Consider the following 57,671-nt stretch of genomic DNA (forward strand, 5'->3'; position numbering starts at 1 on the left):
TGGACTGCGACACATTTGGTGGAGCTAGACGGGATCGAACCGTCGACCTCTTGCATGCCATGCAAGCGCTCTCCCAGCTGAGCTATAGCCCCTTGGTCGCTTCACACTCATTTACCTGAGGTTTTCACCGCCATGTCCCTGAGTGCGAGGCGCATTCTATGCAGCAAGCCCAAATGTGTCAACGCATTTTTTAGGAATTTATTCTGCTTGCTACAAATTCAACCGCTTTGGATATTCTTTGCTCGCAGCGCGTTTTCCCAATGAGAAACAGTGTGATATCCAAAGATGGTGATTGGCCTGCACCAGTAACCGCGACGCGCAGCGGCATCCCTACTTTGCCCATCCCCACTTCCAGCTCAGTAGCTGTTGCTTCAATGGCTTCATGGATAGCTTCAGGCGTCCATTCAGTTAACGCCGCAACCTTCTGTTGAACCAACTTCAAAGGTTCCAAAGCAACACCACGTAGATGCTTCTTAGCAGCAGCTTCGTCGAAGCTTTCGAAGTCTTCATAGAAGTAGCGACTAGCGGCCGCCAACTCTTTTAACGTTTTCGCACGTTCAGCTAATGCGGTAACAACATCTTTCAACGCTGGGCCATTACTGGTGTCGATGTGTTGATCTTTCATGTGCCATTCAAGATGAGACGCCACATATTCAGGATCTGCTGACTTAATATAGTGTTGGTTCAGCCACTGCAATTTTTCGGTGTTAAAAGCCGATGCCGCTTTGTTGATATCGTCCAGTTTGAAGAATTGCACCATTTCTTCGATTGAGAAGATCTCTTGGTCACCATGAGACCAGCCCAAACGGACCAAATAGTTCAGCAGAGCCTCTGGCAGATAACCGTCGTCACGGTATTGCATTACGCTTACCGCACCGTGACGTTTTGACAGTTTGGCACCATCATCACCCAAGATCATTGCCACGTGCGCGTATTCAGGAATTGGCGCGCCCAACGCTTTCAGAATATTGATCTGTTTTGGGGTGTTATTGATATGGTCTTCGCCACGGATAACGCAAGTGATGCCCATATCCCAGTCATCAACTACCACACAGAAGTTATAGGTAGGTGAACCGTCACTGCGGGCAATAATCAGATCATCTAACTCTTCGTTAGAGATTTCGATACGGCCACGCACGTGATCATCAAATACGACGCTGCCATTGAGCGGGTTTTTAAAACGAATCACATATGGCTCGTCAGTATCACGCGGCGCATGATCACGGCAGCAGCCATCATATTTTTGGCGTTCGCCTTTTGCTGCTTGTTCTTCACGCAGCTTTTCCAAACGATCTTTTGAGCAATAACATTTATATGCAGTGCCCTCTTCCAGCATTTTGCCGATCAACTCTTTATAGCGATCGAAACGTTTGGTTTGATAGTACGGACCCTCATCCCAGTTCAGTCCTAACCATTCCATACCTTCCAGAATGGCATCCACTGCTTCCTGAGTAGAACGCTCAAGATCCGTGTCTTCAATACGCAATACAAACTCGCCGTTGTTAGCACGAGCGTGCAACCAAGAATAGAGAGCTGTGCGAGCACCGCCCACGTGAAGATAGCCGGTAGGGCTAGGAGCAAAACGCGTCTTGATGGTCATAATTGACTTTAAACCTTGAATTAATAAGAAGCCTACGTAGAGGCAAGTGATAAGGCGGATATTCTATCAGCCCTCGTACAAAAAGGGCAAAATTCCATAACAACAAGATCAACATCACACTTCATTTCAACTCGCAAAGTCCAATGTGTGGTTTTCCACACATTCAGCAAATTGCCGTGATTCATTTCTCACACAATTCACAAATGCATGTGATGGCCATCAAATAACCTACACTTTAATAACCAATGAGTTACATAACGTTAAACAAATTGGCCTGTAACTTGCCTTTAGTCGTTCAACCATTGGGAAATTAAGTGGTTTTCCCGGGTGAGACACGTAGTGATGGGGCACGTGTCTATACAACTTAAAAAAGTGTCAGAAGGATTACCAAGATGACTATAAGAAATACCATGCACATCAGTTTATTTTCTCAACCACTGAAAACTTTCGCTATGGCAGCTTTCGCTGCTGGGGCAATGGCGACAAGTTTTCTCGCTGCAGCAGAACCTGTTGAAATTAAATTTTCACACGTTGTTGCAGAAAACACGCCGAAAGGCCAAACGGCGTTGAAATTCAAGGCACTGGTCGAAGAACGTTTACCTGGCGAATATAAAGTCAGTGTGTTCCCTAACTCTCAGTTGTTTGGTGATAACAACGAATTAGCAGCCCTGCTACTCAACGACGTTCAGTTTGTAGCACCGTCTCTGTCTAAGTTCGAGCGTTACACCAAACGTTTGCAACTGTTCGATCTGCCATTCCTGTTCAAAGATATGGATGCAGTTGAAAAGTTCCAAATGAGTGATGCTGGTCAAGCGCTGCTGGGTTCAATGAAGCGTAAAGGCATTGTGGGGATGGGTTACCTGCATAACGGTATGAAGCAATTCTCAGCCAACGAACCGCTGAAACTGCCTACCGATGCCTCAGGTAAGAAATTCCGTGTAATGGCGTCTGACGTACTGGCAGCACAGTTTGATGCTGTTAATGCTATGGCCGTTAAAAAGCCGTTCTCTGAAGTGTTTACCCTGCTGCAAACCCGCGCGATTGATGGTCAAGAAAATACTTGGTCAAACATCTACTCGAAAAAATTCTACGAAGTTCAGTCCTACATTACTGAAAGTAATCACGGTGTATTGGATTACATGGTGGTGACCTCTGCCGCCTTCTGGAAAGGTCTGCCAGCAGACAAACGTAAAATCATCAAACAATGTATGGACGAAGCGTTGGCATACGGTAACAAGATTGCCTCTGACAAAAACGCGCAAGACCGTCAGCTGATCATCGACTCAGGTGAAAGCAAAGTGGTCGAACTGTCTGACAGCGAACGCCAAGCCTGGATTGATGCAATGAAGCCAGTATGGGGCAAGTTCGAAGATCAAATCGGTAAAGACATGATTGACGCTGCAGTCGCAGCTAATAAGTAAAACTACAAAATGTCCGGGGGCATTAGTCCCCGTTTCCGACCGACTGGGGATCGATTGCTATGTTTTCTCGTATTTTCGCTTATGTGGAAGAAGGGGTACTCAACCTCACTATCTCCCTCATGACCATATTGGTGTTCGTCGAGGTGGTTGCTCGCTTCTTCTTCAACACTGGCTTTCTATGGATTCAGGAGCTGACGCTTACGCTAGCAGGCTGGTTTGTACTGTTTGGCATGTCCTACGGTGTCAAAGTAGGCGCGCACATAGGTGTAGATGCCTTTGTTACTAAACTGCCTAAGCAAGGCCGTAAATATGCGGCAGTGTTAGCTTGTGTTATCTGTCTCGCCTATTGCGGACTATTCCTGAAAGGTAGCTGGGACTATCTGTCAGAAATGTACGCGGTCGGCATTCCAATGGAGGATATCCATTTTCCCAAGGCATTATTTGCTAATGTTGATCCCGACAAACTTTGGGACATATGGAAAATCGATATTGAAGATCCTGCCGTACCGCTATGGATGTCACAAAGCATCCTATTGATTGGCTTTTCTATGCTTACCTGGCGCTTTATCGAACTGATGATCGCCATTCTGACCAACCGCTCTGTAGGCTTTGCATTCCATGATGAGGCCAAAGAGAGCATGCACCTCGCCGATGAAGCGAATGATGCTGACAACAATGACCAGAACAAACAGGATCAGTAGGTAACGCCATGACCATTGCCACACTCTTTATTGTTTTATTTTTCTGCATGATCCTTGGCATGCCCATCGCAATCGCGTTGGGGTTTTCCAGTATGTTGACGATCTTACTTTTTTCTAACGACTCTCTGGCGTCGATCGCATTGAAACTGTATGCGTCGGCATCTGAACACTACACACTATTAGCGATTCCGTTCTTTATTTTGTCATCAGCATTCCTATCCACTGGTGGTGTTGCAAGACGGATCATTAACTTTGCCATGGACAGCGTAGGCCATATTAAAGGTGGTCTGGCTATGGCATCAGTAATGGCATGTATGCTATTTGCTGCTGTATCAGGTTCTTCGCCTGCGACCGTGGCAGCGATTGGCTCTATTGTTATTGTCGGGATGGTAAAAGCCGGTTATCCGGAGAAATTTGCTGCGGGGGTTATTACCACCTCCGGTACCCTAGGAATTTTGATCCCGCCATCAATTGTGATGCTGGTTTATGCTGCCGCGACTGAAGTCTCTGCTGCCAAAATGTTTATGGCGGGTTTGATCCCTGGGTTAATGATGGGCGGCTTGCTGATGCTGGCGATTTACATCACAGCTCGCATAAAAGGCCTACCTTCCAAACCATTTCCAGGGTTTAAACAACTCGGTATCTCTAGCGCCAAGGCGATTGGCGGATTGATGCTCATTGTGATTGTGCTTGGTTCAATCTACGGCGGTATTGCCTCTCCTACCGAAGCAGCGGCTGTTGCCTGTGTTTACGCCTACTTTATTGCCGTATTTGGCTACCGTGATATTGGTCCACTAAAGAACGTGGCTTGGCGTGAACCGGGAGAGCATCTTGGCAAAGCCATCGGCCGCAACTTATGGCATGTGGTACTGGGTTTCATTAAAACTCCCGCCGATAAAGAAGTGCGTAACGTAGTACGCGATGGCGCCAAAGTCAGCATTATGCTGCTGTTTATTATTGCCAACGCCATGCTGTTTGCGCACGTACTGACAACAGAACGTATTCCACACACGATTGCTGAGACCATCGTGAGTTGGGGATTGCAACCTTGGGCATTCCTCATCATCGTCAACTTGCTGTTGTTAGCAGCGGGCAACTTTATGGAGCCTTCGGCGATTCTGCTGATTATGGCGCCGATTTTGTTCCCAATTGCGGTCAAATTAGGAATCGACCCTATCCATCTTGGTATTATCATGGTGGTGAACATGGAAATTGGGATGCTAACGCCGCCGGTCGGACTTAACCTATTTGTGACGGCCGGGATAACGGGCAAGAGTATTGGCTGGGTCATTAAAGCGTGTGTACCTTGGCTGCTGTTGTTGCTGTTCTTCCTCGCATTAATTACCTACATTCCTGCTATTTCGCTGGCACTGCCAGAGCACCTCGATAGCCTGCGCGGATAATAACTCTTGAAAAATCCGCAAGTTTCGGCGAGTCTAATTCAGACTCGCCGAATTTCAGGGCATCCTCTAGATATGCAACCACAGGCTTCTTTTCGTAAACGTCTGGGCATCACTTTGCTGATGCTGCTGGGATTGTGTGCGACATTAGCCATAACTTACTGGTATCACCTTGAGCAAGGTTTTGCTCGCATTCAGCCGTTAGCAAATCGTCAATTAACTGAAGTCATCAACTTCATTGACGGTGCCTTAATCCGCTACGAAAGTATTCCCCATGTGTTATCCACAAACCCTATGCTTGCCAGTGCCTTGGCGCATAGTGATAACAGTGATGAAATTCGGCATATCAACCGCTATTTTGAGGAGATCCAACATGTCACTGAAGCGTCAGACATTTATCTGCTCAATAATCAAGGCGAGGCTATCGCCGCCAGTAACTGGCAAAAGCCCTACTCGTTTATCGGTCAGAATTATGCGTTTCGCCCCTACTACACTGAAGCCATTGCAGGCCGTTTGGGGAGCTACTATGCGGTAGGAACATCGTCAGATACTCGAGGCTTTTACTTTTCCTATCCAATCGTTGAAAAAGGCAAAGTACTTGGCATCATCGTGGTAAAGGTCGATATCGCCGATATTGAAGAGCAGTTAACCGGACTTGCCAAAGCGGGCCAGTATGAATTGGCGATCAGTGGTAACGACCAAGTCATCTTCCTCGCCAGTATGGCAAGTTGGCGGTTAAAATCGTTAATGCCGCTGACCTCAGCGGCGCAAGATGCTATCTACCAAAGTCGCCGTTACGCTAATCGCATCATTACAGCATTGAGCATCAAACCACCCTATAACTCATTAAACGATGCTGAACGCTCGCTTTACCATATCAGCCATGATGACGGTCACGAACAGTTTCTCGATACCAAAGGCAGCATGAGCAAAGCGGGCTGGGATGTGCATGTATTGACTCCGGTTAAGCCGCTATATACATCGCTGCCATTGACCATGTTGCTGTCTGCCAGCGTCTATATGTTATTGGCGCTAGGGTTATCTTTTAGCTTGGAAAGACGTAAAAATATGCGTCGCATGCAACAGGCGCACAACCTATTAGAGTTACGCGTTAAAGAGCGAACTCAAGAACTCGAAAGCGCCAATACAAAGCTGCAAGAAACACAAGAAGAGTTGATACAGGCGGCAAAGCTTACGGTTATCGGCAGCTTGTCAGCAAGTATTAATCATGAGATTAATCAGCCGCTGGCCGCGCTACGAAGTTACGCCCAAAATACCCAAACCCTGCTGCAACGGGATATGCAAGATAAAGCCAAAGAAAATCTGAGCACCATTATCTCCTTGTCTGACCGTTTAGCAGAGATTGTGGCCCAATTTAAAAGCTTTACCCGCAAGAGTGAAGGCCAAGACAAGGCCAATTCATTAAACGACACGCTTGGTGAAGCGCTGACTATCGTCAATCCTGAAATTGAAAAACAGCGGATCAGCTTACACTTGGAACTGCCGGATCAGCCAGTACGCTTTTTTGGTGATAAAGTCCGTTTACAACAAGTGTTGGTTAATATTATCAGTAATGCTGTTGTTGCCATGCAGCAAGTTGATACGCGATTGCTCACCATTAGCGTCACACTGTCTGATAAGCTGCAGATCCAAATCAGGGACTCAGGTCCTGGGGTGAATGAAAGTCAGATGGAAAAGATTTTTGAACCTTATTTCACCACCAGCCAACGACAAGGGCTCGGCTTGGGATTGTCCATCTCAAGGCGTATTATCGAATCGATGAACGGCACCATTACCGTCACCAACGCTGCTGAGGGTGGCGCCGAGTTTGTCATTTTACTGCCGTTATGTCCGGGAGAATAACCAAGGATGATCGATAATCCATACACAGTACTGATCCTTGATGATGAGCCGCATATCGGCACAGTACTCACCCAATTGTTTGAATTGGAAAATATCGCCGCGAAAGCCAGCACCCAGCCCCAAGAAATTATTAAGCTCATCCAACCTAACTGGCCAGGCGTGGTCATCACTGACGTCAATATGCCAAGTACTGATGGCATTCGCGTGATGCAACAAATTCTGCAACGTGATCCCGATATTCCCGTGATCCTTATTACTGGCTTTGGTGATATCGCCATGGCCGTCAGCGCCGTTAAACAAGGCGCTTACGATTTTCTGGAAAAGCCGTTTAACAACGAACACATCCTAGATGTGGTCAAGCGAGCGTTAGAAAAACGCGCCCTCACCCTAGAAAATCGTTCGTTAAAACGAGAGTTAGAATCACAAAGCTCACCCGGACCACGTATCTTAGGTAACAGTCCGGGAATGCAGCAGATGCGCCATATCATTCATCAGGTGCTCGATACCCCGGCAGATATTTTGATCGAAGGTGAAACGGGCACAGGTAAAGAACTGGTTGCGCGTTATCTGCATGATCACAGCCCCCGCGGCAATGCTAACTTTGTCGCTATCAACTGTGGTGCTATTCCAGAGACCATTATTGAAAGTGAATTGTTCGGCGCCGAAGCGGGGGCATTTACTGGTGCAGACAAAACCCGCGTCGGTAAATTCGAATTTGCCAACGGCGGTACCATCTTTCTCGATGAGATTGAAAGTACCCCAATGTCATTACAGGTGAAATTACTGCGCGTACTTGAAGACCGCAAAGTGGTACGCCTCGGCTCTAACAAAAGCATCGATTTAGATATTCGAGTTATTGCCGCGACTAAGGTGGATTTAAAGGCCTTGTGCGATCAGGGCGATTTCCGCCATGACCTGTTCTACCGCTTAAATTTGGTGACAATTGCGATCCCGCCGTTGCGTGAACGTCGTGAAGATATTCCACTACTGTTTTTGCATTTTTCCCGCGTAGCGTCAGCGCGTTATCACAAGGAACTGATAGCGCTAGATAGTGAACATCGGGCGCGCCTGAGTACCTATGAGTGGCCGGGAAATGTGCGTGAACTGCGTAACCTCGCAGAGCGTTACGTACTGCTAGGCGAAGAGGCTGCGTTCTCTGGCGCCATCGCCAACAACGACAAGCTGCACAGTGGTATGTCACTCACGCAGCGGGTGGAGTTTTTTGAACGAGTGTTAATTGAAGATGCCCTTAGTCATAACAAAGGTTCAATCAAAAACACCATGGAGCAGCTAGAACTGCCCCGCAAAACACTGTATGACAAAATGCGTAAATATGGTTTGGAACGCAAAGACTTCATCAACGACGAACTTTAACGTCTTCAATTAACATACTGGATGCGGCAACATCGTCTGACGTTGCCGATAGCCCAGACGCCAGACAAATACCGCTATCAGACTCAATAACATCATCGAACCACCAATCACTCCGGCCCAACCTGCACTGTGCCAAAACATCATTAAGTAAGGTCCGCCAACTGCAGCGCCCAAATAGTAACAACACAGATAAAGTGACGTCGCTTTAGCTCGGTGGCTGGTTGCGCGCATGGCGACAAAAGAATTACAGCAACTGTGGGTCACGAAGAAACCACAACTTGAAAAGAGAAAGCCAATACAGATAGCGAATTCAGTATCAAACAAGGTCAGCAGCGAACCGACGAACATCAGCAGCAGTGATAAACGAAACAAAGGTAATTGACCGTGTTTCATGATCCAACGCGCCGTAAAATAGGAGGCAATGGTCCCGCTGGAATAGCACAGAAAAATCAGCGTAGCCTGAAAGCGACTCCACGCAAATGGCTCCGCCATCAAATGTAATTGAATAAAGCTATATTGATTCACCATCATCATAAACGTGATACCGCCAATCAGATACGCAAGCCGCATCTGGCTGTCACGTAGATGGTGCATAAAACCGGCAATATCAGTAGAGAAGTTCAATTTTTCAGACCATGGCAACTTTGTCCGCTCACGTTTAACGGCATCTCGGGTTTTCGGTAATAAATAGTGCGCGATACCAACGCAGATCACGCTAAAGCCAAAACAAGCCAGCATAGCGCTTTGCCAATCAAACAGCTGTGACATCGCACCGCCGAGAAGGCGCCCCACAATCCCCCCGACACTATTGGCAGTAATGTAAACAGCTGCGGCAGTTAGCATCGTTTGTGGCTTCAGTTGTTCTTTGAAGTAAGCCATGGCAATTGCAGGTAATGACGCAAGCAAGACGCCCTGTAACAAGCGCACAAACAACAAGGTACGAAAGTCATCGATAAAAACTAAAGGTAAGTTAGATAAGGCGAGCACCCACAGGCTAATCACGATGGGTCGGTGGCGCCCAATACGATCTGACACTACTGCATAAATCAGTAGGCTAAGCGCCAGCGTAAAGCTTGTGACTGACAGCACGAGCGTTGAACGCGCACTCGATACCTGAAAATGTTCCGCTATCAGCGGCAACATTCCCTGCATCATATAAAGATTGATGTAAATCACCAGAGAGGCGATACATAGCGCCCAGATAAGCCGCAAATCGCGGACTTGACGCCTAGCTGTCATGTTCATTAGCACAACCTGAAAAAGCATTAGGTGTAAAGCATAGCAGCGAATAAAACATAACAATAATAGATAAAAAATATCAAAATGATTGATTTTTGTTATAGTTAATTTTTCGATGAAAAAGAAGAGGTTCGAGATGGAAATCCGCCAACTACGCCATTTCTGTGCCCTATTGAAGTATGGAAGTTTTACCCGGGCAGCGGAGAAACTTAACATGGCGCAACCGGCACTTAGCCAAAGTTTAAAGCGATTGGAACAATCACTTGGCGTCACGCTGGTACAGCGTCAGGCTCGTAAGCATTCAGGGGCGATAAAACTCACCGCCGAAGGCCAGGTGCTAAAACAACATGCTGAATTGATTTTGCAGCAAGTGACTCAAGCACAAACCCACATTCGTGAAATGGCGGATCTGAGCCGAGGAGAAGTACGTGTTGCGGTCCCCGGGATGTTAGGCTCCTTCTACCTTCCCAGTCGCTTGATGGCTTTCCGTCACCAATACACCAACTTAAAGCTGAGTCTGTTTGAAGGCGGCACACGCGACGCACTCAGAATGCTGGAACAGCAAGAAGTCGATATCGCCATCATCACCAAATCAGATCTCAAACCCGATTTTGATTCTTGCGTATTGATTAATGAAGAGATCGTTGTAGCCGCGTCCTATGAACATCCGCTTTCTGAATTCAAAGCGATCAGTATGCAGCAGTTCTTTGAGCATGAATTAGTGATGTTCAAACCGGGATATTATCACCGAGAATGGATGTTGAACCGCGCTAGCGAACTGGGTTTAACGCCTAAGATTGCCTTTGAAACCAACTTGATCAATCTGATTAAACAAGTGGTACAGCAAGGGTTTGCGGTAGCGAGTCTGCTCAAGATGGTGATCCAACCTAACGATGACATCAATACTATTTCGCTGGAACCACCGGTCTTTGTAGAACTGCATATTGCGTGGAAAAAACATCGACCACTCAGCCAAGCGGATCAAGCGTTTGTGAATTTTCTGCTTGCGAACAGGTGATGCTCTATTTCAGATTATTTGTTGGCAATGACTATCGCAGGGAAATGGCTCATCGCATCACTGGGCAATATATCGATTATCTTTGGTAGCAATCTACTTGGGCCCACACTTAGGTTGAAACCACTACCTCATTGAATATATGGCAATTACGATTTCAGATTTGTTAAATCAGAATCAGGACATCAATGATGTCCTTTCATGGTGCCAAACTCTCAATGTTCAATTTTTTAAAAATCACTATTTTGTGGCGTAAATCACCCAAACAATTACACAGAAAGGCTTAGACTCTAAATTACCTATGCACGCTAGTTTTATCTCGTAAACATAAAAAGGTTTTTATGAAGATACGGCTAATGTTATTGCTCTTTGCCCTGCTAAGTGGTTCTTTTACTGCCTTCGCGAATGTCGATATGCATGTGTACCGAGTACTCGTGATTCATTCTTATGATCCTTCTTATCAATGGACCAAGGAGATACAAAGCGGTATAGACATTTCTAATTCAGCACTTGGCAATCCGATGAAGTTATCAATCGAATACCTTGATGCTAAACGCATAGACAACTCCGACTATCTTGGTAATTATTCCCAGTACTTAAAGCAAAAATATAAAAATTATCAATTTGATGGCGTCATCATCACTGACGATAACGCACTGTTATTTGTTAATAATCTTGATATGCCTAACATCAAAAATTTACCCACAGTTGCTGTCGGCATAGGAGATGAAAACGCAACACTAACTCCAATAACAAACAAGGGGATTGTGGTTTACGAACAGATTTATATTGAGAAAAATCTAGACCTCATCCTGAAGCTACGACCCAATATTAAAAATCTCTACTACCTAGCTGATAGAAGTGTTACATCAAACATTATCGAAAAAGATGTTTCCAAAGCCCTCGAAAAATATCCACAAATCAATGTCATTGAAATTCGAGATAAAACATTATCAGAGGCAAGTCTGTTACTGCAGAATGTTTCGGTCAATGATGCGGTACTACTAACGCATTTCAATACGGAAACGAAGGATAATATCTACCACGACTATAACCAAATCGCCTACCAACTTGGTCACTTTAGCCGCGCACCAATATTCGTGTTCTGGAAGTTTTACATTAGTGATGGGGTGCTTGGTGGTTACGTCATAGACTCATATAAGCTCGGCGTTAAAGCATTTGAGCTGCTAGAGAATCAATTTTCGAATGTTGTGACCAATACCAGTTCCAACGACCAAGAGGCACTAGGTTACGTATTCAGCCATCAGGCACTAACCTCTCACCACATAGACATTAATCAGCTACCTGTGGATTCAAAAATCACCGGAAAGCCAACCTCATTTATCATTGAACACTGGCGGATCCTGTCGATTTTTGGCACTACCGTCGCCATTCTCGTCATTGTCATTTTTGTATTGTTTCTGCTGCTGCAACGTAAGCGTGAAATTAACCGTAAAAATAGCGAAATCCTCACATTACAAAAGCAAACAGTGAATGTGCAAAAGGATCTCATTTTTCTCTTAGGTGATGTTATCGAAACGCGGTCAGGGGAAACAGGAAACCATGTAAAACGCGTGGCAAAGATGTCGGCGCTATTAGCAAATTTGAGTCAACTCAAGCCTGAGTTATGTGAGCTTATTGAGATGGTAAGCCCAATGCACGATATCGGAAAAATCGGGATCCCAGAGGCCATATTGGAAAAGCCTGGAAAGCTAAATGCGGAAGAATGGGAAATTATGAAAACGCATGTGAACATTGGATATAAAATCTTGAGTTCCAGCGAAGGCGATATTTTAAGTTATGCATCAATCATTGCTTTAGAACACCACGAGCGCTGGGATGGAAAAGGATATCCATATGGAAAGTCAGGTGAAGACATCCACATATTTGCGCGTATCACAGCGATTACAGACGTATTTGATGCACTACTCAGCAAACGTTGCTACAAAAAAGCATGGCCAGTGAATGATGTTATCGCGCTATTTTTTGAAGAAAGTGCTAAACAATTTGACCCTGTGCTGACCAATTTACTGCTCACTCACATGGACAAGTTTTTGGCTATTCGCGCGCAATATCCAGATACAGAAACAAACATAACAGAAACCTTATCATCCCAAGAGGATTTGGAGCCTTGTGTTGTTACCCAGTGGCCGCGAAAAACTGAGCGTACCGCCATCTGAGTAACAACCTTTACATCTGGTATGGAGAGCCCTATAACTCTACTTGTTAGGCTTATTGATGCCATATTCCCGCAGTTTATTGGCGATGGCGGTATGCGATACCCCCAGCTTTTTCGCTAACTGACGGGTACTTGGATAAGAGGGATATAAGCGCCGCAAAAGGCTGGATTCAAACTTCTTCATCGCTTGGTCGAGTGAGCCATCGAAATCAGTATCAAAGTACCCTTGCCCTTCCTCATAAGATGGCAACTTTAACTGCTCGACGGTCAATTCAGTAGCACTGCCATCCCACATGGAAACCGCACGGAAAATCGCATTTTTCAACTGCCGCACATTACCCGGCCAAGCATAAGCCTGCAGAAAGCTGCGACATTTGGCCGATATACGTTTCACAGGACAAGACAACTGCTGGCTGTAGTGCTCCAGAAACATCTCGGCTAACGGCAAAATATCAGTACGACGTTCACGTATCGCAGGCAAATGGAAACCTAACACGTGAATACGATAGTAGAGATCCTCGCGGAATTTACCTTCTTGGCAACGTTTAGCGAGATTCTCTTGGGTGGAGCAGATAATGCGAATGTCGGGACGAATATCCTCTTCTCCACCGACACGGCGAAAACTGCCATCTTGCAATAGACGTAACAGTTTTACCTGAGCAGAGTTCGACATCTCGGCCACTTCATCTAAGAAAACAGTTCCGCCCTTGGCTTCTTCGAAAAAACCTTGTTTGGTTAATCTGCCATTGCTGACATAGCCGAACAGCTCTTCTTCGACTGCACTATCCGGTATTGCGGCACAGTTGATGGCGACGAAAGGCTTTTCTCTGCGCAAACTAGCATCATGGCAGGCACGGGCCATCATCTCTTTGCCCGTACCTGTTTCCCCCGTGATTAACAGCGGCGCATCGAGCTGTGCAATACGTTGTGCTTGTTTGACAATATCTTGCAGTTTGTCGCTCACCGCTAATACATTTTCAAAACCTTTATATCGGCGCTGTAACGCATTGAACTGTTTACCAACACGATCTGGCGTTTTTAAGGTAATTACAGCACCCGCAAGTAAGGATTGCTGTTCGTCTTCCGGGAGTTCGATAGGTAGCATTTCTGCGAGATATTCATCGCTACCGATGTGGACGCGTGCAGTTTGTCCTAACGCAGCCTCCTCACCCATCCAGCGGGCAAAATTGAATCCCTGGACCCAATGATTCAACGGCTCATCTAAGACTTCATGCTCCTGCATGCCAAGCATGAATAACGCAGCCTCGTTCACAAAACGAATTTTGCCTTTGGCATCAATAGAAAAGACGCCGTCAGGTAAGGTTTTCAACAGCGTTTTCAGGGCATAGCGCTCTTGTTCAGAAGGCATAACCGCCACGGTTCTCACATCGTGTACACCGTCCACTTTGCGTACTTGTGGCATCAACTCTTTCAGGGTTTCAAAAGGTACTTCGGCAAACTGTAAATAAAGACACCCTTTAGTCATGGCATCAATGGAGACAAGATTGATGCTATAACGTTCGAGGACTGTCAAAATATCCTTGGCCACACCCACTCTGTCGAGGCAAGTGACTTCCAACCGCATAAACGTTTCTCTTCTTATATTGTTTTAGTTCTTCCGAGGCAGGACAAAACTTATGCCAACGGCTACCCCTATAAGGTAGAAGCATAATGGCCGAGTGGCAAGTGTTCTTTACACCCAACACAGCCTATACGACCAATTATTCAACATTCTCAGGTTTGATAAGACAGAAAGCTTCTAGTAGAAAATTTCGCCACTAAGCTATAGAAACATGTTCATTTGAAAATAAGGTGTTAATAAACGAACAAAATATGAATAGTCGCTTACCAGTAATGAGTTTCAACTGTAAAAAAAATGATTGAATAGTGGAATCGTGGTAATAGTTAGTCATTAAGATACAATTATTCAATCTATCTACCTGAAAAGGACGTCTATGAAGTCGAATATTCGTAAGGCTGTAATTCCCGTTGCAGGACTCGGTACACGCATGTTGCCCGCAACCAAAGCCATCCCTAAAGAGATGTTGCCAGTAGTTGACCGCCCGCTGATCCAATACGTTGTGAACGAAGCAATCGAAGCTGGGATTAAGGAAATTGTGCTGGTCACCCACGCGAGTAAAAACTCCATCGAAAACCATTTTGATACAAGTTTTGAGCTGGAAACCCAGCTAGAACGTCGTGTTAAACGTCAATTACTCAATGAAGTGCAATCTATCTGCCCAGAAGATGTGACTATCATCAGCGTGCGTCAGTCACAAGCCAAAGGCTTAGGGCATGCGATTTTATGCGCACAATCTGTGGTGGGTGATAATCCATTCGCCGTCATTTTGCCAGACGTACTCATTGATTCAGCGAGCTGTGATCTCAAACGCGATAACCTAGCATCTATGGTGCGTCTATATGACGAAACCAGCCATGGTCAGATCATGGTAGAAGGCGTGCCTGAAGAAATGGTAAATCAATACGGTATTGCCGACGTTAACGGTCATGAATTACAGCCTGGGGCTGCGGCACCTTTGATTCAGTTGGTGGAAAAACCGAAAGTAGATGAAGCACCTTCTAACCTTGCAGTCGTGGGGCGCTATGTACTCCCAGCAGAAATTTGGCCACTGCTTGCTAAAACGCCATCAGGTGCAGGTGGCGAAATTCAGTTGACCGATGCCATTGCAATGCTGATGGAATCGCAACAAGTCGATGCCTATTACATGCTCGGTAAAAGCCATGATTGCGGTAACAAATTAGGTTACATGCAAGCGGTAATTGAACATGCAGTGCGCCACAAAGAATTAGGTGATGAGTTTATCAGTTACCTGAAAGAGTTTGTTGGAAAACTTTAGTCATGACAGTATTAGTTACGGGTGGGGCTGGATATATCGGCAGCCACACCCTAATAGAGCTATTACGCAATAATTACCGTATTGTCGCTATTGATAATTTATGCAATTCATCAGCAGAAGCGATTAGACGTGTTGAGCAAATCACTGGGAAATTAGTACCATTTTATCAAGGTGATATACTTGATAAATCACTATTAATAGATGTGATTAAAACTCACAGCGTTGAATCTGTTGTCCACTTTGCAGGTTTAAAAGCTGTTGGTGAATCAGTTGCAAAACCTCTGAAATACTACCAGAACAACGTATCTGGTGTTTTAGTGCTCCTAGAAGCGATGGCAGAAACCGAAGTTTTTAATTTGGTATTCAGTTCCTCCGCAGCAGTTTATCAAGAGTCTCCTGTTCAACCATTAAAAGAAGACTTTCCGTTGGGAGCAACAACGCCCTACGGTCAGTCAAAATTAATGGTAGAAAATATTCTTGCAGATCTTTATCAGGCTGACCAGCGCTGGAATATTGCCCGTTTGCGCTATTTCAATCCTGTCGGTGCCCATGAAAGTGGACTTATCGGAGAAGATCCTAACGACATCCCCAATAATCTCATGCCTTTTATTTCGCAGGTTGCAATTGGTAAACGTGAACAACTGAGTATTTTTGGAAATGACTACCCAACGGTAGATGGTACTGGAGTAAGAGATTACATCCATGTTGTGGACTTAGCGGTTGGCCATGTGAAAGCTTTAGAAAAACTCGCACAGGCGCCAGGACTGCTCACCTGTAACTTAGGTACAGGTAAAGGCGTCAGCGTGCTTGAAATGCTTAAAGCTTACGAAGTGGCATGCGGGATGACGATTGCGCATCAGTTTGTTGAACGGCGCGCAGGAGATATCGCTGAATACTATGGCGACCCAAGCCTCGCAAAAGCGCTACTCGGATGGGAAGCAACTCATACGTTGCATGATATTGTCACTTCTAGTTGGAAATGGCAGTCTCAAAATCCAAATGGTTACTCAAGTAACGATTAGCGGTACCTTGTTGAGTTTCAAAAGGCAAACAAGTAGCCGCTGTTTGCCCTTTGTTATTTGAATTAGCTAAACATAACGTAACTCAGCAAATCAGCTCTTCAAATGTCGAACCACGCAATGGCCGTTCCCATCATAGGCGACAAAATTCAAGCACTGCGCCAAATATTAGTGGTTTTTTTATCATGCTGTTGTAGGTAACATCTGCAACGAAAACCGCATAACTCTATAACATTAGCGAACGGTGATTTGTATGTTTAAAAGCAATAAGAAGAAATCAGACATAACTTATATAGCCAAAGGTACCAGCATTACTGGCACAATGTATTTTGACGGCGACACCTTAGTCGGTGGCTCACTGCAAGGTGAAATTCATGCGGACCGGACTGTAACTATTGAATCTGATGGCATCATTGACGGCCAGCTTAGATGTTTAGAACTCAAGGTTGCGGGTATTTTCCGTGGCAAAGTTTCCTGCGAAAAACTTATCATTACTGACAGCGGAAATGTTGAAGGTGAGGTCTCTAGCACGACCATGGAAATCTTTGAGGGTGGTCAGTTTATCGGTGTTCGCGTTAAAGAACAGGTGAGTTTGCTGGACGAAGTACCATCGCTACTGAAAAATACTAAACCAACTGCAAATTTGAGTTTAGAAACAGAGTGATAATATCAGGGTGAAATGAGTTAACAACATGTGACATACATCCCAAATTCGCCACAATTTTCCGTTTTACTTGCACCAAATCGGGATCATCACAGTTAAACGCCATAAGATTGTTTAGCATTAGGTGAGATAAATAACTTTTCTAACTTACCAGAAGCCACCACTTCTAGGCTAACAATAATTATGACAAGCAGACTCCTTAAGCAATTGTGTGAGTTAGATATTTTTACGCTAATGGTGTTTAAAAATATCTACGAAACAGGACACGCCAATATCACTGCGCGGGAACTTTCTGTCTCCGCGCCCAAAATCAGTCGTTGCTTGAGCGCCTTGCGTATGGCGTTCGACGATGAGTTATTTTATCGCCGTCAGCAAAAACTCAAGGCTACACCACTTGCGGAAACGCTCTATCAGCCCGTGTGCGATTTTATTCAATCGGTATACCAACTCGAGTTACAAGCAAAGACGTCTAGAGATTATCGTGCAGATGGCTGTATTCATATTGCGGTTGGATATGGATTAATGTCCGCACTGTCGCAAGTTTTAGGCCAAGCAGAAGTCAAAGCTCGTCTGGGTAAAGTGCGTCTTTACAAGTGGCAAGATGAATCAGCAGACTTAATCCATAGTGGGGAAATGGATTTAGGCATTACGCTGGAACAACCTGACAATCAGGAGCTCTCCACTACCTGCCTCGGAGAAGTCCAAGAACTGGGGTTAATCTGTCGTGAAGATCATCCTCTATGGCGCAATTATCCTGCGATTACCATCGAAGATATTGCACGGCATCCGTTCGTTTATCTGACTATCAGAGGTTTTAACGAACGCATTGATCCTTTAGAACTCTATTGCCAACAAGAGAACATCACGCTCAGCGAAATAGAATGCATTGATGACATTGAAGAGTGGTACGCCCATCTGCTGACCATGGATAGTGTTGCCTTTGCTCCCGCAACGGAGCTCTGCCATATTGAACAAGTTAGCGGTCTGCGTTGCGCAGTATTGTCACAGACGGAAGTGGATAAGCTACACCGTACTATATCCATGCCCGCATACAACTTTGTAGAAAAATCAGAGAATTATCGTCGCTATAACGATGGCCAGCGACAGTTGTTGATTGATATCGTCGCTCGCCTATTAGATTTTCGCAGCCAAGCAGATTTACGCCAATTCGGCACATAAATATGCAATCTGAATTCAAACTTAAGAAGGCTGAGTTCAGCCTTTTTTTGTCTCTATTTTCGTCTTTTGTCTCAATTACTCACCAATATTACGTTATACGAAATTACTAATTTCACTATTAGAAATTTCCATAATGCTTTATTAACCCATATTTCACAATTCGAGCACTTACTAAAGTAATACCCACAAAGAAATAGGTATATTTACTGTACTGCAAAAGCAGTCAATATAATTTCAACAAGGGACGCAATGATGAAAAATCATAATATGTCATTACTGGCGCTGATGCTGTCCGGTATGCTGGCAGTCACCGCTTGCGGTGATGGTAGCGACGGTGCAGACGGTGCTCCAGGCGCGCCAGGTGCTAATGGTGCAGACGGTGCAGACGGTCAAAATGGCCTGAATGCAGGTGACGTTGTATCTACCGTTTATAAAGCAGGTGACGTAACCTTCACTATCGACCCAGCAGAAAATACTCTGGCGGGTGGCGATGCTCTGGCACTGAAATTCTCTGTCACTTCTAAGAACCAAGCTGGCGAAGATAAGCCTTTGACTGGTTTGGATATGATTGCTGTTTACTCAATCACTGCGATGACCAACACCACTGATGATGGTCCAGCTGTGTTCTGGGAAAACAACGCAGAGACTGCTGCTGGTGCTCACTCAATGTACTGTACATTAGACGGCACTTACAGTTCTCGTGGTCAAACTGGTGAAGCATGTACTCTGGTAGAAGATCCTGCTAATCCAGGTACTTATACCGGTACTTGGACTTACACAGACACTACTGCTCCTATCATGAACGCTGCAGACGATCTGAACGCACCACACCGCGTAATGATCCGTGCATACAACGTTACTGACGCTGATGGTAACTCTGTTAGCGACAAAATCCTTGGCAGCTTAGACTACATCCCAGCAACTGGTGAAACCGGTGTTACTACCGGTAAAGACACTGTTGCCGATGCAGCTTGTAAGCAATGTCACGGCGAAAGCGCTACTTCTGGCAACATCGCTAACATCTCTGCTCACGGTAACTACCAAAGCGTAGAAAACTGCGTGTTCTGTCATAACCCTGCAACTCAACCTGATGAAGAACAAGCTGCAGAAGGCTATGTATTTGACTTGCCAGCAATGATCCACCGCATCCACGGTGGTGCTCACTTAGCTGAATTGGCACAATACGGCTTCATTCAAGCTGAAGAATGGTCAGAAATTGGCTACCCAGCGCCATTGAATGAATGTACTGTTTGTCACAGCGAAGAAGAAGGCAAAACCACTTGGAATGACGAGCCAACTCGCGCAGCGTGTACTGGTTGTCACACCAACATCAACTTTGCTACTGGCGCAGGCCACGCTTCATTTGCACTGGCTCAAGCTGATGATTCTCAATGTGCAAGCTGTCACAGCGCTGGTGGTTTAGCACCAATCAACGCTCACCGTGTAGGCGAACGCAAAGAACTGGCTAGCTTGGTTCAAATCGACTTCACTGGCGCAAGCGTAGCCGCTGGTACTTTGACTGTGACTGCTGATGTAACCGTTAACGGTGCATTGTCATCAGATCTGTCTGTACTGGGTGTTGCTGCAACGCTGATGGGTAACGTGAATGATGACGGTTCAGTTTCACGCTGGGGTTCTCGTCCAGCACTGACTGCTGGTACTTTCACTGAAACTGGTAAACTGGTGCTGACTCGCGCAGTAACTGCAGAAGAAGGTTCAGGTACTATCTATGTAGGTACAGAAGCGACCTTCTGTGTAGGCACTGATAACCAAGCTGCAACTTGTGACGAAACAGCAGATCTGGCTTACGGCAATCCTGTAGAAGTTGTACACGGCAGTTCAGTGTTCTCAACTGCTATCGGTGTTACTGCTGATACTAAGTTCTTTGACTTAGACACAGCTGCCGCTGATGACGAAGGTATGCCAGCTCGCTTCGCAGGTACTGACCAAATCACTGTGTCAGTAGCTAAGTGTGAAGCTTGCCACAACAACCTGGACGTAACTAAAGGCGCTGGTCATGGCGTGTACAAGTTCACTCAATGTATGGATTGTCACAACAATGACTACGCAGGTTCTTACCATCCAAACGCTGTGTTCAAGAATGCAGATGGCGTAGCAGAAAGCAAAGGTGTAACTCCATTTGCTAACCGCGACTTGGTAACTGTTGTTCACCGTTATCACTCAGGTAACTTCGATGTTATCGAAGGTGTTCACACCGATGCTGACGGTTCTGTTGTGGGCTTCCCTGGTGTTCAAGGCGACTGTACTGCATGTCACAATGGCACTCCATTGTTCGCAGCTGATGGTGGCTTGACCTCTGGCAAACGTTCTATTGCAGTGACTGGTGGTTACATCAGCCCTGTTGCAGAATCATGCCGCAGCTGTCACAACAGCGATTCAGCCTTGGCTCACTTCAAGTCAAACGGTGCAACTACTGCTGATGCTCCAGACAGCACTGCAGACTTGCCAGTTGAATCTTGCTCAACTTGTCACGGCGAAGGTAAAACCTACGGCTATGACAAAGTTCACGTAAAATTCTAATTAGCGCTAGGTAATTAGTTGTGATGCAAAAGGGCCTTTCGAGGCCCTTTTCTTTTGCTCTGGATTTACGTCATACCTCCCCTCATGTTTGACAACATCACTTAGTCAATCGCAACACCGTCGACCATTTGGAAGAAAAGAAGAACCTAGTAACTCACCCTCTCAAATACCAAATACAAGTAATCCATCGCTAAGTAATAGATAACAAGCGCTAACCCCGCCTCTAGCTGGTAAACGTAAGCAGCGATAAACCCGATGAGTCATTCACTTGAGAATAGAAACTGCGAGAGCCGCAAGACTGGTCACAAAGACAACAAAGGTAACCGTGTTGCGACCACGAACAAGTACTCGCAGCCCTAACACTGATAGTCGTGCAGAGACATCTTCAACGCATTTTATCGACTGCAAAAGTTAACTAACGATGTGAGCAACAGCTGGTAGATGGCCGATTGGGGGACATATTCTTTGAATTGGACTTGGCTCAATCAACAAAACGTTGGTCATTCCAGACACGACGTAATGACCGAAGGAATTCTTGTGGCGTTTCTTCAACAAACTCGGCCGGTAAATAGAGATGGTAGCCGAGGTGTTTATCGAGTGTTAAGCAACGTCGACCAAACATCGCCAACAAACCGCGATAGCGGTCATCATTAACCACCAATGGTGTGAACTCGGCGCTGAGGTAATGTTCTAGTGCATTCAAATCTTCGTCATTGGCAAGCGCTGTCATGACTAAGGAACGCTGCTCTGAAAGCAAACCAGAGGCCAAACGAGGTGAGATATTATCAAGGATAGGATTGATAGCGTGCAGCTTAACGCCAATAAAAGGCAATTCAATAAGCTCAATACCACGTTGCACTCTTGGAAAGTCGAGCCGCTGAATATTACGCCATTCGATAAACACGCTGCCGCGTCGATGAAAATAGCGTAAGCCTTCGGCTTCGAGAGTCATGACAACGGGTGGTTCATACTGCTTTGCAATACCAATCACCAACGCAATAGCGCCCACCACAAACAGCGTGAGCGCCACATAAAATAAGCTACTAACGCCGAGAAAGAGTGCGAACGCGATGATCAACGCGCTCGCCCCGACAACCGTTAACGTGACAGCATTACGCTTTGAGGTGGATTGGATCTCAATCGTTTGCACTTAACGCGCCTTAAACGCCGATAAGCATACGAATACGCAGCCACACAGTGCCCATATATTCGTGTAACGCTTTAGCCGATTTATCTAAGTTCTCAGTGGATAAACGCCACCAATGATCTTGACGACCTAGAAAATCGGTCGGCGCAGCAACAGGATCAAACCCTGCTCCTACGAAAATCTCCATAGCACGGGGCATGTGAGCAGCTGATGTCACCAAAAACAGCTTGCGGCCACCAACAGCGTCATCACCCATGTCACCATCTGTGGCACCAAAGGTTTGTCGCAATGCGAGGGCTTCTTCAATGGTATCTTTAGCATCATCCAAAGTCAGAATACGCGCGGCATCAGCGCCCATGTCTATGGCCGCTTGCTTCATTTCTTCCGCATGCGGGGTGCGATTACTGCCACCGCCAGTCCAGCCGCTAAGCACTAACAAACAGTCGCGGGAATCCGCCTTTTTGACCAAAGACACACCTTCGGTTAGACGTGCTAGCGCTGTTGTTGATAACTGATGACGAGCTTCACCTTTGATGCCATCGTCATGGCCAGAGCCCAACACCATCACGACGCAACTATGAGGTACCGGTTTATCAAATACGTGATATTGCTGCTCTAGTGGCCACAACAACCAATAGCTACCAAAGCTACTGGCAAGCAGACCAAGCCACGCAATCGAAAATACGATAAGTGTTTTTGCCAGCTTAGGACGACGGCGGAATTGCCACAGCGCCAGCAGCAGTAAAATAACGGCAAATGGCACTGGCATAAACAATTGGGAGAATACTTTTTTAATCCAAAACATCTCGCAAGTCGCACTCTTGTTGTAATGTATTTGCGGGGTTAGAGCCCAAAACAGTAAATCAGTTCAATGGCCACAACCAAGCGGCACCACGCACGCCGGAAGAACCACCGTGAAGATTCTTCACGACCGGGGTTTCACTTTCACGGCCGACCACATAACTTGCAATACGGGCAGGTAACGCTGGATAGATAGCGTCAACTGCAGACATACCGCCACCCAGCACAATGACGTCTGGATCCATAATGTTGATAATTTGCGCCAAGCTTCGTGCTAAACGATCAAGGTAACGTTCAAAGACGGCTTGAGCCCCCGCATGGCCTTCGGCGATCAGCGCAGTGATTTCTTGTCCGCTTTTTACTTGCGTCTCTGGGTGGTGTTCGTTGAAGTCACGCACGAACCCTGTGCCCGAAATGTAGTTTTCGATGCAGTCATAATTACCACAGAAACACTTAGTCGAGCGGAACTCGTCTGGCGTCATCCAAGGCAAAGGAGTATGCCCTACTTCGCCGGCAATACCATTCCCGCCAGTATGCACTTGGCCATTAACCGCAATCCCAGCACCACAGCCAGTGCCAATAATCACGCCAAGTACAAATCCTTTACCCGCCGCGGCACCATCAACGGCCTCCGAGACCGCAAAACAGTTTGCGTCATTGGCAACGCGCACTTCGCGGTCGAGTAACTCACCTAAATCTTTATCGAGTGGATGACCATGCAGCCATGTAGAATTGCCATTTTTGACGAGTCCAGTAAAAGGAGACACAACGCCAGGAATACCCACGCCTAAACTGCCCTTTTCCCCAAGTTCAGCTTCAGCCATCTTGACCAGTTTGGTGATGGTCGTCAGAGTGCCCGGATAATCATGAGCAGATGGTTCACGGTGACGATACAGCTCGGTTCCATCTTCTGCTAAAGCGACAATCTCTGTTTTGGTTCCACCTAAGTCAATTCCCAATCTAATCATGGAGTTTCCTCTATCCAACCTGGTCTATAGGCAATGAACCAGGGGTTTTCTAATTCAGGCTTAGTGTTATATCGCAGTGGGATTTGGCTGTCGTGTAGCAGTACACAACCTCCAGCTGCAGACAAAATTGCGTGAGCGGCAGCAGTGTCCCACTCGTGCGTGGCACCGAGACGCGGGTAGATATCGGCCTCGCCGCTCGCTAGGAGGCACATCTTCAACGAACTGCCCACTTCACGCAAGTGAAAATCTTTGAAATCGGCTAAAAACCCAGCAAGTCCGGGGGTTATATGGGAACGACTGCTCAGAATAAGTGGTTTACGGGGGAGGAAACTCGGAATTGGCGACTGGCGTAGCTGTTTAATAGTCGACGTTGACGGGATATTGTGGCCATTCTGATGTTCAAATTCCCAAGCTCCTAACTGCTGCATACCAAAGAAACAACGCCCAATTGCTGGCGCGTAAACAATGCCTGCGACCGCAATATTGTTCACCACCAGCGCGATATTAACGGTGAATTCGCCGTTATGCTTGATAAATTCCTTTGTGCCATCCAAAGGATCCAGTAACCAATACTGTTGCCATTGTTGTCGTGTTTGCCATGCAACGTCGGCGGATTCTTCGGACAAGATATCAATATCAGGAAAATGCTGTTCTAGTCCTGCCACGATACAATGATGACTGGCTAAATCAGCTTCAGTCACTGGCGTGTTGTCTTGTTTTGTCGCTACCTTTAATTGCTGACTATCGTAAAATGGCATTAGCGCATTGCCAGCAGCAATAGCAATCTGTACCACTGTTAACAGTTGTTCTTCTGTCAGCGGCATAGGTGAAAGCATCAGCCGATCTCCTGAAAAAATGCCAAATGTTCTCCAAGGGTTTGATGCCCCCGTTGCTGTAAAAATTTCAGCAGCTGCTGAGGACTATGATTAAGCAGCCTTTCACGAGGATATTCGGCTTCATCGATGATACTAAGTGATTGCTCAAAGCCTGCCAACGTAAAGGCAATATGAGAATCAGAGCCCATCACTAGCTGCGCATCAAATCGCTTCGCCAGTTTTGCAATACTGATGCAATTAGACTCGCTCCCTTTACGCGAATGCAGAAAAGATGAGTTGTTTATTTCCAAGGCGACGTTGTGCTCAGCCGCGGCTTTAACCACAGTCTCTTGGTCGATCGGATAACGAGGATTTCCAGGATGAGTAATGATGTCGACTCTGCCACTCCTGATACAGTTCACCATAGCCTCGGTATTGCTGTCGCAATCTGCGGGGGCTAATACTGGCTCATGTAATCCAGCCAAAACGATATCTAGCTGTTGTAGATAATCGCCAACGAAGTCTATGTCCCCTGCCGTATTTTTAATATTGGCTTCAATGCCACGCAAAATGCCGATACCGTCCACAACACGGGGAATAACTGTCATATTCACAAAGTGCCAAAAATGAGGGGCATCGGCCATTGCCGGTCCATGATCAGTCAGGGCAAATAACTTAACACCTTTGCTTTTAGCAACTGTAAGGTAATCATGAATCGTGCTGTAAGCGTGGGTGGAGGCAACCGTATGAGCGTGAATATCGACGGGAAACATAGTAGACGTTAGCAGTGGGCGAAAACATAGCTAGCAGCTTACGCTAACTTATCGTAAACCTCTAGAGACTCAATATACGGTGAAGGGAAACTAATAGTTATTAGCGCGTTAGCAGTATGTTAGGCATAGAAAACACTCTTAATTAATTTATTGTCTTAAAACCTCAAAATCTAAAAAAATAAATACTAAGCTGAGCTATTACCTGACTAAAGATAACGATAAAAACGCTATCATCATAACAATTGACTGATTTTTATCTAATTCCGTAGACAATGTTAAATTACACTTAATTTTACGTGTTCTAAGATTGCCATTTTGTCAAAGTGGTAGGATGACATTACATAAAAAAGCCAAACTACAATTATTAAGAGAAAATGGAATTGCTTAAGGCGGGAGTCTGTTACGGAGGAGTCTTTGAACTTGGCTTGATTAGGCTTTCGCTACGTAAACTTAGGATATTGTGATATTGGAGGTAGATACTATGACCTGCTTCAAGATAGCCGGTTTGGCATTAGCTTTATCATTTTCCAGCCTCGCCAACGCAAATACCTATCAGTTTGTCGGTACCGACAATACACCAGAAACCAAGTTTTGTGTAAGTGTTGGAAACAACGACATTGGTCAAATGAAGAGTAAACTATTGATGATGGGCAAAGGCCTTAGTGATGTAAGACGAAATATTAACACTATCAATTGTAATGACCTATCGGCAGCAAAATTTGCTTTTAAGTATCAAGCACATGATACGTTTAAATACCTAAATGAACGCAGTATGGGTAAAAATAGAGTAAGACCTACCGTCACGATTCGTGATATCGCAAAAGTCGACAAAGCGACTGATACCCCAATAGTGGTTTATGTTTCTAACCGGCTAAAGTAGTCCCCGACAAAGAAAGGAGCAATGCTCCTTTCTTTTTGATTGATAGAAATAGCCCTTAGACGATTAGTCGACTAATAGGCAAATTTTTGAAAATCACTTTTTCATAAATCTATTCAGATACCTGCCATGTTTTAATTGATTTCTATCAAATAGTGCTCGCCAACATCATTTCTGCGGTATATCACAAAAAATATTGATCGCGGCACACTTATTAAGTGCATTAAAAGTGATATACATCTAACAAGCGCATTTTTTGTTCCGTTACAATTCGTAATGTTCTCTTCCTAATCCAACTTTGACTAAAAATTATAATATCTTGGGTAAGTATGCATTATTTGTCATACCTATCCTCAATAAGACTTGAAAATTCACTATAAAAGGCTGTGAGTAACATCATGAACAATCTGACAATTTCCCGACAGATGGGCTTGGGTTTTGGAACGGTAATAGCACTATGCTTAATTATTGCCTTTACTGCTTGGTACAACATGCACACCATGGTTGATTCAAGCGAAAAAATGTCTGAAATCCAAGAAGTAAGCAAAATAATTCTGCAAACAAAATCTGCGAGAGAGAACTACCTACGTACAGTTGATGATGAATTCAAACAAGAGTTGGCTGAACATATCAACCACATAGGTCGGTTACTAAAAGCGGAGCAGGAAAAGTATTCTGCAGCGACTGAAGTTGCTTTAATTAAGCAAGCCATCTCGTCGTTGGACAAATATGAGACGACTTATCAGTCGATGACAGTTGAACTCGATAACAAAAATGCCGACATGAAATCTGCTGCCGCAATCACCGCATCCATCATTGGACGCTTGAACACTATAACTGAAGATTTCGAAGCAAGTGGTGCCACTGATACTAGTAGCCTTGAATCAATTTCAAATATCAAATCGGCTTGGATCCATATGATCGAAACCGACAAAATGGCGAGAGATTGGTTAAAAGCTGGGACAGCTGATCATACCACCAATAAACCCATTCAAGCTGCAATTGAAGAAGCATTAACGCATGTAGATAGTGCCACACTTCTCGCTGATACAGATAAGCAATCGCTCACAACACAGCTACATCAACTATCTGAGTTATTTAATAGATTGGTGAAAACAGATATCGCCATAGATGTACTTCTTGAAAATTACAATTCAATCGCCACCACCTTACGTCAAGATATAGCAGGATTGTATTCTCATCAGCACGATTCAACTGATGAAACACGCCTCTTTGCCTCTTGGCTGTTATTTATCGCTGCCGCAATGTCCATCATGATTGGTATTTTTGCATCCGTGAAAATAACGCGCAGAATTGCAGGACCATTACATGAATTAGCCAACATGGCGAAAGCCATTTCAGAAGGCGACCTCACCAAATCAATTAAAGTTGTGCGTAAAGATGAGATTGGTACCCTGCAATCTGCAATCTCGCATATGACAGTATCGCTAAAAGAACTCATCAGTAATGTCGCTTCAGGAATCTCAGAACTATCCGCTGCCGCCACTCAGTTATCAGCAGTAACGGAGCAAAATCAATCAGGTATGAATAAGCAGCACCAAGAAGTTGAACAAGTTGCTGCTGCAATGAATGAAATGGCCACAACGGTTCACGACGTTGCCCGTAATGCTGAGCAAGCAGCAGAAGCTACTACCAACGCACAAAATGTCACTGGCCAAGGGGATCACGCAATTCAAGAAACACAGCGTATCGTCGCAGAACTGACGGTGGAAGTAGATAAAACATCAGAAGCGATGGATGTTCTCGCTAAACAAACCGAAAACATTGGTTCGGTATTAGAGGTGATCAAAACAGTCGCCGATCAAACAAACCTGCTGGCCTTAAACGCCGCTATTGAAGCCGCGAGAGCGGGTGAAGCTGGACGCGGTTTTGCTGTGGTAGCAGATGAAGTCCGTAATCTCGCCAAACGAACCCAAGATTCGACCTCTGAAATCGAAGCTATGACTCAACGTCTCCATACCGAATCAGAGCGCGCCCTACAACGCATGGCAAGCAGTAAAGATATTGCATTTGCCACTGCGAATAACGCAACCAATGTCGGTGAGATGTTCAGTCGAATTGCGAAAGCCGTGAACGATGTGCAAATGATGAATCAACAAATTGCTACTGCAGCGGAAGAACAAAGTGTTGTAGCAGAGGAGATCAATCGACGCATAGTTCAAGTCAACGAAATATCGGACCAAACTGCCGAGTCTTCGTTTGAAGTCGCTTCGGCCTCCGAACGATTAGCAGCTCTCGGTTCGCAACTCAATGGTGCAATATCGGGGTTCAAGGTTAGGTAATCAAGGCCAATCATGCTAGGAGAACCATATTGTTCAAGGATGATATATTTGTGTTGAATACAAATTTTTAATCCTCACATTGCCGTTCAAATAGAACGCTATTTGAACGGCAATTCCTAAGCTAGCAAGCCAACTCCGATCAATGGAAGAAAAGGTATATTAATACCTTTTCTTTATAAAAAAACGGCAGCGAACTTATGAGTTCACTGCCGTTTTTATTGGCAAATTATTTACGCTACGCCACTCGTCTTTGCTTATTTACCGTAGTAACTTTTGTACCATTCGGCGAAGGCGTGCACACCTTCCTTGATACCAACTTTGGGTTTGTAACCCACAGCCTTAAATAAGTCTTCAGTGTCAGCCCAAGTAGCTTGAACATCACCATCTTGCATGTCCATCATGATCTTCTCGGCTTTCTTGCCTAGCGCATCTTCCAACTCAGCAATGAAATCCATCAATTTTACCGGACTACCGTTACCAATATTGAACACCCTAAACGGCGCCACGCTGGTCGCAGGAGTACCAGCTTCAACCGTCCAATCACTATTCGGCTCTGGAATATGGTCAGCGCAACGTAATACACCTTCCACAATATCGTCGATGTAGGTGAAATCGCGACTCATATTGCCGTGGTTAAATACTTTGATTGGCTTATCGGCAGTGATAGCGTTCGCAAACAACATCGGCGCCATATCAGGGCGTCCCCAAGGACCATAAACGGTAAAGAAGCGCAGGCCAGTTGTCGGCAATCCATAAAGGTGCGCATAGCTGTGTGCCATCACTTCATTAGCTTTTTTGGTCGCGGCGTAAAAAGACACAGGATGGTCAACGGAATCACCTGTGGCAAACGGCATCTTGCGATTTAAACCGTACACAGAGCTAGAAGAGGCATAAACCAAGTGCCCGACTTTATTGTGTCTGCATCCTTCTAACACGCAGAGTGTGCCAATAAGGTTGCTGTCAGCATAGGCAAATGGATTAGTAATCGAATAACGTACACCAGCTTGGGCACCTAAGTGGATCACACGCTCGAACTGCCCTTCCACAAATAACTGCGCCATGCCGTCACGGTCTGATAAATCGAGTTGTTTGAAACTAAACAGCGATTGTTCGGCTAATTTATTCAAACGATCTTGTTTCAGGCTTACGTCGTAGTAATCGTTCAGGTTATCAATACCTACGACTTGATGGCCCGCTTCACACAGACGCTCAGCGACCCGTGAGCCGATAAAACCCGCCGCTCCCGTTACTAAATACTTCATTTTTTCCTCACAAATAAAAACGCCGCATCAAGTAGACACGGCGTTTAAGCATCAGTCGCAGCACTGCATCTACTCAAATTTTTGAGCAAATGCTACCACAAAATATTAATCGTGACCGAAGATATCGCGGGTATAGACCTTATCTGCCACCTCTTCTAACTCAGCTTCCATACGATTTGAAAGGATAACGTCCGCTTGGGCCTTAAACTCATTCAAATCACGAATAACCTTGGAGTGGAAAAACTCATCATCTTTTAGCACTGGTTCATAGACGACGACTTCGATCCCCTTCGCTTTAATACGCTTCATCACCCCTTGGATCGCCGACGCGCGGAAGTTATCTGACCCACTCTTCATGATCAAACGATACACACCGACTTTTTTCGGCTGCTTAGCAATAATAGAGTCAGCGATAAAGTCTTTGCGAGTACGGTTAGCGTCAACAATCGCCGAGATCAAGTTATTAGGTACTTGATTGTAGTTAGCCAGCAACTGCTTAGTGTCCTTCGGCAAACAATAACCACCATAACCAAATGATGGGTTGTTATAGTGAGTGCCAATACGCGGATCTAGACACACGCCATCAATGATTTGCCGGGTATCCAATCCGTTCATTTCGGCATAGCTGTCCAGTTCGTTAAAGTAAGCCACACGCATAGCTAAGTAGGTGTTCGCAAACAACTTAATCGCTTCAGCTTCGGTACTTTCGGTAAATAGCACCGGGATATTCTCTTTCAGCGCACAATCCGCCAGCAAGCGAGCAAAGTCTTCGGCCCGCTGAGAGCGTTCGCCAACAATGATACGTGATGGATACAGGTTGTCATACAACGCCTTACCTTCACGTAAAAACTCTGGAGAGAAAATAATATTGTCAGAACCCACTTGTTTACGAAGCTCAGCCGTATAGCCGACAGGAACGGTAGACTTAATCACAATGCAAGCATTCGGATTGAGTTCTACCACCTTAGCCACTACGGTTTCTACAGTGCGAGTATTGAAATAATTGGTGGTGGGATCGTAATCAGTTGGCGTTGCGACAATCACAAAATCTGCATCTGCATAGGCATTGGCATCAGTAGTCGCTTCAAGATTCAGCGTTTTCGATGACAGGTATTCCTCAATCATCTCATCAGCAATAGGTGATATACGCTGATTAACCTGATCTACTTTTTCCTGAACAACATCTACAGCAACAACTTGATGATGCTGTGCCAGTAGCACAGCGTTTGACAGGCCAACATACCCTGTTCCAGCCACAACAATTTTCATGATAATCCCTAATTCACATAACAATAGGCACTTTTAATGGCGCCCATTCTAACCACAATTACTCCTGATAATAAGTTTTTATTGCCAAAATGAATTGAGGTAGATCACTTACAGGCAAGGCATTGATGCCCGCTGCCGCTTCTCGGCCGCCTCCGGTTTCAAACTTGCTGCAAATTTCGCCAGCACCGTGTCGATTCGATAATGGCGCACGCAGGGATACCATTAAACTGCCATCAGCGTTGTGAGAAAGGATCGCGATAGCGCGAGATGGATATGTGTTGGCCAAATCGTTTCCGAGCACACCACTCACCCGTTTTGCCCAAACCTCATTGGGTAACGTAAATACCAACAAAGTTTCATCAGCGTGGCTTGGCGTCAGAGAAGCAACGTTGCTCATATCTTGCTGGTAAGCAGCCTGTAACTGATAAAATGGTGAGCTTTCATCATCCCTCAACATAAAGGGCGACTCATATTGGACTAACGCCTGAAATAATGCCGCTGGTGCAATATGTAAGTCACTTATCTCAGCACCATAACCGTTGTAATTAACTAAAGTGCCCAGCTCTCTTAGAAATGCGCTATCGTCCGTCGATAGTCTCCGCGCTTCAACCAGCTCATCAGCCACGGCAATCATGTTATCGCCATAGGCGGCAGCAATCGCCCAATCGCGATAACGGCCGCTAAGCAAGTTGTCGACTATCAATGCCGTACAGGTATTCGCCGCGGTATCAATATGTGTCGTTAAATTGGGCGATTGCGGAATACTCCCGGTGCGGTGATGGTCGATGTAAGTGACCACTGCGCCGGAAGTTAAGATCCTTTCGAGTGCATCAATATTCTTTTCCATGGAAATATCGAGCACTAAGATCCCATCACCATCAACGGCATTCACTTGCTTAAGCAAGGCAATATCACGCTTAACACCTGTCACCAACTGCGCGGTTTTAGGTTCAGCTAAGCGCAGTTGTACCAGTGAAATTATGCCGTCAGCATCGCCGTTAAAAATGTCGTATTGCATGCCGCTACCACTCGTTAGATATAGTGATGTTGTTCAAGATACGCCACGATTTGCTCGGCGCATTCCACAATAGATTGGCTCGCGGTATCAACATGGATCTCCGGATTTACCGGCGCTTCGTACGCAGAATCAATGCCAGTGAAGTGTTTGATCTCACCCGCTCTCGCTTTCTTATACAGTCCTTTAGGATCACGCTGTTCACACAACGCTAGCGGTGTATCAATAAAGACTTCAACAAACTCGCCTTCCTGATGCAAAGCTCTAACTAACGCTCTATCTTGCTGAAATGGTGAAATAAAAGCGGTCAATACAATCAGCCCAGAATCGACAAACAGTTTACTGACTTCACCAATACGGCGAATATTCTCGATACGGTCATCATCACTGAAATTGAGATCTCTATTTAGCCCATGACGCACGTTATCACCATCAAGCAGATAACTGTGATAGCCCTTGGCAAACAACAATTGTTCGACAGCGTTAGCAATTGTCGACTTACCTGAACCACTTAAGCCGGTAAACCACAATACCGCTGAGCGGCTAATTCCTTTCTGCTTGACCCTATCGGTTTTCGACACTTGATGTTGGTGCCAAACCACATTGGATGATTTCTGCGATGTCATGACAGCTCCATTCGATAACTCATTAGAAAGGGAAAAACCAAGGTACTGCGGCAACCACAATTGCGCCGTAGACAAAAGCTACCGGGAATCCCGCGCGAAAAAAATGTGTGAGTGTGTATTTACCTGCGTTGTACACCATTAAATTGGTTTGATAGCCAAACGGACTGACAAAACTGCCACTCGCACCATAGGCCACCACCATCACAAACGGAAGAATGTTAACGCCAAGGCCATGAGCAAGCCCAATACTCAGCGGGAACATCAAGGCGGCCGCCGCATTATTGGTCACTAACTCGGTCAATATCCAGGTCACAACATACGTCAGTAACAGCAGATAAAAAGGTGGCAATCCAGAGGCATGCTGCTCCACTATGCTGGTAAACCAAGTCGCAACGCCCGAATTCACCATCGAAAAAGACAGCAAAATCGCGACAGAAACAATTAACCAAATATCGACCGGAAAACGCCGCAACAACTCATTTACCGTTATGCAGCCGGAGAAGATAAAAACGCCCAGAAGTAACAACAACGCCTGCAGCAAATCAATAATGCCGAGGGCGGAACTCAACACGGCGATAGCGAACCCACCAACGGCTAACCATTCTCTGGCACCATTAAGATGAAGATCAGGCTCTACGCCGCTCACACTGATAAAATTTTTACCTATGTTATGCCGATGGCGATACTCATCTCCCACGGCTAACACCAAAAAGTCGCCAGCTTCGATAACCACATCACCTAGCTTGCCAGAAATGTTGTGCCCATCACGACGGATAGCCACCACCGCGGCATCGAACAACGCGCGAAAGCCAGCCGACTTAAGCGATTTGCCCACCAGCACACTTTCTTGGCGCACCACAACTTCTGTCAGATCTCGCTGCATCAAGCCATCTTTATCAGCGAACAAGGTTAAACCAGGAAATGTATGCAATTGCATGACTTTTTGAATGTCGCCGGCAAAGACTAAGCGATCACCTTCATGCAGTAATTCTTGTGGGGATACAGGCGAAATGAGTTGTCCATTGCGTACCACTTCGACTAAAAACAGGGATTCCAGATGACGCAAGCCGTTCGCTTCAACACTTTTTCCCGCAAGGGGCGAGTCCTTCTGGATTTTAGCTTCAATAAAATAGCCGCTATAGCTCTTATCCTGACTACGAATATTGGGTAAGAAACGACTGCAAAGTGCCACCACCACGCTGCATCCCAACACCAGCAAAATACCGACAGCAAAAAATGAAAAGAAGGACAGCGAGTGCCCGGTTTCACTGATATAAAAACTGTTGACGATAAGGTTGGTTGACGTGCCAATTAAGGTCACGGTACCGCCTAAAATCGCCGCATACGACAGCGGCAGTAACAGACGGCTCGCATTGTGATATGGGTTATTGCGCACTGGCGCCATTAATGTCGCCACCACGGCGGTGTTATTTAAAAACGCCGAACAGATCGTAGTGATCCCAAACAGCCGTAGCCATGAACTACGATAGCTTTTGACCATCACTCCAGTGGCCAACATCCTTAATAGACGTGTTTTTTCCAACACTAGCGAGCACATCATCAACAAAATCAGTGTCACGAGCCCTGAATTGGAAAAGCTCTCAAGCACCTGCTCTCGATTGACTAATTCACTGGCAATAAGCGCCAACATAAGACAGCCAAAAACAGCGGCAGGACGGGATTGAAACTTAATCAATCCCGCAACGGTACTGACAAAAAGCGCTAACGTGAGATAACCATGCCACGACATAGTCAGATTATCCGCAGTTAGTCTTTACTAATGTCGCGAACGCCCCAGTGCGGGTACTGCTTGCGAATTAGGGCGTTAAGTTCTAACTCAAAATTAGAATATTCGATAGTCGAGGTTTGTTCACCAGCGCCTGTCACTTCGCGACGGATCATTCCGGCGCCAACGGTCGCGTTCGTCAAACGATCAATCACAATAAAAGAGCCCGTGGTCCGGTTTTGATCGTAGGGGTCAAACTCGATTTTTTCATTCAGCAGAAAGCGGCATTCGCCCATTTCGTTAAGTGCTAACTGATTCGCCTCTTCACGTTCCAACGTATTCACATTAACCCGATAATTCACTGCCTGCACAAAACCAGATGTAAGCTTGCTGCCCGCCTTAATCAAATACTCGCGGTCGAGATGCAACGGCTCCTCAGTCATCCACACCAAGTCCGCTTCAAAGCGATCATTCACCAGACTCACTTCATGCGGACGCACTAACATATCCCCGCGGCTGACGTCGATTTCATCTTCAAGGGTAATGGTTACCGCCATATCAACACTGGCTTTTTCGAGTTCACCGTCAAAGGTCACAATCGACTTAACACGACTTTGCTTACCCGAAGGTAACGCTTCAATCGTATCGCCAACGCGAATATCACCAGACGCCACGGTGCCACTGAAGCCGCGGAAGTTCAGATTCGGGCGGTTAACGTACTGGACAGGAAAACGGAACGCCGCTTGTGACTCTTTCTTAATGGTGACCGTATTCAACAATTTAAGCAGCGGAGAACCTGGGTACCAAGGCATATTGGCACTCTCATTGACCACGTTATCGCCTTTCAATGCAGAGATAGGCACAAAACGAATATCGGTAAACTTCAATTGCTCGGCAAAGTCACGATAGTCTTTCTTAATCTTTTGATAGACCTCTTGGTCGTAGTCAACGATATCCATCTTGTTGATGGCGATGATCACGTGCTTGATCCCAAGCTGTGAACAAATATAAGAGTGCCGACGGGTTTGCACCTGCACCCCGTGACGCGCATCAATCAAAATGATGGCCAAATCGCAGGTTGAAGCACCGGTGGCCATGTTACGGGTGTACTGCTCATGTCCCGGGGTATCGGCAATAATGAATTTGCGCTGCTCGGTAGAAAAGTAGCGATAGGCCACATCAATGGTAATGCCCTGCTCCCGCTCAGACTGCAGACCATCCACCAATAGCGCTAGGTCAAACGCCTCATCAGTGGTGTTAAAACGCTTAGAGTCTTTCTCAATCGCCGCCATTTGATCTTCAAAAATCATCTTGCTATCAAATAGCAAACGACCAATTAGCGTGGACTTACCATCATCGACACTGCCGCATGTTAAAAAACGCAGCATGTCTTTGTTTTCGTGAACTTTCAGGTAGCCTTCAATATCAGAAGCAATCAAATTTGAACTGTGGGACATCTTATTCTCCTCAAACGAAATAGTGCGTGCTAAACCATGGATTGAAATTAGAAGTAACCTTCCATCTTTTTCTTCTCCATAGAGCCTGAGGAGTCATGATCAATCACTCGACCTTGACGTTCTGATGTGGTTGACAGCAGCATCTCTTGGATCACTTCTGGCAATGTTTGTGCTTCTGACTTCACCGCGCCGGTCAACGGATAACAACCTAAGGTTCTGAAACGTACCGTTTGCATTTCTGGCGTTTCACCTTCATGCAATGGCATGCGGTCATCATCGACCATGATCAGAGTGCCATCACGTTCAACAACTGGACGGGGTTTAGCCAAATACAACGAAGGAATTTCGATATTTTCGAGATAGATGTATTGCCAAATATCCAACTCAGTCCAGTTAGAAAGCGGGAAGACACGAATACTTTCGCCTTTGTTGACTTTACTGTTATAGGTATTCCACAGCTCTGGACGCTGGTTTTTAGGATCCCAGCGGTGTTTACTGTCACGGAAAGAATAAACGCGCTCTTTCGCTCGAGATTTCTCCTCATCGCGACGAGCACCGCCAAACGCAGCATCAAAACCATATTTATCAAGCGCTTGTTTCAGCGATTGCGTTTTCATGATGTCGGTATGCTTAGCACTACCATGAACAAACGGATTGATATTGAGACGTTTGCCTTCTTCATTGATATGCACCAACAGCTTGAAGCCGTATTTCTCCGCCATACGGTCACGAAATTCAATCATCTCGTGAAACTTCCAGGTGGTATCAACGTGCAGCAATGGGAAAGGGATTTTACCCGGGTAAAAGGCTTTGCGAGCTAAGTGCAACAACACTGAGGAGTCTTTACCGATAGAGTACAGCATCACTGGATTATCAAACTCAGCCGCGACTTCGCGCATGATGTAAATCGATTCGGCTTCCAGTGCTTTCAGGTGGGTCATTTTTTCAGGCGTAATCATCAATTATCTCGCTATGGCGGCTACCTGCTATCGATCGGCGCACAGCTTGGCGCGTATCGTATACAAGGTAAAGTAACGATTTGTAGCGAGGATTCTAGCAGACGCTTATATACCTGAAATGTTCATTTTTGGAACTTATTATAATAAAAGGAAATAAATAGAACGATGGGCATCACAATTTCGCATGCTTAAAACATACAATCAGTGTATTTCAGCAGCTTCTTAACTTACGAATTGAAAAATTTGTCACATGATGAAGATAAAACATACAGAGCTTGTATGAATCAAAAAGTAGGTTTTGCCATAGGGTACGACACTAAAACCTACAATTTGATGAACATATAAACCTATAAATAATGTAACACAAAAACCTATAAAAGGTGTAACATTAAAACCTATAAATAAAATCCTATATCCAATCAATATTTTTGAGCTGTAGAACGCGAAATGAACAATATTTCAAAAAAATTAGCAGATTCGCTTGAGCAATTAAAACTGCTTCAAGGAGCTGGAGTTGTTGCTATTCAGTCAAAGCAACTCAGTCGAGTGCATCGTGAGCGGTTACTGAAGCATGGGTTTATTCGCGAAGTTATTCGGGGCTGGTACATACCCGCAATGCCTGATGAAAAGCATGGCGATAGTACCTCTTGGTATACATCCTTCTGGGATTTCTGCGCGGCTTATTTGTCTGAGCGGTTTGACAAATCGTGGTGTCTCTCACCTGAGCAGTCGCTGAGCCTGCATATCGGTGATAGAACGGTTCCTCAGCAATTACTCGTGCGCTCTCCCAAAGGGAATAATAAGCCCACAGCATTTTTGCACAACACTTCAATTTTTGATGTCAGGTTGAACATGCCCGATGTCGAGTACATAGAAAATTTAGAAGGACTTAACGTTTACAATCTGGCCTCAGCTCTAGTCTATTGTTCAGCTCATCAGTTTCAAAATGCACCAATTCAAATGCGTACCGCTTTATCTATGGTAACAGATGCATCTGATGTGTTGTCCATTTTACTCGAAGGAAATCATAGCGTAATTGCCGGCCGCTTAGCTGGAGCTTTTAGGAATATTGGCCGAGATCTGATCGCAAACAATATCTTAAAAGGCATGCAGGCAGCCGATTTTAAAGTGCAAGAAGAAGACCCTTTCGCAGAGAAGGTGCAGATAAGCTTTGGCCGCCGAGATGTTTCCCCCTATGTTAATCGCATGCGGTTGATGTGGGCGCAAATGCGTGAAGGTGTTATCGCGCATTTCCCCCCGGTCTCAAGCCAAGCTATCAATATCGAAATTTACATGGCTGAAGTGGAAGATAAATACATTACAGATGCCTATCACTCATTATCCATTGAAGGCTATCGAGTCACTCCCGAACTGATTCAACTTGTTAAATCTGGCAACTGGCAAGCTGAGAGCTCAGATGAAAGCAGAAAGCATTTAGATGCTATGGCAGCCAAAGGCTACAGGGATGCATTTCAAGAAGTAAAAAAATCTGTTAGGGCGGTGCTAGAAGGTAAGAACCCTGCAGATGTTTTAGAACAAACGCACAGTGACTGGTATCTAGCTCTATTTAGCCCCAGTGTTGCGGCCGGTATTATTAAGCAATCGGAATTAGCCGGTTATAGAACGGGACCAGTTTATATTCGTCAATCTATGCATACGCCCCCCAATAGAGACGCCATTAGAGATATGATGCCAACTTTGTTCGATTTACTTGCTGAAGAGGAAAATGCAGCTGTTAGAGCCGTACTGGGACATTTTATTTTCGTATATATTCATCCATATTTTGATGGTAACGGCAGAATGGGAAGGTTCATTATGAATTTGATGATGGCCTCGGGTGGTTATCCTTGGACTGTCGTACCTGTCGAACGGAGAAATGAATATATGCAGGCTTTAGAAGCTGCCAGCGTTAAACAAGATATTGTGCCTTTTACTCAGCTCTTAGCATCGCTGATTGAATAACTCAATATCTTGGAACCTTGGCGTTTTCTGCCAAGTTCATTGTCTGATGCCACGACAGTGACAGGTTTTCCCCGTATTTATAAGAGCATCGAAGGAGCTAGTGCTCAGCTTCTTTTAACCATCGGTTGATTGACGTACGGTCAACGTCCAATCGTTTGGCAACCTTAGATTTATTAAACCCTTCTTGCTGCAATACATAGTTCAACAGTTCGGATCGGATATCACTGTAGGTACCGCTGACAAAACGACATTTGCTGCAACTGTCCTTGAGCCGATGTTCACCCACTATTTCCATATCATCCAATAACAACAGCGCTTCATCGACTGATGCCGGGCTGATGCTGATAGACAGTACCAAACGCTCAATAATGTTGCCCAATTGGCGAACGTTACCTGGCCACTCATACTGGGCTAACAGCTTCCACAATTCTGCTGAGAGCTCGATGGGGGGCTTACTATACTTTCGCGAAAATTCACGGATAAAATGCTTTCCGATAGGAATAATATCTTCTCGTCTTTCTCTGAGAGGAAGTGGTGTCGCCTTCAAGATATTTAGCCGATAGAACAAGTCTTCTCGAAATTTGTTCTCTTTCACAAGCTCTAACAACTGATGATTACTCGCTGAAATAATACGAATATCAATTGGGATCACTTGGTCAGAGCCCAGTCGCATGATCTGCCGCTCTTGGAGTACCCGAAGCAATCTTGATTGGAGGTTCTTATCAAGCTCGCTGATTTCATCGAGAAAGATGGTGCCGCCATGCGCCAGTTCAAACAGCCCCATTTTGCCTTTGACTGATGCGCCAGTAAAAGCACCAGCAACATAACCAAACAATTCACTTTCCAATAATTGCGGCGCCAAAGCGCCACAGTTGACGGCAACGAATGGTCCATTACTTCGATTGCTCGCGTTGTGGATGCTCTGAGCAATCATCTCCTTACCTGTCCCACTTTCCCCATAAATCAAAATGGTGGCATCAGTTTTAGCGTAACTTTCCACTAGGCGCATACGCCTCAACATATCTTTATTGGTGGAAATGATATCTTCAAAGCGATAACGCGTAGACAACCCTCGTTGTGCTAACTCATGGCGCCGAACGTTATATTCCATTCCTCGCAGATTTTTCGCTGATTGGATTGTAAGCAGGATGCGGAATAACGTCCCTTCTACTAGCATCGGGATTTGATTAATAACGAAAGTGCCAGACGCTGCTTCGACAATCATGCCGATAATTCGCTTTCCAGCCGTCAACGACTCCCAATCGATGGCTTCATGCAGCGCAGCGTCAATGTCAACTAACTTGCGGACACGTTGTTGCTCGAAGCTCAACAGATCTAACGAACTGGCATTGGCGTGTACTAATTCCCCTTGTGGGGTGAGGCTTATTAAGCCGTTTTCGTAATGGTCAAAAATTGTTTGAAAATAGAGGCTCTCTTTATGTTTTGCCGCAAACGCTTTCGTTAATGCCTCAGCATCTTCAAAGGCATTAATAATCGACTCATCACTCGACTGAATGATGGAATACCCCTCTTTGTTACGACTGAAAAAATCTTGATATACGGCGTCCCCAACAATCCAATCAAAATGGTTACTCGCCATTAGGCGCTTTAGATGATCAATCTGTTTTTCCATGTTGTTTGCATGGGCATCTTCAACAATAAGAGATTCACTTTTAATGCCCAGCTTATCTGTCAGCTTATTGCAGCTAGATACCACACTTCTAAACCCAACAATACCGATCTTTGATGTCGTGCCAATAAAGGGCGAAATCACTTCGAACAGATCGAACAGCGACACTTTTATTTCGACTACCGGCAAGGAGGAATTACGTCTTAGCAGTTCCGCACAACCACCGCGGCTGATCAGTACCTGATAGCCCTTACTTTCTAACTGAGGGATCGCTTGCACCACATGCGTCAGATCGGTCTGAAATATGTCCATGTCCAACGGATGGGAATCGAGTAATCGCTTTGCATCTTCGGCCAGTTGTTCATACGGACTGACCAAACACACTCTATTTCTAAAACTCATGGAGTTAGCTCCCTCACCCTCAACAAGGTGATGCAATTTGCTACGGCAACAGTGGGAATTTACCTCATTTTTTACTTTACGTTTTAGCAACAAATCACAAAAAGCCAATAAAATCATAAAGTAAAAAACTGGCACCTTCCTTGCCGTTCTCTGTTGCTATTCCACAACAAGGAAATGAGATGAAAAAGAACGCTGTTGTCATCACCGATAAAGACTCCATTGCCGTCGCGACGATGGATCTAAAACAAGGCGAGCTCGCCCTGATGTTTATCAATAACGAATCCCACGAAGTGCGACTTAAAAACGATGTGGCCTTTGGTCACAAATTGGCTATTCGCAGCATCTCAGCAGGTGAGCATGTCATTAAGTACGGAGAATCCATCGGGTTAGCGACGCAAGCGATCCAAGCCGGTGAATGGGTACACGTTCATAACGTAGAGAGTGAACGTGGTCGCGGCGATCAACACGCTTAATAACTACTTTGGGGAGAAAACAATGAAATTCATGGGATACAGACGCGCAAATGGTCAAATCGGTATTCGTAACTATGTGTTGGTGTTAGCCACAAGTGTTTGCTCTAACCAAGTTGCGCGAGAAATTGCAGAAAAGGTACAAGGCTGTACCTACATCAATAACACCTTTGGCTGCTGCCAAATCGGCTCAGATGCTCGCCTAACCACTAAAACCGTCATCAATACCGCCTTAAACGGAAACATCGGTGCGGTTGTAGTCGTTGGATTGGGCTGCGAAGGCACCGAGCCCACTTACGTTTACGACGAGATTTTGAAAACAGGTAAACCTGTCAAAATGGTTACCATCCAAGGTGATGGCGGCACTTTAGGCGCATTAGCGAAAGGGGCTGAATTTGCCCGTGAATTTGCTCAACAGCTGTCACTTCAAGTCCGCGAAGAGTGTGATATCAGCGAACTGATCCTTGGCATGGAATGTGGAGGCTCAGACACAACTTCTGGCTTGGCATCCAACCCTACCGTCGGCGAGGCATCAGATGCCATCGTGAATAATGGCGGCACTTCTATGTTGTCAGAAACCACTGAATTCATCGGCGCAGAGCATGTTGTTGCAAGACGTGCTATCACGCCTGAAGCATCAGATGCCATCTTAAAGTTAGTTCGAGATTGCGAAGCTAGAGCGATGGCACTAGGCGAAGACATTCGTGGTGGACAACCTACCCCTGGGAACATCGAAGGCGGTCTCACCACTATTGAAGAAAAGTCATTAGGCTGCATTCATAAATCAGGTCATGCACCCATTACCGGCGTGCTCAACTATGCCGATATTCCGGTAAATAAAGGGTTATACATCATGGACAGCCCTGGACAAGACGTTGAGTCAATGACCGGTATGGCGGCAGGTGGTGCTCATATCATGGTGTTTACCACCGGTCGTGGCTCACCTACCGGCAATGCGATTGCCCCCGTCATTAAAATCACGGGCAATAAGCAAACCTACAACAAAATGCCCGGCAACATCGACCTTGATGTATCCGCGATTATTGATGGCGACAAATCAATCCCAGATATGGGCCAAGCACTTCTAGACGAGATATTACTCGTCGCGAGCGGCAAACAAACCAAAGCAGAAACCTTAGGCCATAAAGAGTTCTGCATCTACAAGACCGCACCTACATTTTGATTTTGCCTAAGCAGGTGCACAAAGGCGCCTGCTTAGCCTTTATTTAGAGAGCAACAAAATGAAAATCAAACAAGCTATTGAGAAGTTCCCCGGCGGTATGATGGTTATCCCACTACTGCTTGGCGCCCTCTTTAAAACCTTCGCACCAGATGCGCTTGAGATTGGTGGGTTCGTCACCTCAATCTCTCACGGCGCCATGGCTATCCTTGGCGTATTTTTGGTGTGCATGGGCGCAGATATCAAACTAAAGGCTGCGCCAAAAGCCGTCAAAACTGGCGTATCGATTACCTTAGTTAAATTCTTAGTGGGTACTGCTTTGGGGTTGGCAGTCGCTAAGATGTTTGGTCCAGATGGTCTATTTGGGCTGTCAGCTCTTGCGATTATTGCAGCAATGACCAACAGTAATGGTGGGCTATACGCAGCATTAACTGGCGAATATGGCTCTGAAACTGATGTGGGGGCAATTGCCATTGTGTCGTTGAACGATGGTCCATTCCTCACCATGGTGGCTCTAGGCACAGCGGGCTTAGTCTCGATCCCATTTATGAACTTGGTAGGCGTTATTATTCCAATTCTAATCGGCATGTTATTAGGGAACCTAGATGAGGAAATGCGTACATTTCTAAGGGCCGGTGCCAATATGCTCATTCCATTTTTTGCCTTTGGATTAGGTGTCGGGATCAACTTCGAAATGCTGTTATCGTCGGGCGCATCAGGTATCTTGTTGGGGTTAATGACACTGTTAATTGGTGGCTTCTTTAACATCATGGCGGATAAAGCATCGGGCGGCTCTGGGGTGGCCGGCGCCGCGGTCTCATCAACATCCGGGAATGCTGTAGCAACACCTGCTGCAATTGCACTTATTGACCCTAGCTTGCATCAAGCAGCTGCAATCGCCACAACTCAAGTTGCAGCATCAACTATTTTAACGGCACTGACCGTTCCACTACTGACGACATGGGTGGCAAAACGTAACGCAGCGAAGAGAGCATCAAATCAACTTGCAGAAGAAGTTGCGTGACTACTCACCGCCTTATCAGGCGATGCTTCTTATTTCGTTAGCCGTTGCTCGATAGTATCGAGACTTACGCAGCTTCCATAAGCAAAAACGACTGTCCAGCCGCTTTTAATTCCAGAATACCCTTATCACGGATGTTAAGAGCGGCATTTAAGTCCCGATCTATATCCTTAGTGCCGCAAGATGGACAATCCCACTTGCGAACCGATAAGGGCATTTCTTCCATTTTTTGACCGCAGCAATGGCAAGTTTTGGAGCTGGCATACCACTGATCTATTTTAATCAGGTGCTTGCCTTGTTCTTTCGCTTTGTATTCCAATTTATTAACAAAGCTATTCCAACTTGCATCGGCAATATGCTTTGCCAGCTTGCGGTTTTTCATCATATTGGCTGATTTTAGTGTCTCTACGATTATTGCTTGGTTTTCGTCAACAAGGGTTCGACTGAGTTTGTGTTGAAAGTCAGCGCGAGCATTCGCTACTTTTTCATGACACTTGGCAACGAGCAAACGGGCTTTAGCCCTGTTTGCACTGCCTTTTTTCTTTCTTGATAACTGGCGTTGTTTACGTCTGAGGTTTTTCTCTGCGCGTTTTACAAATCGAGGATTTGCTGTCTTTCTGCCATTGGATTGAATGGCAAAATGAGACAAACCTAGATCAATACCTGTAACCTTGCTCAGTGAATGAATGAGGCTAGGCGTTTCTATTCCATCATCAACCAGAATGGAGGCGTAGAACTTGCCCGTTTTGCTCAGACTTACAGTAATGCTTTTAACTGTGCCAATTATTTCACGGTGTATATTTGCTTTTACTGGCTGCATCTTCGGCAGTTTAATCGCTGCATCTAACACTTTTACACCAACGCAATGATAGCTTGATTGCTTGCAGTGTCTGCGTTTGAACTGCGGATATTTGGCTTTTAACTTTGGATTAAAGAAGTTATCAAAAGCTTGATGCAGGTTAATTACCGATTGTTGGAGCGCAATAGAGTCGTATTGCTTTAGCCATTGATATTTTCGTGATTTTTTTGCCACAGCAAGCAAAGGCTTTAAGTCTTTTTTGGGATTTAAAGACACGCCATGCCTGCGGTACATGTGAGACTTAATATGTAGGGCTTTGTTATACGCAAAACGAACAGCACCAAACTGAGCGATTAGAAACTCAGCTTGCTCAGGCATTGGATAAATGCGTACTTTAGTTGCTCTTAACATATAAGACTATAACACTGGATGCATGAACAGTATTGTACTGGTGACTTATCAGCCGTCAATATTAAAGTTCTTCGAACTTTACGCCTTATATCCCCGCCCTAAGATCGGGCGAGGGTTTACGGCGCGATTGCTAAATAACATCAAACTGTCGAGTGCTTATTATTTGTGTTATTCAACCGAAAAAGGCGGATATGCTTCCGCCTTTTTAAGTACCTGTTAATGGCACTTCCCATAGCGCTCAATCACTGGAAATTCCGGCATAAATGAGTAACAACTCTGCCAAAGAATCGACTCCCATACCTCGCATTAGATTGGCTCTATGGATTTCTACCGTACGCATGGCAATACATAACTCATCAGCAATCTGCTGATTTTTGTAACCTTTGGCAATTAGTTTCAGGATCTCCTGCTCGCGCGGAGTCAAGCTATAATAGGTATGTAGTTGCTGCAGTCGCAGTGCAGCTTCCTGTGAGCGTAGCATCGCCTTGGCTACCGCTTCTGCCAGCAAAGCACCATCAGCAGGTTTCTGGAAAAAATCGACCGCGCCCAATTTCAGCGCATCCACCGCCAGAGGTACATCGCCGTGCCCGGTCAGATAGATCACTGCCAGCGGACTTTGATGTTGCCTTAATAACTGATGCAACTGTTGGCCGCTAAGTCCCGGCATCCGCATGTCTAAAATTACACATCCGGCTCGTTGCCAGACATCGGCCGCAATAAAAGCCTCAGCATTGGCAAACTCTCTTACTTTAAAATCGTAACTTTCCAGCATAAAACTCAAAGACTGCAACACCGAAGCGTCATCATCCACCAGATACACTGTGTACTTATCTTCAGCCATCAGCGTGTTCCTTTAAAGACAGTGTCAGCTGCACCATGCAGCCTCCAGTGAGAGGATTGCTCATAGAAAGCTTACCACCATGGTCTTCGACAATTTCACGGCAAATTACCAATCCCAAACCCAATCCTTGCTGCTTGGTACTGGTAAATGCTTGAATCAACTCACTGGCATCACGACTAAGCCCTGGGCCATTATCTTGGATCTGTAGCATTACCTGCTGCGGCTGACGGTAATCCAGTACTATTGCAACCTGCTTATGCGGCTGTTGACATTCTGCCAGCGCTTCGATGGCATTTTTCAGCACGTTGACCAACAGCTGCTGAATGGCAACCGGCTCCAACCACTGCTGCTGTTCCCTTCCCAGTAGTTGCCACTGCAACTGGATCTGCTGTTTATCCAGTTCGAACCGTAACAGTTCAATGGTGTCAAGCAACAGCGGTCGCAGTAACAGTTGCTGTTTAGCGACTGGCTGCTTTTTCAGTAAGCCGCGCAGCCGCTGAATAATTGCCCGAGCCCGCCCGACTTCAGCGTCTATCTGTTGCAATGCCTGCGGCAGTTTTTCCAATTGTCCCTGCTGTAACCGCACACTGGCACCGTGACAATAATTGCCGATAGCGGCCAATGGCTGATTCAGTTCATGTGCCAGACTCGCGCCTAACTCACCAGCAACGGCGGCACGCTGTGCGTGTTCCAGCAATACCAGATTCTCACTGAGTTTGCTTTGTGCCCGCGCCAATTGGCGACCGCGGCGATTAAAGCGATACTCTAGCCAGAAATGATAGGCATTCAAAGAAATTAGCAATAACAGAAGACTCCAGCCCCATTGGCTATGCTCTTTAAGCCACACCATCGCCCGTTGCCACCAAGGGGTCTGTAACGGGTGCATATCGAGATCTTTATACAGTTGGTCGATCGCCAACTGGCTGACTGCAGAGGTCCACCCCAATGAGTCTGCAGAAGTCGCTGCAGCGCTCTGCTCTGGCAGTGCAAGCAACGCTTGGGTGACTTGCTTTGCCAGCTTTTGCCCGGCGCGACTGGTCTTTGCCAATGACCAGTTGGGGTAAAGTGCAGTGGAAACCCTGCAACCAAAACCTAGCGGGGTGTTGTCTTCCACCACCCGATAATCATCGACACTAATCAACTGTTCAGCGGCCATTTGCTCCAACTGACACACTGGCACAACAGCGGCATCAGCCCGTCCATCACGCAACGCGTACAGCAGATTATCCAATGGGAAACCCGTCGGCAGCAGCTGTGCGACGGTATGGGGCAGATCTATTTGCTGCTTCCAGGCGGCATATACCAATGTCAGATAACCACCAAACGCATGAGAGGAAACAATAGCAACACGTTTATCGCGCAAATCCGCAAACGTCTTAATCGACGAATTACGACGCACCACCAGTGCAGAACCGACCTGCATCGGCTGACCATCATTGAGACGACTCTTGAGTGTTACTAGCCAGCTCAGTGAATACTGCCGGGCCAACAACACCGATTGTCCGGGATTGGTGATCACAAAATCCAGATCCTGCGCCGCCACTGAATCGGACAACTCATCCAGTGTCATCGGATGTAACCGGAAATAAGTCCCCGGGATCTTTTGTTCCAGCCATTGCATCGTTGGCTGCCAACGATTGATGCTGTCGCGGTAACCTCGGATAGCCAACACACCAACGTCTACCAACTGGTATTGAGTTTCATCAACCGGCATTGACGCGGCGTTCACCGACAGAAAAGGCAACATCAGCACACAGGCCAATAAGCGACTGCCTAACTTAGTGGTTTTGCTCATAGCGGTGACATTTTCCTAGAAGTTTTGCTCAGTTTGCCGGTCATTTTAGCGGGAATTTATTGTTCTGGATCAATTCAGCGTCCGGTATGTGGAAAACCACTATAGAGCCAATCCTGCTGCTCTGGCGAGAATATCAACAAGGCTCCCAGCACGGGAATGCCGCCAACCAAGCTTCAAGGAGTGTGTAATGGATACTTCAAAACGCCGGTTACTGGGGCAAATTGCTGCCGTTAGTGCCGGTGCTGTGTTTATCCCGCTAGCCGAGGCCGACGGAGATAACACGCCAACGAAAGGCAAACGCTACGGCATGTTGATTGACCTGCGCCGCTGTGTTGGCTGTCAGGCCTGTACCGTTGCCTGTACCATTGAAAATCAGCCTCCATTAGGCCAGTTTCGTACCACAGTAAATCAATATGAAGTGACCGAAGGCGACAACAGCGCCTTTATGATGCTACCCCGTCTGTGTAACCACTGTGAAAATCCGCCCTGTATTCCGGTTTGTCCCACTGGAGCTACCTTTCAGCGTCAGGATGGCATTGTTGTAGTCAATAACGACTGGTGCGTTGGTTGCGGATATTGCGTGCAGGCCTGCCCTTATGATGCGCGCTTTCTCAACCATGAAACCAATACTGCGGATAAATGCACTTTTTGCGCCCACCGCTTGGATGCAGGGTTACTCCCCGCCTGCGTTGAAACCTGTGTCGGCGAAGCCAGGATTATCGGCGATCTTAACGATCCTGCCAGCCGCATCAGCCAACTGTTGGCGCAGTATCGCGATGATATCAAGGTGTTGCGTCCGTCCATGGGTACGCAACCCCGCGTTTTTTACCTCGGCATGAATCAGGCCTTTGCCGAACGCATTCGCGGCGAAGCCCCCGTGCGTACGTTGATGACCGACAGTGGCAAGGAGTTACATCATGGACATTAAAGAACTACTGACCCCAGACTTTGCTATCACCTGGTTGCCATGGGCGGTTCAATACTTTTTTCTGATTGGTCTGGCATACACTTCGGTGTGGATCGCCGCAGTGGCAGTGCTGTGGCCAGGGCAACGAGATCAACGCTTGTTGACGTTATGTGGCAGTCTGATCTTCAGTGCTGCTATTGTGGCGCCGGTAGCACTGCTGGCTGATCTGCATCAGCCACTGCGCGCCTGGCACTTCTACATGCAGCTGCGTCCCCACTCATGGATGTGGTTTGGTGCCTGGTTATTGCCCGTGTTTATGGGCTCAGGATTGCTGTTTGGCTATCTATTATTACGTCCGTCACTGCCCACTGCTGCAGGTGATCGTTGGAGCCAGATCGGCAGCTGGTTGCGGTTTGGCCAATGGTCAGAAAAGCCCTTATTAAAACCAGTCGCGCTGATCGCTTTTCTCAGTGCCTGCAGTATCGCACTCTACACCGGTATGGAAACCATGGCGGTTCAGGCAAGACCGCTTTGGCATAGCAACTGGCTACCTCCACTATTTGCTGCCAGCGCCCTGTTGGCAGGGTGCGGCATGCTAGTGTGGCTCAACTTCCTGTTTAAAGGACACAAAACGAGTACCGACCGCTATTTGCTGTTGTGGTTGCGCGCTGCTTTTACCCTGTTTGGCCTGTTAGTTATCGGTTGGGCCGTGGCAGGAGGTAACAGCGCCGCTGAAGCGCGATTGCTGCTGAGTAACAGCCCAACCTGGCAATTGGCCGCCGTATGGGTATTAAGCACGCTAGCGGTTTTGGCGCTATTGCTGGCACTCAGTCGTCAACCGCATTGGTTATTACTTCTCGCCGGATTTGCCGCCGTACACCTCGCCTGGGGATTCCGTTGGCTAGTGCTCATCCAGGCGCAGACCGATCCCAAATACGGCGCAGGGACCTATTTCTATGAACTACCTTGGGGACCTGAAGGTTTGCTGGGCATTCTCGGTACCTTCGGCCTGTGGCTGGCATTAATCACCCTGATTTCTGAGCTGGTGCACCAAACCTCGGTGACTCAGGAAGGAGCAATATAATGGACAAGAGCAAACGCAGATTTATTAAAGGTGCAGCCATCACCGGTGGGGCTGGTTTATTTGTAGCAGGTTACAGCCACACACTAGGCCAACTAGGTAAAGGAGTTGTTACCGGCAGTTCAGGTACGGTTACCGACTCGGCAATTCACGGTAATTCATTAGCTCCGGAGCTACAAATCGACCTGAAAACCGGCATCATGGTCGCCAACGCCGAACAACGCTTGGCAAACTCTATGTGCTTGGGCTGCTGGACTCGTTGTGGTGTACGGACCCGTATCGACAATAAAACTGACAAGATCCTGCGTATTACCGGTAATCCCTACCATCCCCTCTCAGCCAGAGAGCATCTAAATTTCGACACTCCAATCAAAGAATCGCTGTTACATACCAGCGCTTATCAGGAGCAAGGGCTGGATGGTCGCTCTACCGCCTGTGCCCGAGGTAATGCCATGCTAGAACTGCTGGACAGCCCGCATCGGGTCACCCACTGTTTAAAACGTGTTGGCCCTCGTGGCAGTGGCAAATGGCAGACCATTGCGTTTGAACAACTGCTGCAAGAAGTGGTGGAAGGCGGCGATCTGTTTGGCGAAGGCCATGTGGATGGCCTGCGGGCAATTCGCGACATTAAAACACCTTTGGATGCAGATAACCCAGAATATGGGCCAAAGGCGAATCAATTGTTAGTCACCAATGCCTCAGATGAAGGCCGCGATGTCTTTATCAAACGCTTCACCTTTAACAGTTTTGGTACCCGCAACTTTGCCAACCACGGCTCCTACTGTGGTTTTACCTACCGTGCGGGTGCCGGTGCCTTGCTCGATGATCTGAAGAAATATTCCCACTTGAAACCTGACTGGGATAAGGCCGAGTTTTTACTGTTCATCGGCACGTCACCTGCGCAATCTGGCAACCCGTTTAAACGGCAAGCCAGACAGCTGGCGCACGATCGGAGCGAACGCAATTTTAGCTACGTGGTGGTATCACCAATGCTACCTAACAGCTCCAGTTTGGCTGCTGCACCCGATAACCTCTGGCTACCTATTCGCCCAGCTACCGATGCGTCACTCGCCATGGCAATGCTGCGCTGGATTATTGATAATCAGCGTTATGCCCAAGCGTTTCTCACCGCACCTAATGCAAAAGCGGCTGAAGCGGCGGGTTACCGAGGCTTTAGTAATGCAACCTTCTTGATCCATAGCGATGAACAGGATCCGCGTTATGGCCAATACCTACACGCCAGTGAACTCGGCTTACCCTTTAGCGGAGAGGCTTTCGGCAAAGAAGACCCGATTCTGGTGCAGGATAATGACAGCGGTAAGCTGGTACCAGCAGGCAAGTGCAATAAAGCACGGCTGGAAGTGAATGAGGTCATTACTCAAGGTGCCATCAATATTCGTTGCCAGAGCAGTTTCAGCCTATTGGCAGCATCAGCACGCAGCCAGACTATTGAGCAGTACAGCGCCGAATGTGATATTCCGGTTGCTGACATTATTGCCCTAGCCGACAAATTCACTAGTCATGGCACCAAAGCGGCGGTGATCACCCATGGTGGCACCATGAGTACCAATGGCTTTTACAGTGCCTGGGCCATCATGATGTTGAACGCCATGATAGGTAACATTAATCAGCCTGGTGGTGCGCTGGCTAAAGGCGGTGCCTATCCGGCTTTCGGTAAAGGTCCACGTTACAATCTGGCAGAATTTGACGGCATGGTACAACCCAAGGGCGTATTCTTGTCCCGCTCCAAGTTTCCTTACGAGAAAAGCTCTGAGTTCAAACGTAAGAAGGCTGCCGGTGAGTCGCCCTACCCCGCTAAGGAACCTTGGTTCCCGATATCGTCACCACTACTCAGTGAACATCTGACAGCCGCAGTGGCAGGCTATCCCTATCACCTGAAAGCTTGGATTAACCACATGGGTAATCCGCTGTATGGACAGACAGGATTAGTCACCGCTATCGGAGCACAGCTGAAAGATCCCAAAGTGCTGCCACTGCTTGTCAGCATTGACAGTTTTATCAACGAAACCTCAGCGCTTTCCGACTACATTGTGCCTGATACCCTGACCTATGAGTCTTGGGGTTGGACTTCAGCTTGGCATGGAACCATGACTAAAGTGTCAACCGGACGCTGGCCTATTGTATCCCCCAGAGTGGAACACACCGCTGATGGAGATCCGGTCTGTATGGAGAGTTTTCTCACCAATGTTGCCATGAAACTCGGTCTGCCTGGGTTCGGTGACAATGCGGTGCAAGCCGCTGACGGCTCAATGCACCCGTTGACTCGCGCCGCAGACTACTCACTTTATGGTGCGGCTAACGTTGCGTGGGCCGGTCAGCCGGTACCCGATATTAATGACGAAGATCGCCGCTGGTCTGGGGTTGAGCGCATCATCCCGGAACTCAAAGCACGGTTGCAACCTGAGGAAGTCGCCAAAACGGCCTATCTGTTTGCTCGCGGTGGGCGTTTCGAACCCATATCCAAAGCGCGCGATGCCGAAGGTAACCCGACGCATGTCTGGCCCAAACCTTTGATGCTCTGGAACCCGGAAGTCGGCAGCCGCCACCACAGTCAAAGCGGCGAATTCCTGAGCGGCTGCCCGCGCAGTTATGGGCCTCGATTGGTAAACGGACAACCACTACGTGAAGCCTTTAGCCAAGAGCAGTGGCCAATGCTGCTATCAAGCTACAAATCGCATGTACAGAGCGCCATGAGTATTGGTTCTGACCGATTGCGTCAGGTTCACCCCAACAATCCTGTGCGAATTAACAAAACCACTGCTGAAAGTTTTGGCATTCATACTGGCGATACTGTGCGTATCAGCACACCTAACGGGAGCGTTATTGCTCTGGTGGAATGTGTCTCCGGTATACACCCAGAGTGTATTGCCATCGAACACGGCTTTGGACATAAGGAATTAGGAGCGAGAGATACAGTGATTAACGGACAACTGATTGCGGCTAATCCACTGACTCAGGTTGGTGTCAATCTTAATGACCTATCGATTCTAGACCCCAGCCGTCACGGCCGCTATCCGTTAGTAGACTGGGCCAGTGGCTCAGCGGCAAGACAGGGGTTACCTGCAAAAATTGAGAAAGTAAGCCTGTGAATTTTTTATCTACCGGATTTATTGAGGACAATACCCAACAACCCTATATATTTTAGATGCAATGGGTCAGCAATTGCTGACCCATTTTTATTCCTCATCCAAAGCCACCTACTTCAGTAGGTGGCATCTTTACTTCCATGCTCATAATAATGAATACCACCACAACCTTAACTGGATAATGTTCACTATTCTGCATTCAGCATAGATTTTCACCACTTACAGAATGATATTTTGAACATTTACACAATATTATATATGTATGTACAAAATAATGAACGCGCGAGATTGCATACTTATGATATTGAACATATCATTACTATAAAATGCTGTTTGTTTATTATATTGAACACTAGGTATTAGGAATGAAAAAAGACGACTTTACCCGCTGTTACTTGTAGGCGCTTGTTTGTGCTTCCTCGGGTTCAAAGCTATCACACTATGCAGTCATGCAACTCTGACACTTAATCAGACTATTGGAGCACAGGATGAGTAATGATGTACTGAAGAATATCGAGAGCTTGGAGAGTCAACTTCTCGATTCATTGAAGCAGTTGAACGAAGTTAAAAGTGAACTTAACCGTTCACTATATAAGGCCAAGTATCAATCGCTTTACGAGATATCAAACACTGCGGAGTTAGGCAAATTGCTTTCCGAATTCCGAGCTAAGGAGCGCATCGAGGTTTCAGATATCGCCCTTCACTCAGACGCATCTAGAGGTACGATCACTCGTGTCCTTGACGACCCTAAGGGAACATCAATTGCAACTGTAATCTCTGTTGTCGAGGCGCTTGGGGGCAAGTTATGTATCGTAAAGTGAATGTGTTCTTACATGGAATTCATGCGGGTAATCTTATTCAAAAGGATGATCAGTATTCATTCCAGTATTTACCCGATTACGTTGGCCCAGAAATTTCGCTAAGTTTGCCCGTCAGAAGCGAGCCTTTCATCTCAGAGGGTATGCTTCACCCTTATTTTTCTTCGCTCGCTCCAGAAGGGTGGCTACGACGTATTTATAGTAACCAGCAAAAAATCGACGAGAAAGATTCGTTGGGAATACTCATAGAAAACGGTGACAACCTTTTAGGCGCTATCCAAATTAAAGGGGCTCTTGATGTCTAATTGTCGTATCACATTAAAAACACTCAAAACGTTGGCGGAGCAAGAGACTGGTTTCTCGAAAGCTGGCATGAAAGAACTGGCGGGGTCATCGCGCATAAGCCATAAGCTACCGTTCACTGCATCTGAGTTTGTTCAGCAAAAACCCGCAATGCAGAAAGGGATGAGTATTTCTGGTGCTCAACCTAAGCTGCAGTTGAAATTAGATATCGAAGCGGGATGCTTCGATATTATCGACAGTCAGGGCGACTTCATTCTCAAGCCTTCACCACAAGAGTACCCGTACCTCGCGGAGAATGAGCACTGCATTATGTCGGTGATGAAAAGTCTTAAATTCGATGTGCCACCGTTCGGCATGTTGAAATTTGCTGCAGAAGTGGGCAAAGACCCTGAGTACGCTTTTGTCATTAAACGATTTGATCGTGACGAAGCCGGCAACAAAATTCACCAAGAGCAGCTTGACGGTGCAATGAACGTAGCTGAGAAATACGGCAAGATTCAAAACGGCAAGCAAATGGTCAGTTATGAGCAAGTGGGCTGCTTTTTAAAAGAGCATCACATTCTTAAAACACTGGCAGATCTTCGTGATTTCTTCAGCCGCGTAGTTTACGCCTATTTACTCGGCAATAACGATTTGCATCTGCGTAACTTCGGAATTATTGCGCCCAGACGCTTTGCCCCTGTTTACGACTTTGTGAGCGTTTCACCATATCCTGAAACCTATGCATCTGGGTACCTAGCTCTACCTCTTTTGAAGATTGAAGAGGGTGATCAGCATCTGGCCCCAGGATATGATTCTGTCTATGGAGAATACTTAGGCATCGATTTTTTGCTGTTTGCAAAAGGGATTGGATTGGGTGAAAAATTTGCGCTCTCCATCATACAGAAAGATTTGCCGAAACAAACGGAAAAGGTACTGTCCGTTATCAATGATTCGCACATGCCTGACGAAATGAAACTTGAGGTAACCAAGTGTTTTAATCAACGGTCCAACCGTATACAGGTTGTTTCTAAGCAACAACTAGAGAACGCTTAAGGAATTTACCAACATGCGCGAAAAGCCTCCTCCTTCAGGTGGAGGATGAATAGCGGGCCAATCCAATAAACTAGCTAAAAAATTAGACAAAGTGCCTGTTAATGGCACTTTTACACTCTAGGGTAAAGCACTAGGTGAGCAGATTGGTGACCGGCTTTCATATTCTAGGGAGCATTGTAGTGGCATAGTGAATTTGGCCACCTAATTAGAGCTGCTATGATGGCAGCATAACAAAGTTAGGTGACAACATGGCAAAGAAGAAAGGCCAGAATTTCAGTCCTGAATTCAGACTGGAAACAGCACAACTGGTTGTTGACCAGGGGTACACGAGTAAAGAAGCTGCTGAAGCGATGGGAGTTGGTTATTCAACTCTGGGCAAATGGGTTAAGCAATTACGGGAAGAACGTGCAGGTAAAGGCCCTCAGGCCGCGCCGATGACGCCTGAGCAGCGGGAAATCCGCGAGTTGAAAAAGCAAGTTGAACGCCTTGAATTAGAAAAGGAAATATTAAAAAAGGCTTCTGCTCTGTTGATGTCGGACTCCATGAAACACTCTCGTTAATCGAGAAGCTGAGTCAGAGCAATAAGCGCCGTTATTCGGTTAATCATCTGTGTGCGGTACTGGATGTCCACCGCAGCACTTTTAAATACTGGCAGCAGCGCGATAAGCGGCCATCGCCGGAAGCTATCCGGCTGCGCAGCTTAGTACGCGAAGCGTATCGACTGAGCGGAGGTTCTGCCGGAGCCAGAACAATCTCAGATATTATCACTAACGATGAGTCTCACGACGTTACGCTGAGCCGTTATCGAGCACGCAAGTTCATGAAAGCGTTGAGTCTGTTCAGCTGTCAGTTGCCAAAACATGCGTACAGGAAAGCGACTCAGGAGCACGTTGCTATTCCGAATCTGCTCGACAGGCAATTCGCCGTTACAGCGCCAAATCAGGTCTGGTGCGGCGATGTCAGCTTTATCTGGACGGGCAACCGCTGGGCTTATCTTGCTGTGGTAATCGACCTATTTGCCCGCAAACCAGTAGGCTGGGCAATGAGTTATTCGCCTGACAGCAACCTGACCTGTCAGGCACTTACAATGGCATTTGAGTATCGTGGACAGCCAAAGAACGTGATGTTCCATAGTGACCAAGGATGTCACTACACAAGCCGTAAATTCCGTCAGTTAATCTGGCGCTACCGCTTAACGCAAAGCATGAGTCGCAGAGGAAATTGTTGGGACAATAGCCCTATGGAACGCTTCTTCAGAAGCCTTAAAACTGAATGGATTCCAACTACAGGTTACGGGAGCTTTAAGGAAGCAAAGCAGAAGATAGGTGATTATATTCATGGCTATTACAGCCGACTGAGGCCGCATTCGTACAATGGTGGTTTAACGCCAAATGAATCGGAGAAACGTTACTGGAATAGCTATAACTATGTGGCCAAAATGACTTGACCACTACACATCGCGGGATGATTTGATTGAATTCCCTATGAGTCTATTTTGCCCTTTTCTTTGATAATATTACATAATTGTTAATTTAATGGTGGCGATTTAGGCATTCATTTTCAACGACATTAGATGTCACTCCCGCCGTTAAGATCATCACAAAATTGATTAGTAACGCAGGATTCATTTCATGTCTTTTCCAATTCAGTCAGAACTAAACAATCTTTTTATAGCGGCAGCAGAGCTGATTTTTAATGCAGACCATGTACTTATTACCGCTGGTGCAGGCATGGGGGTAGATTCTGGGTTACCAGACTTTAGAGGAGTCTCAGGATTTTATAGGGCATATCCTGCGTTTAAACTGACTGGAAAATCATTTGCAGACATAGCAAATCCAGTAACACTGTTTGAAGAACCAAAGACGTTCTGGTGGTTCTATGGGCATCGTTTCGAATTATACACTCGGGTTAAACCTCACCTAGGCTACAACATTGTAAAAAATTGGGTAGAGAGAAAATCGGGATTTGTTTATACGAGCAATGTAGATGGTCATTTTGCAAAAATTGGCGTTGCTCCCAATCGCATCGTTGAGTGTCATGGTTCAATCCGGTATCTGCAGTGCGCAATAGATTGTGACAACCATCTGAAACTAATTGAAAACTTGCCGTTCCGAGTGGAGGAAAATGCTTTTAATTTCAATGGGGCGCTTCCAAGGTGTTTAAGTTGTGGAGGATACGCGCGCCCAAATATATTGATGTTTGACGATTTTTATTGGAACGAAACTAGGGTTAGACGTCAAGCTGCAGAATTTCTTCGTTGGATTGAAGAAATTGAAGCTCGAAGAAAGTCACTCGTTGTAGTTGAAATTGGCGCAGGGAAAGCCATACCGAGGATTAGAGAAAAATCCGAATCGATGAATGTTCCAATCATCCGGATTAATCCTAATATTGACGATGCCAAAGTAAAATTTGGGATTTCTGTTCCAGTTGGTGCACTTGAAGCCCTGAAGAATATCAATAAACATTTGATTAAAATGAGATTGGGGAAATTCACTAATAAATAAAAGAGGCACTAAAATATTTTGGTACCGTTGGTGTCTCCCTACTGGTCCACTTTTTTAATTCGCTGAATAACCTCCTACTTTTACTCTATTTCAATAACGAATAGGGACATACAATTTTGCACGTTCAATTGCGGCATCTTGATAGTCGCTAAGCTTTAGCTTACGTGACTGCCTAGCACTAGGGTGATTAATACGAAAACAGTGGGTTTCATTTACTTGAAAATGCCAGAGTCTCCTAGGTACCACTACCTCAATTGTCGAATAATTCAATGCATTTTTAATGTATTTGTCACGATTTGAACCTGTTGTAAATATAGCGACATCAGGTTTTAGGATAGTAAATTGTGCTTCTAG

46 protein-coding genes and 1 tRNA gene (1 of these 47 running past the window's edge) are annotated in these 57,671 nt (G+C 46.1%); 26 read left to right on the forward strand and 21 right to left on the reverse strand.

Annotated elements, in window-relative coordinates:
• Positions 1-16: 16 nt before the first annotated feature.
• Positions 17-92: transfer RNA gene (locus HR45_RS12220), tRNA-Ala, on the reverse strand.
• A gap of 98 nt (positions 93-190) precedes the next feature.
• Complete coding sequence (gene gltX / locus HR45_RS12225; protein ID WP_037443322.1) at positions 191-1,600, reverse strand: glutamate--tRNA ligase; 1,410 nt, start codon at positions 1,598-1,600, stop codon at positions 191-193.
• A 392-nt stretch (positions 1,601-1,992) separates the two neighbouring features.
• Here gltX and HR45_RS12230 point away from each other — a divergent pair, with 392 nt between their 5' ends.
• The 5 genes from HR45_RS12230 to HR45_RS12250 all read left to right on the forward strand — a co-directional run bounded on the left by HR45_RS12230 (position 1,993) and on the right by HR45_RS12250 (position 8,359).
• The gene (locus tag HR45_RS12230) at positions 1,993-3,021 is read left to right on the forward strand and encodes a TRAP transporter substrate-binding protein (RefSeq protein WP_037443324.1); all 1,029 of its coding nucleotides are present in this window, start codon (positions 1,993-1,995) and stop codon (positions 3,019-3,021) included.
• A gap of 59 nt (positions 3,022-3,080) precedes the next feature.
• Positions 3,081-3,722 (forward strand): TRAP transporter small permease, encoded by a 642-nt coding sequence (locus tag HR45_RS12235; protein ID WP_037443326.1) that lies wholly within the window; start codon positions 3,081-3,083, stop codon positions 3,720-3,722.
• Positions 3,723-3,730: 8 nt separating this feature from the next.
• Positions 3,731-5,125, forward strand: coding sequence for a TRAP transporter large permease (locus tag HR45_RS12240; RefSeq protein ID WP_037443327.1), 1,395 nt, complete (start codon positions 3,731-3,733; stop codon positions 5,123-5,125).
• 72 nt (positions 5,126-5,197) lie between these two features.
• On the forward strand, positions 5,198-6,985 hold the full coding sequence (locus HR45_RS12245; RefSeq protein ID WP_037443329.1) for a sensor histidine kinase: 1,788 nt from the start codon (positions 5,198-5,200) through the stop codon (positions 6,983-6,985).
• Positions 6,986-6,991: 6 nt separating this feature from the next.
• A complete protein-coding gene (locus HR45_RS12250) occupies positions 6,992-8,359 on the forward strand; it encodes a sigma-54-dependent transcriptional regulator (protein WP_037443331.1) in 1,368 nt (455 codons plus the stop codon).
• A 9-nt stretch (positions 8,360-8,368) separates the two neighbouring features.
• Here HR45_RS12250 and HR45_RS12255 read toward each other — a convergent pair whose 3' ends face one another.
• Entirely contained in the window at positions 8,369-9,625 is a 1,257-nt protein-coding gene (locus HR45_RS12255) for an MFS transporter (RefSeq protein ID WP_037443333.1), read from the reverse strand.
• A 109-nt stretch (positions 9,626-9,734) separates the two neighbouring features.
• Between HR45_RS12255 and HR45_RS12260 the strand changes: the two genes are divergently transcribed.
• On the forward strand, positions 9,735-10,616 hold the full coding sequence (locus HR45_RS12260) for a LysR family transcriptional regulator (RefSeq protein WP_037443334.1): 882 nt from the start codon (positions 9,735-9,737) through the stop codon (positions 10,614-10,616).
• 353 nt (positions 10,617-10,969) lie between these two features.
• A complete protein-coding gene (locus HR45_RS12265) occupies positions 10,970-12,793 on the forward strand; it encodes an HD domain-containing phosphohydrolase (protein WP_162180653.1) in 1,824 nt (607 codons plus the stop codon).
• Positions 12,794-12,832: 39 nt separating this feature from the next.
• Here HR45_RS12265 and tyrR read toward each other — a convergent pair whose 3' ends face one another.
• Complete coding sequence (gene tyrR, locus HR45_RS12270; RefSeq protein WP_037443337.1) at positions 12,833-14,377, reverse strand: transcriptional regulator TyrR; 1,545 nt, start codon at positions 14,375-14,377, stop codon at positions 12,833-12,835.
• A gap of 370 nt (positions 14,378-14,747) precedes the next feature.
• Here tyrR and galU point away from each other — a divergent pair, with 370 nt between their 5' ends.
• The 5 genes from galU (at position 14,748) to HR45_RS12295 (ending at position 21,053) form a co-directional block, all read left to right on the forward strand.
• Positions 14,748-15,650, forward strand: a complete 903-nt coding sequence (gene galU / locus HR45_RS12275) for a UTP--glucose-1-phosphate uridylyltransferase GalU (RefSeq protein ID WP_037443338.1) — start codon at positions 14,748-14,750, stop codon at positions 15,648-15,650.
• A gap of 2 nt (positions 15,651-15,652) precedes the next feature.
• Complete coding sequence (galE, locus tag HR45_RS12280) at positions 15,653-16,672, forward strand: UDP-glucose 4-epimerase GalE (RefSeq protein ID WP_037443340.1); 1,020 nt, start codon at positions 15,653-15,655, stop codon at positions 16,670-16,672.
• A 250-nt stretch (positions 16,673-16,922) separates the two neighbouring features.
• On the forward strand, positions 16,923-17,333 hold the full coding sequence (locus tag HR45_RS12285; RefSeq protein WP_037443342.1) for a bactofilin family protein: 411 nt from the start codon (positions 16,923-16,925) through the stop codon (positions 17,331-17,333).
• Between the two features lie 183 nt (positions 17,334-17,516).
• The gene (locus tag HR45_RS12290; protein ID WP_063355111.1) at positions 17,517-18,512 is read left to right on the forward strand and encodes a LysR family transcriptional regulator; all 996 of its coding nucleotides are present in this window, start codon (positions 17,517-17,519) and stop codon (positions 18,510-18,512) included.
• A gap of 252 nt (positions 18,513-18,764) precedes the next feature.
• The gene (locus HR45_RS12295) at positions 18,765-21,053 is read left to right on the forward strand and encodes an OmcA/MtrC family decaheme c-type cytochrome (protein WP_052074709.1); all 2,289 of its coding nucleotides are present in this window, start codon (positions 18,765-18,767) and stop codon (positions 21,051-21,053) included.
• Positions 21,054-21,534: 481 nt separating this feature from the next.
• Here HR45_RS12295 and HR45_RS12300 read toward each other — a convergent pair whose 3' ends face one another.
• The 5 genes from HR45_RS12300 to HR45_RS12320 are packed head-to-tail and all read right to left on the reverse strand — an operon-like array spanning position 21,535 to position 25,557.
• Positions 21,535-22,203 carry a DUF2982 domain-containing protein gene (locus tag HR45_RS12300; RefSeq protein WP_037443346.1) on the reverse strand — a complete coding sequence of 223 codons (669 nt, stop codon included), beginning with the start codon at positions 22,201-22,203 and terminating at the stop codon, positions 21,535-21,537.
• Between the two features lie 10 nt (positions 22,204-22,213).
• Positions 22,214-23,005, reverse strand: a complete 792-nt coding sequence (locus tag HR45_RS12305; protein ID WP_037443347.1) for a YdcF family protein — start codon at positions 23,003-23,005, stop codon at positions 22,214-22,216.
• 58 nt (positions 23,006-23,063) lie between these two features.
• On the reverse strand, positions 23,064-23,969 hold the full coding sequence (gene mak, locus HR45_RS12310; protein WP_037443348.1) for a fructokinase: 906 nt from the start codon (positions 23,967-23,969) through the stop codon (positions 23,064-23,066).
• On the reverse strand, positions 23,966-24,805 hold the full coding sequence (gene cysQ, locus HR45_RS12315) for a 3'(2'),5'-bisphosphate nucleotidase CysQ (RefSeq protein WP_037443349.1): 840 nt from the start codon (positions 24,803-24,805) through the stop codon (positions 23,966-23,968). Before cysQ ends, mak begins: the two co-directional genes overlap by 4 nt.
• On the reverse strand, positions 24,805-25,557 hold the full coding sequence (locus HR45_RS12320; protein WP_037443352.1) for a phosphatase: 753 nt from the start codon (positions 25,555-25,557) through the stop codon (positions 24,805-24,807). Before HR45_RS12320 ends, cysQ begins: the two co-directional genes overlap by 1 nt.
• A gap of 481 nt (positions 25,558-26,038) precedes the next feature.
• Between HR45_RS12320 and HR45_RS12325 the strand changes: the two genes are divergently transcribed.
• Entirely contained in the window at positions 26,039-26,437 is a 399-nt protein-coding gene (locus HR45_RS12325; RefSeq protein WP_037443354.1) for a DUF3718 domain-containing protein, read from the forward strand.
• A 395-nt stretch (positions 26,438-26,832) separates the two neighbouring features.
• Positions 26,833-28,737, forward strand: a complete 1,905-nt coding sequence (locus HR45_RS19075) for a HAMP domain-containing methyl-accepting chemotaxis protein (protein WP_081933471.1) — start codon at positions 26,833-26,835, stop codon at positions 28,735-28,737.
• Between the two features lie 254 nt (positions 28,738-28,991).
• Here HR45_RS19075 and HR45_RS12335 read toward each other — a convergent pair whose 3' ends face one another.
• From HR45_RS12335 to cysD, 7 genes are all read right to left on the reverse strand, one after another.
• Positions 28,992-29,999, reverse strand: coding sequence for an NAD-dependent epimerase (locus HR45_RS12335; RefSeq protein WP_037443356.1), 1,008 nt, complete (start codon positions 29,997-29,999; stop codon positions 28,992-28,994).
• A 105-nt stretch (positions 30,000-30,104) separates the two neighbouring features.
• Positions 30,105-31,268 (reverse strand): nucleotide sugar dehydrogenase, encoded by a 1,164-nt coding sequence (locus HR45_RS12340; RefSeq protein ID WP_037443358.1) that lies wholly within the window; start codon positions 31,266-31,268, stop codon positions 30,105-30,107.
• 58 nt (positions 31,269-31,326) lie between these two features.
• A complete protein-coding gene (locus HR45_RS12345; RefSeq protein ID WP_037443360.1) occupies positions 31,327-32,286 on the reverse strand; it encodes a DHHA1 domain-containing protein in 960 nt (319 codons plus the stop codon).
• Between the two features lie 14 nt (positions 32,287-32,300).
• Positions 32,301-32,909 carry an adenylyl-sulfate kinase gene (gene cysC, locus HR45_RS12350; RefSeq protein WP_037443362.1) on the reverse strand — a complete coding sequence of 203 codons (609 nt, stop codon included), beginning with the start codon at positions 32,907-32,909 and terminating at the stop codon, positions 32,301-32,303.
• 22 nt (positions 32,910-32,931) lie between these two features.
• Positions 32,932-34,659 (reverse strand): SLC13 family permease, encoded by a 1,728-nt coding sequence (locus HR45_RS12355; RefSeq protein WP_037443364.1) that lies wholly within the window; start codon positions 34,657-34,659, stop codon positions 32,932-32,934.
• Positions 34,660-34,676: 17 nt separating this feature from the next.
• Positions 34,677-36,092: a sulfate adenylyltransferase subunit CysN gene (cysN, locus tag HR45_RS12360; RefSeq protein ID WP_037443366.1), complete on the reverse strand. Its 1,416-nt coding sequence runs from the start codon at positions 36,090-36,092 to the stop codon at positions 34,677-34,679.
• 47 nt (positions 36,093-36,139) lie between these two features.
• On the reverse strand, positions 36,140-37,051 hold the full coding sequence (gene cysD, locus HR45_RS12365) for a sulfate adenylyltransferase subunit CysD (protein WP_037443367.1): 912 nt from the start codon (positions 37,049-37,051) through the stop codon (positions 36,140-36,142).
• A gap of 447 nt (positions 37,052-37,498) precedes the next feature.
• On the opposite strand from cysD, the gene HR45_RS12370 reads away from it, so the two are divergent.
• Complete coding sequence (locus HR45_RS12370) at positions 37,499-39,013, forward strand: Fic family protein (protein WP_037443369.1); 1,515 nt, start codon at positions 37,499-37,501, stop codon at positions 39,011-39,013.
• A gap of 97 nt (positions 39,014-39,110) precedes the next feature.
• Here HR45_RS12370 and HR45_RS12375 read toward each other — a convergent pair whose 3' ends face one another.
• The gene (locus HR45_RS12375) at positions 39,111-41,045 is read right to left on the reverse strand and encodes a sigma 54-interacting transcriptional regulator (RefSeq protein WP_037443371.1); all 1,935 of its coding nucleotides are present in this window, start codon (positions 41,043-41,045) and stop codon (positions 39,111-39,113) included.
• Positions 41,046-41,224: 179 nt separating this feature from the next.
• Here HR45_RS12375 and HR45_RS12380 point away from each other — a divergent pair, with 179 nt between their 5' ends.
• From HR45_RS12380 to HR45_RS12390, 3 genes are read left to right on the forward strand one after another with little or no spacing between them, the layout of a single operon-like run.
• Positions 41,225-41,518 (forward strand): UxaA family hydrolase, encoded by a 294-nt coding sequence (locus HR45_RS12380; protein WP_037443373.1) that lies wholly within the window; start codon positions 41,225-41,227, stop codon positions 41,516-41,518.
• A gap of 22 nt (positions 41,519-41,540) precedes the next feature.
• Positions 41,541-42,698 (forward strand): UxaA family hydrolase, encoded by a 1,158-nt coding sequence (locus HR45_RS12385; RefSeq protein ID WP_037443375.1) that lies wholly within the window; start codon positions 41,541-41,543, stop codon positions 42,696-42,698.
• Between the two features lie 58 nt (positions 42,699-42,756).
• A complete protein-coding gene (locus tag HR45_RS12390; protein WP_037443376.1) occupies positions 42,757-43,719 on the forward strand; it encodes a 2-keto-3-deoxygluconate permease in 963 nt (320 codons plus the stop codon).
• 64 nt (positions 43,720-43,783) lie between these two features.
• Here HR45_RS12390 and HR45_RS12395 read toward each other — a convergent pair whose 3' ends face one another.
• From HR45_RS12395 to HR45_RS12405, 3 genes are all read right to left on the reverse strand, one after another.
• Entirely contained in the window at positions 43,784-44,893 is a 1,110-nt protein-coding gene (locus tag HR45_RS12395) for an RNA-guided endonuclease TnpB family protein (RefSeq protein WP_206537903.1), read from the reverse strand.
• A gap of 271 nt (positions 44,894-45,164) precedes the next feature.
• The gene (locus tag HR45_RS12400; RefSeq protein WP_037443380.1) at positions 45,165-45,767 is read right to left on the reverse strand and encodes a response regulator transcription factor; all 603 of its coding nucleotides are present in this window, start codon (positions 45,765-45,767) and stop codon (positions 45,165-45,167) included.
• On the reverse strand, positions 45,760-47,514 hold the full coding sequence (locus HR45_RS12405) for a sensor histidine kinase (RefSeq protein WP_241461120.1): 1,755 nt from the start codon (positions 47,512-47,514) through the stop codon (positions 45,760-45,762). Before HR45_RS12405 ends, HR45_RS12400 begins: the two co-directional genes overlap by 8 nt.
• A gap of 235 nt (positions 47,515-47,749) precedes the next feature.
• On the opposite strand from HR45_RS12405, the gene dsrO reads away from it, so the two are divergent.
• From dsrO to HR45_RS12450, 8 genes are all read left to right on the forward strand, one after another.
• Positions 47,750-48,490, forward strand: a complete 741-nt coding sequence (gene dsrO / locus HR45_RS12410) for a sulfate reduction electron transfer complex DsrMKJOP subunit DsrO (RefSeq protein WP_037443382.1) — start codon at positions 47,750-47,752, stop codon at positions 48,488-48,490.
• A complete protein-coding gene (nrfD, locus tag HR45_RS12415; protein ID WP_052074712.1) occupies positions 48,480-49,553 on the forward strand; it encodes an NrfD/PsrC family molybdoenzyme membrane anchor subunit in 1,074 nt (357 codons plus the stop codon). The genes dsrO and nrfD overlap by 11 nt, the downstream gene beginning before the upstream one ends.
• A complete protein-coding gene (locus tag HR45_RS12420) occupies positions 49,553-52,660 on the forward strand; it encodes a tetrathionate reductase subunit A (RefSeq protein ID WP_037443385.1) in 3,108 nt (1,035 codons plus the stop codon). Before nrfD ends, HR45_RS12420 begins: the two co-directional genes overlap by 1 nt.
• Before the next feature lie 485 nt (positions 52,661-53,145).
• On the forward strand, positions 53,146-53,478 hold the full coding sequence (locus HR45_RS12425; RefSeq protein ID WP_037443387.1) for a hypothetical protein: 333 nt from the start codon (positions 53,146-53,148) through the stop codon (positions 53,476-53,478).
• Positions 53,463-53,780 (forward strand): HipA N-terminal domain-containing protein, encoded by a 318-nt coding sequence (locus HR45_RS12430; RefSeq protein WP_037443389.1) that lies wholly within the window; start codon positions 53,463-53,465, stop codon positions 53,778-53,780. Before HR45_RS12425 ends, HR45_RS12430 begins: the two co-directional genes overlap by 16 nt.
• A complete protein-coding gene (locus HR45_RS12435; RefSeq protein WP_037443391.1) occupies positions 53,773-54,813 on the forward strand; it encodes a HipA domain-containing protein in 1,041 nt (346 codons plus the stop codon). Before HR45_RS12430 ends, HR45_RS12435 begins: the two co-directional genes overlap by 8 nt.
• Positions 54,814-55,061: 248 nt before the next feature.
• A protein-coding gene (locus HR45_RS12445) for an IS3 family transposase (protein WP_156104070.1) occupies positions 55,062-56,260 on the forward strand; the annotation gives its coding sequence in 2 pieces (ribosomal slippage) (positions 55,062-55,332 and positions 55,332-56,260; 1,200 coding nt in all).
• 184 nt (positions 56,261-56,444) lie between these two features.
• Positions 56,445-57,317, forward strand: coding sequence for an SIR2 family NAD-dependent protein deacylase (locus HR45_RS12450; RefSeq protein WP_037443395.1), 873 nt, complete (start codon positions 56,445-56,447; stop codon positions 57,315-57,317).
• 90 nt (positions 57,318-57,407) lie between these two features.
• Here HR45_RS12450 and HR45_RS12455 read toward each other — a convergent pair whose 3' ends face one another.
• On the reverse strand, positions 57,408-57,671 hold the 3' portion of the coding sequence (locus HR45_RS12455; RefSeq protein WP_037443397.1) for a hypothetical protein. Its footprint extends 456 nt past the window's final position; 264 of the gene's 720 nt are visible here — the last part of the coding sequence; the start codon falls outside the window, past its right edge; its stop codon occupies positions 57,408-57,410.

Source organism: Shewanella mangrovi (assembly GCF_000753795.1).
GTDB lineage: Bacteria > Pseudomonadota > Gammaproteobacteria > Enterobacterales > Shewanellaceae > Shewanella > Shewanella mangrovi.

Coding starts and splice junctions, on each gene's coding strand:
- HR45_RS12430 (WP_037443389.1), top strand. CDS start 53,463: ATGTATCGTAAAGTGAATGTGTTCTTACATGGAATTCATGCGGGTAAT.
- HR45_RS19075 (WP_081933471.1), top strand. CDS start 26,833: ATGAACAATCTGACAATTTCCCGACAGATGGGCTTGGGTTTTGGAACG.
- HR45_RS12250 (WP_037443331.1), top strand. CDS start 6,992: ATGATCGATAATCCATACACAGTACTGATCCTTGATGATGAGCCGCAT.
- cysN (WP_037443366.1), bottom strand. CDS start 36,092: ATGTCCCACAGTTCAAATTTGATTGCTTCTGATATTGAAGGCTACCTG.
- HR45_RS12255 (WP_037443333.1), bottom strand. CDS start 9,625: ATGCTTTTTCAGGTTGTGCTAATGAACATGACAGCTAGGCGTCAAGTC.
- HR45_RS12295 (WP_052074709.1), top strand. CDS start 18,765: ATGAAAAATCATAATATGTCATTACTGGCGCTGATGCTGTCCGGTATG.
- HR45_RS12335 (WP_037443356.1), bottom strand. CDS start 29,999: ATGAAGTATTTAGTAACGGGAGCGGCGGGTTTTATCGGCTCACGGGTC.
- HR45_RS12395 (WP_206537903.1), bottom strand. CDS start 44,893: ATGCCTGAGCAAGCTGAGTTTCTAATCGCTCAGTTTGGTGCTGTTCGT.
- HR45_RS12245 (WP_037443329.1), top strand. CDS start 5,198: ATGCAACCACAGGCTTCTTTTCGTAAACGTCTGGGCATCACTTTGCTG.
- HR45_RS12380 (WP_037443373.1), top strand. CDS start 41,225: ATGAAAAAGAACGCTGTTGTCATCACCGATAAAGACTCCATTGCCGTC.
- HR45_RS12420 (WP_037443385.1), top strand. CDS start 49,553: ATGGACAAGAGCAAACGCAGATTTATTAAAGGTGCAGCCATCACCGGT.
- HR45_RS12290 (WP_063355111.1), top strand. CDS start 17,517: ATGACAAGCAGACTCCTTAAGCAATTGTGTGAGTTAGATATTTTTACG.
- HR45_RS12320 (WP_037443352.1), bottom strand. CDS start 25,557: ATGTTTCCCGTCGATATTCACGCTCATACGGTTGCCTCCACCCACGCT.
- HR45_RS12230 (WP_037443324.1), top strand. CDS start 1,993: ATGACTATAAGAAATACCATGCACATCAGTTTATTTTCTCAACCACTG.
- HR45_RS12355 (WP_037443364.1), bottom strand. CDS start 34,659: ATGTCGTGGCATGGTTATCTCACGTTAGCGCTTTTTGTCAGTACCGTT.
- HR45_RS12340 (WP_037443358.1), bottom strand. CDS start 31,268: ATGAAAATTGTTGTGGCTGGAACAGGGTATGTTGGCCTGTCAAACGCT.
- HR45_RS12425 (WP_037443387.1), top strand. CDS start 53,146: ATGAGTAATGATGTACTGAAGAATATCGAGAGCTTGGAGAGTCAACTT.
- HR45_RS12400 (WP_037443380.1), bottom strand. CDS start 45,767: ATGGCTGAAGATAAGTACACAGTGTATCTGGTGGATGATGACGCTTCG.
- HR45_RS12390 (WP_037443376.1), top strand. CDS start 42,757: ATGAAAATCAAACAAGCTATTGAGAAGTTCCCCGGCGGTATGATGGTT.
- HR45_RS12325 (WP_037443354.1), top strand. CDS start 26,039: ATGACCTGCTTCAAGATAGCCGGTTTGGCATTAGCTTTATCATTTTCC.
- HR45_RS12370 (WP_037443369.1), top strand. CDS start 37,499: ATGAACAATATTTCAAAAAAATTAGCAGATTCGCTTGAGCAATTAAAA.
- cysQ (WP_037443349.1), bottom strand. CDS start 24,805: ATGCTTTCACCTATGCCGCTGACAGAAGAACAACTGTTAACAGTGGTA.
- HR45_RS12345 (WP_037443360.1), bottom strand. CDS start 32,286: ATGCAATACGACATTTTTAACGGCGATGCTGACGGCATAATTTCACTG.
- mak (WP_037443348.1), bottom strand. CDS start 23,969: ATGATTAGATTGGGAATTGACTTAGGTGGAACCAAAACAGAGATTGTC.
- HR45_RS12235 (WP_037443326.1), top strand. CDS start 3,081: ATGTTTTCTCGTATTTTCGCTTATGTGGAAGAAGGGGTACTCAACCTC.
- HR45_RS12405 (WP_241461120.1), bottom strand. CDS start 47,514: ATGTTGCCTTTTCTGTCGGTGAACGCCGCGTCAATGCCGGTTGATGAA.
- tyrR (WP_037443337.1), bottom strand. CDS start 14,377: ATGCGGTTGGAAGTCACTTGCCTCGACAGAGTGGGTGTGGCCAAGGAT.
- HR45_RS12285 (WP_037443342.1), top strand. CDS start 16,923: ATGTTTAAAAGCAATAAGAAGAAATCAGACATAACTTATATAGCCAAA.
- HR45_RS12265 (WP_162180653.1), top strand. CDS start 10,970: ATGTTATTGCTCTTTGCCCTGCTAAGTGGTTCTTTTACTGCCTTCGCG.
- cysD (WP_037443367.1), bottom strand. CDS start 37,051: ATGATTACGCCTGAAAAAATGACCCACCTGAAAGCACTGGAAGCCGAA.
- galE (WP_037443340.1), top strand. CDS start 15,653: ATGACAGTATTAGTTACGGGTGGGGCTGGATATATCGGCAGCCACACC.
- dsrO (WP_037443382.1), top strand. CDS start 47,750: ATGGATACTTCAAAACGCCGGTTACTGGGGCAAATTGCTGCCGTTAGT.
- HR45_RS12240 (WP_037443327.1), top strand. CDS start 3,731: ATGACCATTGCCACACTCTTTATTGTTTTATTTTTCTGCATGATCCTT.
- nrfD (WP_052074712.1), top strand. CDS start 48,480: ATGGACATTAAAGAACTACTGACCCCAGACTTTGCTATCACCTGGTTG.
- HR45_RS12450 (WP_037443395.1), top strand. CDS start 56,445: ATGTCTTTTCCAATTCAGTCAGAACTAAACAATCTTTTTATAGCGGCA.
- HR45_RS12435 (WP_037443391.1), top strand. CDS start 53,773: ATGTCTAATTGTCGTATCACATTAAAAACACTCAAAACGTTGGCGGAG.
- HR45_RS12375 (WP_037443371.1), bottom strand. CDS start 41,045: ATGAGTTTTAGAAATAGAGTGTGTTTGGTCAGTCCGTATGAACAACTG.
- HR45_RS12260 (WP_037443334.1), top strand. CDS start 9,735: ATGGAAATCCGCCAACTACGCCATTTCTGTGCCCTATTGAAGTATGGA.
- HR45_RS12385 (WP_037443375.1), top strand. CDS start 41,541: ATGAAATTCATGGGATACAGACGCGCAAATGGTCAAATCGGTATTCGT.
- cysC (WP_037443362.1), bottom strand. CDS start 32,909: ATGACATCGCAGAAATCATCCAATGTGGTTTGGCACCAACATCAAGTG.
- HR45_RS12305 (WP_037443347.1), bottom strand. CDS start 23,005: ATGTTTTGGATTAAAAAAGTATTCTCCCAATTGTTTATGCCAGTGCCA.
- gltX (WP_037443322.1), bottom strand. CDS start 1,600: ATGACCATCAAGACGCGTTTTGCTCCTAGCCCTACCGGCTATCTTCAC.
- galU (WP_037443338.1), top strand. CDS start 14,748: ATGAAGTCGAATATTCGTAAGGCTGTAATTCCCGTTGCAGGACTCGGT.